39 protein-coding genes are annotated in these 45,681 nt (G+C 42.7%); 21 read left to right on the plus strand and 18 right to left on the minus strand.

The annotated features are described in order from the left end of the window. Positions 1 to 160 precede the first annotated feature (160 nt). A complete protein-coding gene (locus tag DP116_RS02615) occupies positions 161 to 694 on the minus strand; it encodes a helix-turn-helix domain-containing protein (RefSeq protein WP_169153690.1) in 534 nt (177 codons plus the stop codon). Between the two features lie 691 nt (positions 695 to 1,385). Here DP116_RS02615 and thrC point away from each other — a divergent pair. The 3 genes from thrC to DP116_RS02630 all read left to right on the plus strand — a co-directional run bounded on the left by thrC (position 1,386) and on the right by DP116_RS02630 (position 4,036). Further along, on the plus strand, positions 1,386 to 2,690 hold the full coding sequence (gene thrC, locus DP116_RS02620; protein ID WP_169153726.1) for a threonine synthase: 1,305 nt from the start codon (positions 1,386 to 1,388) through the stop codon (positions 2,688 to 2,690). 99 nt (positions 2,691 to 2,789) lie between these two features. Continuing rightward, the gene (locus tag DP116_RS02625; protein WP_169153691.1) at positions 2,790 to 3,065 is read left to right on the plus strand and encodes a MoaD/ThiS family protein; all 276 of its coding nucleotides are present in this window, start codon (positions 2,790 to 2,792) and stop codon (positions 3,063 to 3,065) included. Positions 3,066 to 3,343: 278 nt separating this feature from the next. Further along, positions 3,344 to 4,036 carry a DUF2996 domain-containing protein gene (locus DP116_RS02630; protein WP_169153692.1) on the plus strand — a complete coding sequence of 231 codons (693 nt, stop codon included), beginning with the start codon at positions 3,344 to 3,346 and terminating at the stop codon, positions 4,034 to 4,036. Here DP116_RS02630 and DP116_RS02635 read toward each other — a convergent pair. Then, positions 4,033 to 4,539: a TM2 domain-containing protein gene (locus tag DP116_RS02635; RefSeq protein WP_169153693.1), complete on the minus strand. Its 507-nt coding sequence runs from the start codon at positions 4,537 to 4,539 to the stop codon at positions 4,033 to 4,035. The genes DP116_RS02630 and DP116_RS02635 overlap by 4 nt on opposite strands. Positions 4,540 to 5,244: 705 nt before the next feature. On the opposite strand from DP116_RS02635, the gene acsF reads away from it, so the two are divergent. Both acsF and DP116_RS02650 read left to right on the plus strand, forming a co-directional pair. Then, positions 5,245 to 6,321 carry a magnesium-protoporphyrin IX monomethyl ester (oxidative) cyclase gene (acsF, locus tag DP116_RS02645; protein WP_169153695.1) on the plus strand — a complete coding sequence of 359 codons (1,077 nt, stop codon included), beginning with the start codon at positions 5,245 to 5,247 and terminating at the stop codon, positions 6,319 to 6,321. An 80-nt stretch (positions 6,322 to 6,401) separates the two neighbouring features. After that, on the plus strand, positions 6,402 to 7,091 hold the full coding sequence (locus tag DP116_RS02650) for a hypothetical protein (RefSeq protein ID WP_169153696.1): 690 nt from the start codon (positions 6,402 to 6,404) through the stop codon (positions 7,089 to 7,091). Between the two features lie 33 nt (positions 7,092 to 7,124). Here the strand turns inward: DP116_RS02650 and DP116_RS02655 are convergent, their stop codons facing one another. Then, positions 7,125 to 7,676: a response regulator gene (locus DP116_RS02655; RefSeq protein ID WP_169153697.1), complete on the minus strand. Its 552-nt coding sequence runs from the start codon at positions 7,674 to 7,676 to the stop codon at positions 7,125 to 7,127. A 391-nt stretch (positions 7,677 to 8,067) separates the two neighbouring features. On the opposite strand from DP116_RS02655, the gene DP116_RS02660 reads away from it, so the two are divergent. Continuing rightward, positions 8,068 to 8,382: a BMC domain-containing protein gene (locus DP116_RS02660; protein WP_169153698.1), complete on the plus strand. Its 315-nt coding sequence runs from the start codon at positions 8,068 to 8,070 to the stop codon at positions 8,380 to 8,382. Positions 8,383 to 8,395: 13 nt separating this feature from the next. On the opposite strand, the gene DP116_RS02665 is transcribed toward DP116_RS02660, so the two are convergent. Together DP116_RS02665 and DP116_RS02670 are read right to left on the minus strand one after the other, a co-directional pair. Next, positions 8,396 to 9,439 (minus strand): S66 peptidase family protein, encoded by a 1,044-nt coding sequence (locus DP116_RS02665; protein ID WP_169153699.1) that lies wholly within the window; start codon positions 9,437 to 9,439, stop codon positions 8,396 to 8,398. A gap of 84 nt (positions 9,440 to 9,523) precedes the next feature. Continuing rightward, complete coding sequence (locus DP116_RS02670) at positions 9,524 to 9,766, minus strand: hypothetical protein (RefSeq protein ID WP_169153700.1); 243 nt, start codon at positions 9,764 to 9,766, stop codon at positions 9,524 to 9,526. A 424-nt stretch (positions 9,767 to 10,190) separates the two neighbouring features. Here DP116_RS02670 and DP116_RS02675 point away from each other — a divergent pair, with 424 nt between their 5' ends. Further along, a complete protein-coding gene (locus DP116_RS02675) occupies positions 10,191 to 10,661 on the plus strand; it encodes a hypothetical protein (RefSeq protein ID WP_169153701.1) in 471 nt (156 codons plus the stop codon). Between the two features lie 186 nt (positions 10,662 to 10,847). On the opposite strand, the gene DP116_RS02680 is transcribed toward DP116_RS02675, so the two are convergent. Next, complete coding sequence (locus DP116_RS02680; protein ID WP_169153702.1) at positions 10,848 to 11,273, minus strand: hypothetical protein; 426 nt, start codon at positions 11,271 to 11,273, stop codon at positions 10,848 to 10,850. Between the two features lie 335 nt (positions 11,274 to 11,608). Beyond that, positions 11,609 to 11,830: a hypothetical protein gene (locus tag DP116_RS02685; protein WP_169153703.1), complete on the minus strand. Its 222-nt coding sequence runs from the start codon at positions 11,828 to 11,830 to the stop codon at positions 11,609 to 11,611. A 494-nt stretch (positions 11,831 to 12,324) separates the two neighbouring features. On the opposite strand from DP116_RS02685, the gene DP116_RS02690 reads away from it, so the two are divergent. Next, positions 12,325 to 12,720 carry a hypothetical protein gene (locus DP116_RS02690; protein WP_169153704.1) on the plus strand — a complete coding sequence of 132 codons (396 nt, stop codon included), beginning with the start codon at positions 12,325 to 12,327 and terminating at the stop codon, positions 12,718 to 12,720. 13 nt (positions 12,721 to 12,733) lie between these two features. Continuing rightward, complete coding sequence (locus DP116_RS02695) at positions 12,734 to 13,039, plus strand: antibiotic biosynthesis monooxygenase family protein (protein WP_169153705.1); 306 nt, start codon at positions 12,734 to 12,736, stop codon at positions 13,037 to 13,039. Between the two features lie 2 nt (positions 13,040 to 13,041). Here DP116_RS02695 and rd read toward each other — a convergent pair whose 3' ends face one another. The 5 genes from rd to DP116_RS02725 form a co-directional block, all read right to left on the minus strand. Further along, a complete protein-coding gene (gene rd, locus DP116_RS02700) occupies positions 13,042 to 13,206 on the minus strand; it encodes a rubredoxin (protein ID WP_169153706.1) in 165 nt (54 codons plus the stop codon). A gap of 115 nt (positions 13,207 to 13,321) precedes the next feature. Further along, positions 13,322 to 15,106 carry a M61 family metallopeptidase gene (locus DP116_RS02705; RefSeq protein ID WP_169153707.1) on the minus strand — a complete coding sequence of 595 codons (1,785 nt, stop codon included), beginning with the start codon at positions 15,104 to 15,106 and terminating at the stop codon, positions 13,322 to 13,324. Positions 15,107 to 15,839: 733 nt separating this feature from the next. Further along, a complete protein-coding gene (locus tag DP116_RS02710) occupies positions 15,840 to 17,015 on the minus strand; it encodes a HetZ-related protein 2 (protein WP_169153708.1) in 1,176 nt (391 codons plus the stop codon). Positions 17,016 to 18,300: 1,285 nt separating this feature from the next. Further along, positions 18,301 to 19,032 carry a TIGR04283 family arsenosugar biosynthesis glycosyltransferase gene (locus DP116_RS02720; protein ID WP_169153710.1) on the minus strand — a complete coding sequence of 244 codons (732 nt, stop codon included), beginning with the start codon at positions 19,030 to 19,032 and terminating at the stop codon, positions 18,301 to 18,303. A gap of 261 nt (positions 19,033 to 19,293) precedes the next feature. Then, positions 19,294 to 19,632 carry a carbon dioxide-concentrating mechanism protein CcmK gene (locus DP116_RS02725; RefSeq protein ID WP_169153711.1) on the minus strand — a complete coding sequence of 113 codons (339 nt, stop codon included), beginning with the start codon at positions 19,630 to 19,632 and terminating at the stop codon, positions 19,294 to 19,296. Between the two features lie 565 nt (positions 19,633 to 20,197). Here DP116_RS02725 and DP116_RS02730 point away from each other — a divergent pair. The 3 genes from DP116_RS02730 to DP116_RS02740 all read left to right on the plus strand — a co-directional run bounded on the left by DP116_RS02730 (position 20,198) and on the right by DP116_RS02740 (position 24,815). After that, a complete protein-coding gene (locus tag DP116_RS02730) occupies positions 20,198 to 21,985 on the plus strand; it encodes an ABC transporter ATP-binding protein (RefSeq protein ID WP_169153712.1) in 1,788 nt (595 codons plus the stop codon). 146 nt (positions 21,986 to 22,131) lie between these two features. Next, positions 22,132 to 23,784, plus strand: a complete 1,653-nt coding sequence (locus tag DP116_RS02735) for a glycosyltransferase (RefSeq protein WP_169153713.1) — start codon at positions 22,132 to 22,134, stop codon at positions 23,782 to 23,784. Continuing rightward, positions 23,781 to 24,815: a polysaccharide deacetylase family protein gene (locus DP116_RS02740; protein WP_169153714.1), complete on the plus strand. Its 1,035-nt coding sequence runs from the start codon at positions 23,781 to 23,783 to the stop codon at positions 24,813 to 24,815. The genes DP116_RS02735 and DP116_RS02740 overlap by 4 nt, the downstream gene beginning before the upstream one ends. A gap of 5 nt (positions 24,816 to 24,820) precedes the next feature. Here the strand turns inward: DP116_RS02740 and DP116_RS02745 are convergent, their stop codons facing one another. Further along, positions 24,821 to 26,131: an aminopeptidase P N-terminal domain-containing protein gene (locus DP116_RS02745; RefSeq protein WP_169153727.1), complete on the minus strand. Its 1,311-nt coding sequence runs from the start codon at positions 26,129 to 26,131 to the stop codon at positions 24,821 to 24,823. Between the two features lie 318 nt (positions 26,132 to 26,449). Between DP116_RS02745 and DP116_RS02750 the strand changes: the two genes are divergently transcribed. Both DP116_RS02750 and DP116_RS02755 read left to right on the plus strand, forming a co-directional pair. Beyond that, positions 26,450 to 26,992: a carboxymuconolactone decarboxylase family protein gene (locus DP116_RS02750; RefSeq protein ID WP_169153715.1), complete on the plus strand. Its 543-nt coding sequence runs from the start codon at positions 26,450 to 26,452 to the stop codon at positions 26,990 to 26,992. Next, positions 26,989 to 28,362, plus strand: coding sequence for an adenylate/guanylate cyclase domain-containing protein (locus tag DP116_RS02755; RefSeq protein ID WP_211173040.1), 1,374 nt, complete (start codon positions 26,989 to 26,991; stop codon positions 28,360 to 28,362). The genes DP116_RS02750 and DP116_RS02755 overlap by 4 nt, the downstream gene beginning before the upstream one ends. Positions 28,363 to 28,396: 34 nt before the next feature. On the opposite strand, the gene DP116_RS28435 is transcribed toward DP116_RS02755, so the two are convergent. From DP116_RS28435 to DP116_RS02790, 3 genes are all read right to left on the minus strand, one after another. Further along, positions 28,397 to 33,757, minus strand: coding sequence for an ATP-binding protein (locus DP116_RS28435; protein ID WP_211173041.1), 5,361 nt, complete (start codon positions 33,755 to 33,757; stop codon positions 28,397 to 28,399). A 5-nt stretch (positions 33,758 to 33,762) separates the two neighbouring features. Continuing rightward, positions 33,763 to 33,996, minus strand: coding sequence for a helix-turn-helix domain-containing protein (locus DP116_RS02785; RefSeq protein WP_169153716.1), 234 nt, complete (start codon positions 33,994 to 33,996; stop codon positions 33,763 to 33,765). A gap of 237 nt (positions 33,997 to 34,233) precedes the next feature. Next, entirely contained in the window at positions 34,234 to 35,355 is a 1,122-nt protein-coding gene (locus DP116_RS02790; protein ID WP_169153717.1) for a M20/M25/M40 family metallo-hydrolase, read from the minus strand. A gap of 136 nt (positions 35,356 to 35,491) precedes the next feature. Here DP116_RS02790 and DP116_RS02795 point away from each other — a divergent pair, with 136 nt between their 5' ends. The 3 genes from DP116_RS02795 (at position 35,492) to DP116_RS02805 (ending at position 38,052) form a co-directional block, all read left to right on the plus strand. Beyond that, positions 35,492 to 35,959, plus strand: coding sequence for a hypothetical protein (locus DP116_RS02795; RefSeq protein ID WP_169153718.1), 468 nt, complete (start codon positions 35,492 to 35,494; stop codon positions 35,957 to 35,959). A 208-nt stretch (positions 35,960 to 36,167) separates the two neighbouring features. Continuing rightward, positions 36,168 to 37,391, plus strand: coding sequence for an urease accessory protein UreH domain-containing protein (locus DP116_RS02800; RefSeq protein ID WP_169153719.1), 1,224 nt, complete (start codon positions 36,168 to 36,170; stop codon positions 37,389 to 37,391). After that, a complete protein-coding gene (locus tag DP116_RS02805; protein ID WP_246275450.1) occupies positions 37,369 to 38,052 on the plus strand; it encodes a hypothetical protein in 684 nt (227 codons plus the stop codon). Before DP116_RS02800 ends, DP116_RS02805 begins: the two co-directional genes overlap by 23 nt. 96 nt (positions 38,053 to 38,148) lie before the next feature. Here the strand turns inward: DP116_RS02805 and galE are convergent, their stop codons facing one another. Beyond that, positions 38,149 to 39,147: a UDP-glucose 4-epimerase GalE gene (gene galE, locus DP116_RS02810; RefSeq protein ID WP_169153721.1), complete on the minus strand. Its 999-nt coding sequence runs from the start codon at positions 39,145 to 39,147 to the stop codon at positions 38,149 to 38,151. A gap of 311 nt (positions 39,148 to 39,458) precedes the next feature. On the opposite strand from galE, the gene fraI reads away from it, so the two are divergent. The 3 genes from fraI to DP116_RS02825 all read left to right on the plus strand — a co-directional run bounded on the left by fraI (position 39,459) and on the right by DP116_RS02825 (position 43,322). Then, positions 39,459 to 40,148 (plus strand): septal nanopore formation protein FraI, encoded by a 690-nt coding sequence (gene fraI / locus DP116_RS02815; RefSeq protein WP_169153722.1) that lies wholly within the window; start codon positions 39,459 to 39,461, stop codon positions 40,146 to 40,148. A gap of 205 nt (positions 40,149 to 40,353) precedes the next feature. Then, entirely contained in the window at positions 40,354 to 42,105 is a 1,752-nt protein-coding gene (locus DP116_RS02820; protein ID WP_169153723.1) for an ABC transporter ATP-binding protein, read from the plus strand. Positions 42,106 to 42,644: 539 nt separating this feature from the next. Beyond that, positions 42,645 to 43,322: a sugar transferase gene (locus tag DP116_RS02825; RefSeq protein WP_169153724.1), complete on the plus strand. Its 678-nt coding sequence runs from the start codon at positions 42,645 to 42,647 to the stop codon at positions 43,320 to 43,322. A 263-nt stretch (positions 43,323 to 43,585) separates the two neighbouring features. Here DP116_RS02825 and surE read toward each other — a convergent pair whose 3' ends face one another. Further along, positions 43,586 to 44,266, minus strand: coding sequence for a 5'/3'-nucleotidase SurE (surE, locus tag DP116_RS02830; RefSeq protein ID WP_169153725.1), 681 nt, complete (start codon positions 44,264 to 44,266; stop codon positions 43,586 to 43,588). 563 nt (positions 44,267 to 44,829) lie between these two features. On the opposite strand from surE, the gene DP116_RS02835 reads away from it, so the two are divergent. Then, the gene (locus DP116_RS02835) at positions 44,830 to 45,309 is read left to right on the plus strand and encodes an acyltransferase family protein (protein WP_339381588.1); all 480 of its coding nucleotides are present in this window, start codon (positions 44,830 to 44,832) and stop codon (positions 45,307 to 45,309) included. Positions 45,310 to 45,681 lie beyond the last annotated feature (372 nt).

The raw sequence follows: 45,681 nt of genomic DNA on the forward strand, positions 1-45,681 counted from the left end.
ATTTTAATACACAAGGCAGCAGTGACGCTGAAGCGTCACTGCTGCTTTCTATTCACCACTTGATAAATCTACAAATAAGCGTGCTTGGTAATTGAGGCAATTTAACTTGCTCGCGAGTACCAATGGAAAAAGAATGTAAGCTAAACCTATTCGCTTTTATTTACTTATGTATTTTGTTCTGACTGACTTTGCAACGCTGTGCTTTTCTCCAAGCATGGGGAGTATTTTTATGGTAGCGAAACTGAGAGTAAAAATGATTAAGATTTTGATAGCCTACTTGTAAAGCAATCTGATTAACGGAGTCGTTAGTTGATAAAAGTAAGGCACATGCTTGGGCTATCCGACGCTCAATAATCCAATCATTGACGGTTTTACCAGTAATATTTCGTACTAAGTTGGTTAAGTAAGCTGACGAATAACCAACTGCTTGAGCGACTTCTTTTAGGCTAATACTTTGATGATAATTCAATTCGATAAACTCGAAGACGTCACGCAGTCGGGGAATAGACGGAAATATAAACTGAGGAGTATTTGATTTTTTACTTGACTCAGTTGTAGACAATTTCTCCTGTGCTAGCTGAACACGAACAAGATCATTTTCTGTGCCAATCACTTCAAACCCTGCTGTCTCCAAGCATTTTACTAAGAGATTTTTACTTTCAGGATTCTCATCTATCACTGAAATATTGGTCATTTTTTATCCTAGTATTTAATAAAGTTTTCACGTGATAAGATTGCATCACCTGTAACTCCTTGTATCTGAAGTTATAAGGTTAAGAAGAAGTTATTAAATGAGCAGTCTAATTTTTGTCACCAGTTACGTATCAGCAAAGTACTTAACGCTTTGCTTTAACTGTCGCAACACGCTAGATATAAGTGTGTTATTACATACTTATACGGCGTGTTTTTAATCCTTATGGATTTGAAAAAATGCGGTGTCCTTTTCAGGAATTGAAAGTGCTACCCTTACACCCATTGGTAAGTAGCCATCTAGCTTGAGGACAACCAACTTTGTGATTGGTAGTACCAAAAAAGATTATTTCATCCCCACTTTCTATATAGATATGAGTATCAACGACTTATGCACTTAGCTTCATCCCCATCAGCCCTTAGGCGTCACCAATACCCTACTGATTCTTTTGCTGACTTTTGAATCAGGACTTGCTGAATTCTTCTTCAATAACTATCTTTCACAGGACTTACGCATAAATAACGTAGTTGCACCCGTTGCGACGTAAGGAAGCAATTTTACAATCTTGTTCTTTAGTAACTCTTGCGTAAGTCTTAGTTCCATGAAACCCGACAAAAAAAGTCGGGTATGTTTGACGAGCAAAAACGCTCGTGGTAACATCAATCCACAGTTGACGGACAACCAGGGAAGACTCATGACACAGGCGACAACCAACAACACCCAAGCTACCACTGCCACTTTTAAATCTTTGAAGTGTAAGGAATGTGGTGCGGAGTATGAACTCAAGGCTCTTCATGTATGCGAGTTCTGCTTTGGTCCATTGGAAGTAACCTACGACTATAGCGCCCTACGCTCCACAGTCACCCGTGAAACAATTCAGGCTGGACCAAACTCCATCTGGCGCTATCGTAAGTTTTTGCCTGTGGCTAGTGAGAACCCCATTGATGTGGGAACTGGTATGACTCCGTTGGTTCGTTCCCATCGCTTGGCACGTCGCCTTGGTTTAAATAAACTGTATATCAAGAATGATGCCGTCAACATGCCCACCCTCAGCTTCAAAGATAGGGTGGTATCAGTTGCGCTCACCCGCGCACGGGAGTTAGGTTTCACGACAGTTTCTTGCGCTAGCACTGGTAATCTAGCAAATTCTACTGCTGCTATTGCGGCACACGCTGGTTTAGACTGCTGCGTGTTCATTCCTGCTGATTTAGAAGCTGGAAAAATTTTAGGTAGCCTGATCTACAGTCCAACCCTCATGGCTGTTAAAGGTAACTACGACCAAGTCAACCGCCTCTGTTCTGAAGTAGCCAATACACATGGTTGGGGTTTTGTCAATATTAACTTGCGTCCCTACTACTCCGAAGGTTCTAAAACACTGGGCTTTGAAGTAGCAGAACAACTGGGCTGGGAGCTACCCGACCACATTGTCGCACCTTTAGCTTCTGGTTCACTGTACACAAAAATTTACAAAGGTTTCCAAGAATTTGTAGAACTTGGTTTGGTGGAAGGAAAGGATGTTAGGTTTAGCGGCGCACAAGCTGAGGGATGTTCACCCATCGCCCAAGCTTATAAAGAAGAACGCGACTTTATCAAGCCAGTCAAACCCAATACCATTGCCAAATCTCTTGCAATTGGTAACCCAGCAGACGGGGTCTATGCTGTAGAACTAGCCAAGAAAACTGGTGGTCATATAGAATCAGTCACGGATACCGAAATTATCGAAGGCATTAAGCTCTTGGCAGAAACAGAAGGTATCTTTACAGAAACCGCTGGTGGAACAACTATTGCTGTGCTGAAGAAGTTGGCAGAAGCTGGTAAAATTAACCCAGATGAAACCACAGTGGTATACATTACTGGCAACGGCTTAAAAACCCAAGAAGCTGTACAAGGTTACATAGGAGAACCTCTGACAATTGAAGCGAAACTCGATAGCTTTGAACGAGCGTTAGAGCGTTCCCGGACATTGGATCGCCTAGAATGGCAGCAAGTCTTGGTTTAGTCATTAATTAGTAGTCATTTGTCAATTGTCATTTTTCTTTTGTTCTAAACTTATGACAATTGATAAGTTTTAACTCCCAATTCACGATTCTCCGAATTTATGAGTGTAAAAGTTTTAGTTCCCACTGCTCTGCAAAAATTCACCAACAACCAAGCCACCCTAGAATGTAAAGGTGAAACGATCGCACAACTGTTTGACTCTTTAGAAGAAAACTGTCCTGGTATCAAGTCGCGCTTATGCGATGAAGCTGGACAACCACGGCGGTTTTTGAATCTGTACGTCAATAGTGAAGATATTCGGTTTTTGGATGGGAAAGATACAGAACTCAAAGATGGTGATGAAGTAAGCATTGTACCAGCTGTGGCTGGAGGCTAGCACCGCTACGCGGAAGTCAAAAGTCAAAAGTCAAAAGTCAAAAGTGAGCCAGTGCGGTGGACGGGTTCCCCGGCATAAAGCAACTGGCGAACCCCGAAGGGGTCAAAATAATTATTTTGAATCAATGACTTTGGAATTTGAATTGATTTGTGCTTTAGGAGCAAGGCTTGGGTAGCTTGATAAAGCGATCGCTGTCGAGAGGCGTGGCTGTGTCAAAATGAAAGTGACTTAACCACGCTGTGATCTCTCAAACGCAAGACAAAGGATAGAGCTGAGCAATGGCAGAAGAAACAAATCACAATGAAGCTGGGGAAGTTGCTCCCAGCACTGTAGATAAGCAGGCTCCCAGTGTCGCTGAAGAACACGCTCCCAGTACAGACTCACCCGAAGCGACAGACATCCCTACAGCAAACGCGCCTGATCCCAAAGCGGCGAAATCAGAAGCGGATCCCGACGATGCAGCAAAAACAAAGACTGCTGCACCGAAACGCGAGAAGCCAGCTGGTGCAGCAGCTAAAGCCGCCGCAGGAGATCAGCCAGACGCTAAAGCAGCCGCCGCAGAAGAGAAACCAGCTAAGGCAAAAAAAGAGAAAGCGCCAGCTGTTGAGGATAAGCCATTTGGAGAGTTTATCCAGCAAGATTATTTACCAGCGGTACAAAAGGCGATCGCCAAAGAAGGAGTGCAAGATTTAGCCCTGAATTTTGCCAAGCAAAAAATTTCCATCGTTGGTTTTGACAAGTCTGAGGAATGCTGGCAAATCATCGGTACTTGGCAGAACGGTTTACGTCAATTTAACCTGTATTTTACACAAGAAGATATTCAAGGGAAGAAGGCTTTTTCCTGCAATGAAGGTAAAAAGCCCAGTACTCTTGAGTCATTCTTAATTGATGAACGTAAAGTCACCCTTGACTTACTCGTTTATGGACTCCTACAGCGCTTGAACGGTCAAAAGTGGCTGGGAAGAAATTAATTTAGTTCGTGGAAATGGTAGGTAACGGCTCCAGTCTCGGGGTCGTTGTCTATCTTCACATATCCTGATTTCAGCAACTCCTTAAAAACAGCTTCCACTTCAGCAAAGTTTGCACCCGTTTCCATAACTGCTTGAGTTACAGTGAGTTGACCTCCCCTTTTTTCTGCAGCTCTGAGTAATTCCATCGTTAATTTTTCCTGAGGAGAGCGGTAAACTTGCGCCGCAACAGCTGGCTGATTCAAAGGAACACCCAAAGGTGATAAACCTGCTTTTGCTCTGAGTCTCATTTGTTGTTCATCTACCATGTTGGGGATAATGAACAAGTCTACAAACTGCCCGATACCAAGCACACCACCAGTTAACAGCCACAATAAACCCGTCCCGATCTTGCCGTTGTATAAACGGTGCAGTCCGCCCAAGCCAACAAACCAGGCTGCACTCAAGATGTAGGAGACAAGAAGACGTTCTTGAGTATCTTTACTATTATTGTTTTCTGCTTTCATCTCGTTTCTATCCCCTCTAATTTATTCTTTCCTAATTACAATTTTCCTACTTTATTTTTTTCATATCAGGATGTGCTGCCCGAGTTGTCTGATTTGTCATATCACCACCACGACTGAGCAAAGCAAGCGCGTTACAAGCGACGAACGTGATTGGATAGTCCTCATTTCTAAAATAACTAAACTATAAAAAAATTTACTGGTTTATAATGTCACATTAACCGCAGAAACGATTATGCTGCTATATATTTACAGTATGGTTGGTTTATGCTTACCTGACGTCACCCAGTGAATTCATTTTGCTGGATGATTTGAGTTCGCATGAGCTTCTATTACAGGCTACACATCCTCAATTGACGATTTCCAAAAAAATTGAAGTGTTGTTGCAACTCTTAACGTATGAAGTGTCTGTTGTCGCCCTACACCTTGGTACACTTAACAATACGAATATAATACTGTCCTCATACTGTGCCTTGTAAGTCCAGTTCTACAGGCTGTGAGGTAGCATTAAGGGAGGATTTTCAACGCCAGATGCTCCACTTGGGGAAACACGCCAGGTCGCACAACGGGGGGTACCCCCGCAAGCGACTGGCTCCCCAAGACCGCACTGGCTCCTCGTGCTGGCTCTGGCAAACCCGTAAGGGTAAAAGTATTACTGTTGACTTTTGCAGGCACTCAAGATAATAAGACACTCGTGGCAATCAAAACATGGTAGATTCCCTCAAAAAACCAGGCTTTGAAGAAATGCGGTCCGGGATTAAAGTCCCAGCCAAAGAAACCCTACTGACACCCCGATTCTACACGACCGACTTTGATGAAATGGCACGGATGGACATCTCGCCAAACGAGGACGAGTTGAAAGCCATTCTCGAAGAGTTTCGTGCAGACTACAACCGCCATCACTTTGTTCGAGATGCCGAGTTTGAACAATCCTGGGATCATATTGATGGGGAAACTCGCCGATTGTTCGTTGAATTTCTAGAGCGTTCGTGTACGGCAGAGTTTTCTGGCTTTTTGCTGTACAAAGAACTCGGTCGCCGCTTAAAAGACAAGAGTCCTGTTTTGGCGGAATGTTTCAACCTCATGTCTCGGGATGAAGCACGTCATGCTGGCTTCTTGAACAAAGCGCTGTCGGACTTCAATCTGGCGCTGGATTTAGGGTTTTTGACCAAGAGCCGTAATTACACCTTCTTTAAGCCAAAATTTATCTTCTACGCGACTTATCTCTCGGAAAAAATTGGTTATTGGCGGTATATCACAATTTATCGCCACTTAGAAGCACATCCAGAAGACCGGGTTTATCCGATTTTCCGCTGGTTTGAGAACTGGTGTCAGGATGAAAACCGCCACGGGGATTTCTTTGATGCGATCATGAGATCCCAACCGCAAATGTTAAATGATTGGAAGGCGCGGTTGTGGAGTCGGTTCTTCCTGCTGTCTGTCTTTGCGACGATGTACCTTAACGACGTCCAGCGCAAAGACTTCTATGCATCAATTGGTTTAGATGCACGAGAATATGACATCTACGTGATTGAAAAAACCAATGAAACTGCAGGAAGAGTGTTCCCAGTCATACTGGATGTTGAGCATCCGGAGTTTTATCAGCGGTTGGAAATTTGTGTGAAGAATAATGAGAAGTTGACGGCGATCGCTAACTCAAAGACTCCCAAATTCCTGCAATTCTTCCAAAAGCTACCCTATTACATCTCCAACGCTTGGCAGATCTCCCGGTTGTACTTCATCAAACCAATTGATGCTACTAAAATCCAAGCAACTGTTCACTAAGTTGTAAAGTTTTGCTAAAACTTAAGTGGTTCTGTATTATACAGAGCCACTTTTTTTTATCAACGCAGAGGCGCAAAACAATGAGAAGGCTGTTATCAGCTTTAAGCTTTGGAGTGGGTGTGAATTTGGTTGTGATGGCTACTCCTGTTTTGTGTGATACACCTTCAAAAAATGCCCAGGATTTAGATATAAGCCCAGAAATTATTAAAAATAGTCCAGTTCTACAACGTTGGCAACATCAAGTGCCTAACGTGTTGGAAGATATTAAGAATGACCCTAGTTTTCCTACCAAGATACGTCTCGGATCTTCTTACTTTTCTTCTGACGAAGCATTTGGCGTGAATATTGGTGTGGAGGACGTGTTTATTGGTCGTACTAGTCTAACAGTCAGTGGTGAGTATCAAGCGGCGTTCAATGGTCAACGTCAGGTTTATGGTGCAGACTTGCATTATTATCTGCGTCCTTTGGGTAGCTACATCAATATTACACCTGTGGTAGGCTATCGGCATCTGGAAATTAACAGCTACTCCACAGATGGAGTGAATCTTGGTGCGAAACTGTTGTTGGTATTGTCTCGCGGTGGTGCAGGAGATATTTCTTTAACCCAGAGTTGGATTGCTCCGGGTACTGGAGAAGAAGTTGGTTTAACAACAATATCAGTCGGTTATGCTCTCACTCAGAATATACGTATATCCACAGATATCGAACAGCAAAATAGTAAACAAAATAAAGAGACTCGCTTGGGTATAGTTTTTGAGTGGATGCCTTAAAATCAGCTTGCTTGTAGGAGCTATTTTACTTTTCTAGTGGTATCGATTCATAAATCCAGCAACTTTGGCTTTGTGTAATCCGTAACTCTCATTCCATTTACAGCTGCGACAATGAAACCTAATTTTGTTGAGTGATTCCCACTCGATAAAGGATAGTTGTTTAATGTTGCAGACAGGACAAATATCGTATTGAGCAATTAAAACAAGCTTAGAAACCACTGCAATTAAATCGTCAGGATCAAATGGTTTAACTAATCTTATAGAAAATCCTGCATCAAGAGCAAGAGCGCCTGCTTCTTCAGAGGCGTGTGCTGTTAAAGCGATTGCAGGAATCTGGCTAACCGTCAGAGCAAGGTTTCTAACTTTTTGAATCAGCGAATAACCATCCTCACCAGGCATGGCAATATCGCTAATCAGAATATTCGGCTTGAACTGCGTAATTGCTTCAAGGGCTTCACCTGCTGATGTAACCGCAATCACTTGAACGTTGTACTCTTCAAAAATAACCTTTATCAAATCAAGATTATCGGTATCATCATCTACCACCAGCACCCGCAACCCATCCAACAATTGTGGAGTGTCCATACGCCTAAACTCTACTCTTAATGTGCTTGCTTATGTTGAAAACCGTAATTTTGCTTATGATTTCTTATCATTTCATAAGCTTTTATTAATTTTAGTGAGTTTTCTTATTATTTTGTATGAGATTGACTAGATTTATCTATCAACAGGATGATGAATATAGAAAGAGGAAGAAAAGTTAAGATTTTCTTAATATTTTAGAGGTCAAGAGAATTTGAAGTTAGGGTATAAAATTCTAAATTCCCAATTGTGAGCCTTTCACGCTTCGATAGCAGTTATCAGTTATCAGTTATCAGTATTTGTTTCCCATAACCTTGGTCAGTATTCACTGTTAAGAGTTCCCTGTTCCCTGTACAATTATGATCACCAATCTTTCATTAAGGGGTGTAAAGCCATGCCAATGGCGGTTGGAGTCATAGAAACTCAAGGTTTTCCGGCTGTGCTAGCAGCTGCGGACGCAATGGTAAAAGCTGCTGCAGTCACCATTGTCTATTATGGGCTAGCGGAAAGCGCTCGCATGTTAGTTGCTGTTCGGGGACACACAGCTGAGGTAGAAAGAGCAGTTGAAGCTGGTATTGAAGCTGGTAATAACCAATCTAACGGTGGTACGGTCATTACCCACTACATTGTTCCTAATCCCCCAGAAAATGTAGAAAGTATTCTGCCAATTCATTTCACTCAAAAATCAGAACCATTCCGAATAATGTGAATTGACAGGCAAATCATTCCACTGCAGGTTCTAACATCCGAATCGTCCCAGCGTCAGCATCGATTTCGACTTCTAAACCAATAGGTAATGTGAGTACATTTTCGATGTGACCAATCATCGCACCATACCAAGCAGGAATGCCGAGTGGTTGAATGTGATCCCACACAACTTCTTCTAAGGTGAGAGAACCGTAGTCAGCGTCTGGGGAACAATCGGAACATTGTCCAAACACAAAACCTGCAAGTTTGTTAAATAAACCCGCAATTTTCAAGTGAGTCATCATGCGATCAATGCGGTAAATATTTTCGTGAGTATCTTCCAAAAATAGAATCGCACCACTGAAATCGGGTACGTAAGGAGAACCTACAATAGCGGATAAAACTGAAAGATTTCCGCCAATAAGCCGACCTTTTGCTTTACCAGAAGTAATGGTTTGTTTACGATACTTCACCTGCATGAGACGGTTAGAATCGTCGCCATCTTTTTGATTTTGAAAAGTCACAGCTTCACCCCTAAATAAAACGCGGCGAAAATAATCCGTTTGGGTTGTTTTCCAAGAAGTTAATCCATTGGGACCGTGAAATGTCACCAAGTTAGTTTGAGCATTTAATCCGAGAATTAAAGCTGTGATGTCACTGAAACCAACTAGAATCTTGGGATTTTTGCGGATACGCTGGTAATCAAGATAAGGCAATATCCGGCTACATCCCCATCCACCGCGAACTGGTAAAATGGCGGCGATAGAGGAATCACTAAAAAACTGATTAATATCAGCAGCACGGTCTTTATCTTTACCTGCCAAATAACCATACCGTTCAAGTAGATGGGGTGCGAGTCGCGGGACAAGTCCCAATCCCTTGACTGCATCTATGACAATATTAAGTTCTTCACGGACAAATACCGCACTAGCAGGACCGACAATACCCACAATAGATCCTGGCTGCAAGCGCTTAGGTTTTAATAATGGTTTACCTGCTGCTTTTGCCAACTGAAAGGGAAAGGCAAATACTGAAGGGGTAGCAGCTAAACTTAAAAGAAAGTTACGGCGGTTAATCATAAAAAGTTTTTTACACTCAGAGTAAGTGCTATTAAACCACCATGCAACAGCAGCTGCAAATACTAACTTAGTAATGATATTCGTTTAATCGTCATCATCATTGTCGTCGTTTTTGTCATCATTGTCGTTTTTGTCATCATTATTGTCATCATGTCTAGTAGCTGGCGACTGTGTTGATGCTGTAGTTGGTTGTATTGTTGATGAAGGTAAAAAGGAAGTCTTGCGTAAGACTAATGCAATTACAGCAAAGACTATGGCAGTAGTTGCTGCCGCAGCTAAGACTGCGGTTATAACTTTTTTATACGTGTTTCTATCTTCATCTCTCATTTTTATTAACAAAACTCATTCGCATCAACTCTTGCTGTACTCATAATAAAGGTTAGGGTCAATCCTCAATCATCAGACGAATCCTACAGACGATTCTGGATGGTGATAAGCCTTTATGCTTAACGCGTCCCTTGCGCGTGTCCCCTTGCTCCTCAGCGTATCACCACTCATTGGTATCCATCAACACGCAGAGTCTTAACCTGAACTCTGGCTTTTGAAGGTAATTTCACAACTAGAGTGTAGATACTATTGCAGTAAGTAGTTCAAACAGGTGAATAGCTGTTCCTCATAGCTCTTGTGCACACCCTTACTGAGTGTATTTTATTGCAAGCAGAGGCACCATCAGCCAAGCCTTCTAGGCGAAGCAATCCAAGAATATAGTCCTGTGAACTGCGCTACCCAGCTAATAGTTGGATTTTGACCTATGAGAAAAGCCGTTTTCCTGATACTGCCTATTACCTTAATCCTCTTCCCCAGCCAGAGGGCGCAATCTCAACGAGTAGAGTCCTCCTTTGATCGTCCCTACTTGGCGTTAGTTAAAGGAGACACTCCTAACAGTTGTAGCTTTATCTCCGGCGATTTCCTGGAACGGGCGGCGGACATTGTTCAGGATTTGCTGTTTGTCCGCCCTGGGGACTCGCCACAGCAGGTCAGCTATGAAGTGCGCTTCGTTCCCGACCAGCCTTATGCGCGTGATGCATTGCAATGGACGGCACTTGCAGAAGGAAACTATACTAAGGCTATCGTAAATTTCCGCGACAACCGCGCGCAAGAGCGCATTTTTACAATGGCGATTAATTACAACCAACCGAATGAAAAACTGTGTCAGTGGGCGGTACGAGAACCACAACAGGGAACTCAATCCCAATCTCCAGCTTCACCACCAGGGCAATAAGGTTCAGGAGGTTTGCGCGAATTGCCGCAAACCTTGAAATTCGCCCCATCTTGTTAAGGACAAGGGCGATAAGCCGAAGGCAAAAAGACAATACTTGAAACTGAACATTGATCGTTCTATTGTTTAGAACCCTCTACTTTTTGCCTTGCAAGAGAAAGCTTTGTTAGTTTTGGCTGGGTTGTTGAGTTAAGCAGATTGAACCTCTTTTTGTGAGTAAAGATAGTCGCAATATAATGCCCACACAGTCCCAAATAAACCAGTTATAGAACCTGATATTACTGCCAAAACACCCCATCCAAGTGGTCCAGTCCAACTGGTAATTTCCTTTAGTATTGCAGTACTTGCTTTGCTAACAATATAAGCTGTTCCTGTTGCTGCTACTGTAACTAAACCCAACTCTACCAACATTTCTAACAGTCCCTGACTGGATAAATCCTCCTCAAAATAGATTTTCCAGACACGGGTGTACATTATAATATCAGACGCAGTTAGTATAAGCTGCTTAGGAACTTCTACACCGGGGGTTGGTGCAGCTGTAGCAGTACCACTACCAACAGCATAGGTAGCAACTGCTAAAACAGCTTCTAATCTTTTTTTGCCTAGACTGCTCACAGTGTCAACTCCTGTACCTTAAAAAAGGTAGTGTTTGGTTGCTATGATTGCACAAACAACCTTTGATAAACAGCTACCACTAATAAGATTATCCCCTGATTAGCTTTGAAGTGAAAATTTTAGTCAACTTGTTGCTATTTTACATAACAAGTCGGATGGCAGGATGACACAGTGACTAAGAAAGAACTCACCAACCACACATTATAAACTCAGTATAAGTTCTATACAATTAGAAATAGAAAACTCAGAAAAAAGGAATGATTCTGCATTCTGTGTTCTCTTTTTCTGTTCTCTTTTTCTGTTCTCTTTTTCTGTTCTCTTTTTCTACTCAAATATTATTCCTCTTGATTTCCAGTTTGTGCTTCCTCGCCCGGACGTTGTGTAGCAGGAGGGTAATCGACAAATTCTTGTGTTCTGGTTGTATTTGTCATAGCGCCTTCAAGCAAAGCATCTTCTGGTTCTACTGATTTGTCAGCAGCAGACACATTGATTTGACCTTCTGCGTTGACGTTAGGTTTATCAGAAGTTCCTTTGTGATTAGCATGACCACTAGGCATAACTATTCCTCTAAATATGGACAAGTGAATATATCATCCCTCAGTCTAAACTCCTCTGTCATGGAGAATACACTATCATAAGGCTTAGTTCATCTACATAAAGACTTTTACTTTTGACAGGTGTTGGAAAATCAAACGGCATAAAAGCGTTATTTTCTAATTACTTATCTGGTCAAGTACAAATGTTTGTTTTTATTTTCGTTTGTCTTCATCGCAGTTATGATTTCAAGCAAACGAAATAATTATAGTGGGTTTCAATTGCGTTGACTTTTCTCCAGACTATCGGTCAATTACAAATGAAATTTTCATATTCTACGTCGTATATGAATGTATTTGTCTTTACACGTAAAACAATAAGAATCGTGGTAGCAGTTGTCATCTGGAAAGCTCTTTAACAATGGGCTATTTGGTCATACTATCAGGTGATGTTGCATAAAGATTTTGAGCGATATCTTAAAGATATAAATACTTAATTAACATTTGAGACTAGAACTATGAAAAAGATTATTACGGCTGGTCTAGTCGTTTTAGCCACTACTGGTGGATTTTTACTTAATAACCAGTCAGTTCAAGCTCACTCTCGCGGTTACCATCACTTTCGCCCATATGGTTACTATCCGTTTTATGGACGTCCAATAAATTCTTGCTATCCTGTCACTCACTGGCTTGTTGATGAAGATCCTGCGTATCATCCTCAAGCTTATGCTGATGGCTACCGTCAAGGACAAGAGAGTGCAAAAAGAGGAAACAAGTACAAGTCGCGTACCGCTGGTGGAGAATTTGGTCGTGGTTTTGATGACGGTTATTATAGAAGGAAATTTGCTGGTCAAAAGCAAGTCGTTCCTAACGAATATAAGCCATACACTACGTCAGAATGCGGTTGGTATTAAAAAACAAAATTTTATGATTTTAGAAGTTGCAATGCTTAATGTTCGCAGCGGGATGGAGAACGAGTTTGAAGTCGCTTTCGCCAAAGCTTCTCCGATTATTGCTTCAATGAAAGGATACATCTGGCACGAACTCCACCGCTGCATTGAAGCCCCAAACCGCTATCTGCTTCTTGTCCGGTGGCAAACCCTAGAAGACCATACTACTGGGTTTCGTGGGTCACCTCAATATGATCAATGGAAGCAGTTACTCCACCATTTCTACGACCCATTTCCCACGGTTGAGCATTTTGAAGGGGTATTGCAGTATCACTGCAGTTAAGCTTACTCGTCGTATGGCTCAAAATCCTCTTTTGACGCCCCGCACACAGGACATACCCAGTCTTCTGGTATGTCTTCAAAGGGTGTCCCCGGTTCTATCCCACCATCTGGATCGCCTTCTTCTGGGTCATATATGTAGGCGCAGACGTTACATACATACTTTTTCATCTTCCTCTCTCCTCATTAAGGATCTGCTTTGCCTCAATATTACACACACGTTGTTTGAATTCGTAATTCGTAATTAATTGCTAATTACGAGTTACGAATTATCAGTTACAAGTTGTTAACGAAGAGTTGTCAAAGGCGCACCTAACCATCCAGCAAAGTTTTCTTTCTGTGTAGGAGAAGGATTTTCTACTGCCTTGATTTGATACTTTCTAGTACAAGGAGACGCCAAAGTGACGGGTAAGGTACGGAGTTCGTCTTGATGGAAAATTGTGACTTGAATGGTGTCCCTTGGTTGGTAATCTTTCAGGCGATCGCCCAACCCATTCGCTGTGACACGCAAACCATCAATAGCCAGCAACTCATCTCCTGGATCAATTCCTGCAAATTGCGCAGGTGAATTTGCGTCAACAAACTTAATGAGTTCCCGTCCATTGTCACTATTGACTTTAACTCCTAAGTAAGGTTCTTCATCCTTTTCCTCCACCAGTTGCAAGCCAAATGGTTCCAGGTATTCGTTGAAAGGCAAATCTTCAGTCTTATCAATGTAGGAGTTGAAGAAATCAGTCAAATCTATACCAGCAATAAACTCAATCACCGACTGCAATTGTTCTGGAGTATAACCAATTTCATCTCTGCCAAATTGATGCCACATTTTCAGCATGACATCATCTAGTGATCGCTGATTTCTAGATCGTGAACGAATCAGCAAATCTAGCAACAATGATACCATTTCCCCTTTTAAATAGTAGGAAATTTGGCTATTACCGCTATTCGCATCTGGACGGTAAAGTTTAATCCATGCATCAAAACTCGATTCTGCAAGAGATTGTACCTTGCGTCCTGGAGTTGTTTCATGCCGAGCAATTTCTTTACTCAAGTTATTTAAGAATGACTTTGCATCATAAATTCCTGCGCGTAAGGGAATGAGCAAATCGTAATAACTTGTTGTCCCTTCACAAAACCACAGTGACGATGTATAGTTTTCTTGGTCGTAATCAAAGACCTCTAGTTCTTTTGGGCGAATGCGCTTAACATTCCACAAGTGAAAGAACTCGTGTGCGACCAATTGCATGAAGCGTTCGTATTTGTCGCGATCGCGGAAACCATTACGCTGATAAATGAGCGCGCAAGAGTTTTTATGCTCCAAACCACCATAAGCTTGAGCAAACAAATGCAGCAGAAACACATATCGCTGATATGGTAACCCACCAAACATGGCTGCTTCTACTTCAATGATTTTCGCAATGTCAGCAATCATCTGCTGCAATTGGAAATTGCCCTTCCCCCAAATTGCCAATTCGTGGGGTTTTCCCAATACCTCAAAGTGATGTAACTGGTGGAGACCAATTTCAAAGGGACTATCTACAAGAGTATCAAAATCTGAAGCACAAAAAGTATTTGCTTTTTGTCGAACTGGTGGTAATGCTGTAGTGACCTGCCACTCTGGGTGTGGCGGTACTATAGTCACTTGTATTGGTTCTGCTTCCCAACCCAGTATTCTGAAAAACAGTGCTGCACCATTGAAATAGCCGTGGCTTGAGTCCAAGTGATTTGTTCGCACTGATAACTCATTAGCAAATATACGGTATTTTATAGTTATTTCCGACACCTCACATGTTTCTATCTGCCAATGATTTTTACTAATTTTTTGCCAGGACAAAGGCAAGTCAAAGGCAAAAGCAGCAAAATCTTGTAAGTGCTTGGCATATTCTCGGACTAAGTAAGACCCAGGAGTCCACACCGGCAATTTCAAATTTAAAATTGGCGACGAGTAATTCACCAGACGCAAAGTCACTTCAAACAGGTGCGTTTCTGGTTTGGGCATTGCCACCTGGTAGTAAATTGCTGGTGCAGTTTCCTTGGTATAAATGTTAGTGCGAGGTGCAGTTGCTTCAGTCATCTTTGTTTATGAGTAAGAATTCTGAGTTATTAACTATTAGTTAATAGTTAAGAGTTAATGGTCAATAGTCAATAGTTGTAAGTCAAAAAACTTGCTTACTGCTGTTGCCTCAGCACTTAATGCTTCTTTATACTTTACCACTTCAGTAGAGCAACTACCTGAGATTGATGAAATAAACAACCATGATGGTATTGTTTATTTTGATCTAACATTCGTAACTGCTGAGGAAAGTTCCGATTTTATTTTTTTTGCATCAACCCATTATCTTAGGGTTTTGACTTCATAGTCAATTCTTCAGCCGCTTGGACAATGCTGAATTTTACTTCGTTGGTGTTTTCCATATGAACTTACCTGATATAGACTATACCATTTTCTGCAATAATGAAAGTCTCCCTAACGCACAGAGAAGTCACAAGACAACGTTTACCATAACTTCCGTAAAACACACAGGAGAACACCTAAGGTTTTAGAGAATCTTAGAGGAGACAGTAGCCAAAAATGCCATTTTGTTTAGGATCAACACTTAGGACTGAGAGATTTAGCACTGTTGTGTTAAGATTTTCATCATTTGGTAAAGTATTTTTTGGTAAATAAAAAATAAAAAATGACAAATAATCAAAAGATTGTTTACGAATTGGAAACAGGTAATTGTGAGTCTATAGTTCAGCAGCTAAAATCTACGACTATAGATTTCAAATCTGGAGCAATTACCAATTTCCTTTTTAGGACGACCTCAGTCTTGACTCCTCAAACCTTGGGCTACCAGGTAAACTTTAGTCCATTCACCCATTGCTTGATGCATTTTGAGTTTTAACTGGGAAGCTGCGTCTTCTATGGAATGACCTGCTTTACGCAACTCTAGGACTTGGCGCTGCACAGGTGTTAATTGTTCATACAATTGTTGCCATTGCTTAGGTGTCAGCCCCAAGTTGTGTTCTTTCAAGGAAATTGCCAACCAACTATCTACCAATTCTGATTTCCCTTTGAGGGCAAATACACGTACAGCATGGTAACTAATTTTTTCTCTGAGTCGATAGACTTCCTTGATTGGTTTATTTAGTTTTTTGGCAATCTCATCTTGAGGCTTACCTTGGAGATAGAGTCGCAACCACTCAACAGCTTCAAGTCCTAGATTTTCTTGTAAATAATCCTCAAATTCCTGCTGAACTGTTTTACGCAGTGCTTGTTGTTCTTCTATCTCTTGTGCCTCTTGATATTCAGCTACTGCTTGAGTATCAACCAAGTTGACTCGATTCTCACTGTCATCAGTAAGAATTTCCTCAGAGACAAGTCTCACTAAGTCTTGAGTTGGCACTTGGGTTAAGCCACCACGTTGAGTTCTTCTCAAATAATTTACAAAACGATACGCCAGTAGAGGTTGATTGCGCACTGGTCGCAAACAATATTCTTCTACGCTGGCAAACAGTAGAGCGTTCTTGAGTCTAGTATCAGTTGTACATTCTGAAATAGAAATCATTTGTTGTTGTATGTAGTTATCGCTTTGCAGTAACTCTTGGATAACTTCTTGTAGTACATCCAGCACTGTCCGTTGGCGATCGCGACTCAAGGCGATCCAAGTTTGGATCTTATGACGTAATGTCACCAAACTCCCCAATCGAGTGATTAGGTTGCGGTAAGCACGTTCTCTGGCAATTCCTAAGTAACGCTGACGCAAAATCTTGTAGCGATACTCCATAGCTTGTTTGGCGATATCCAGTTCCTTTGAATTCAGTATCTCAAACCGATCTAAGTCACTTCCCACAAGCCATTTGACTATACTTTCTCTATTGGCTACACTTTGTTCTGGACATTCGGTCTCCAGACGTTTTCGCCAATCTTGCGCCAGTTTTTCCGCCTCCAAAACCATAGTGAGATTGCGCTCCTCGAAACCCTGTTTTAAAGTCTGCATCACAACCCCCTTTTCTCGTCCCTCTTTACTTCTTAACTGGCAGCTGCACCTGATTTGATGATGTCCATGATGACATCTGATGTGTTTCCTCTTTTATTACGTTTTGACTGACTAAAGTTATGCAGGTAGTTTGAAATTTCGATGCATCCTGACAATCTCGAACTACGGTAAATCAAGCTTTCTGAGCTTTGATCCCGACTTTTCCTAAACTTTAATTTTTGTAAACTTAGGATATGTAGTGTTGGCTCAGAAAAACGATCTACCCAAAATATATAAGGTGACAAGATTTTTTTGATCAGGGATCAGGAAAAACTAACATTTTGCACCTGATAATTTTGGCGAATTTCATCCACCTCTTTAGACGTTGTTTTATAATGTATGTTTCACCCTTTCAAGTTTCCTCTCAGCAGTATACATGATTGCTATTTTTTTATCCTATTACCTAGAAAAAACGTGTATTTATAATAACTCAATAGGATATCATTTGAATTCTCCAACGTAAATGAACCCAGACACTCTCAGTCTGTCTTGATGTTTGGAAAACTTACATCATTTGGAAAAAATGAGCAGTCGTTTCTTGGCAAAGAAGGACGAGTCAAGAATTGTCGTCAAAATGAGCTTAGTAAACCACTTGTTATTGTTTCACAAATCCATCATCATGTAGAAAATATAAAAGAAAATCATATCGGTAAAAATAAGAAAAATAGGAGATTTTATCATAGGAAAATTCGGGATACAGGAAACTCAGACCATGCGCGGGCGTAGAGGAAAGTGGCACGGGGGATTTTAATCCCCGTAAATCTTGCTTGCTACCGCCTTGGAGGTACTTAATACCGGGTACTTTTGTATTGCACTTTCGTTGGGACAGTTACCAACTGATATTGTTTGCTCTGTACGCATAACAAGTGGCAATAAGCCCTTGTGTATATATCCCTTCGCTACTGATTATCACAGAGGTTACAGACTAGGGAGGTATCCGGTAACGTGTTTTGATGTACCACTATCAGATAATTCAGTTTGGGCTGTTAACCCGTAAGCTAGACACTGTTTTAGTCTTGTATTAAGAAATTGGTGAGTTCCCCTCTTACAAGCCCAGTGGCTTTAGCCCTGGGTCAGTGACAGGGAGGCTATTGCCTTTGCCCTTATTAAGCATCATAAGATAGATCGCTCTGCTTCACATCAGAAAAAACATTATACTATAATGTTCGCAAAAAGCTATGAAAAATTTAAAGGTACCCTGATGGATACCTTTAGAAACTGCTGGTTTATTCAATAGGCTAGAGTTTTAGCGGACATCCTCATAAAACTGCTTTAGGTATTGTGGCGAGACGCCTATACCCCAAAGAAAGCCAATGGAAAGATATATGGCTGTCGCTTTCAAGAAACCCCAATGTGCCACACGGCGATCGCTACTTTGGACAACGCGGTTCACCAGACGGATTTTCCCCTGTTGCACCAGCTTCAGGCATAAGTCAGCCTCTTCCATGATTGGAAGATTGCTGTCAAAACCTCCACATTTCCAAAAATCAGCGCGACGTGCAAATATGACTTGGTCGCCAAACAATAAGCGTAGTCCTTGAAAAAACAGATGTGGGCGAAAAAGTAATGGCGCGTAGTAACTTTTGACAAAGTTATGCAGTGATACTCCCCATCGAGTGGTTCTATCACCTGTCATCAAAGAAATAAAACCCCCTGCAGCAACACTTTTGTCTAGTAGTATTTCCTCAATGACTGCGACAAGATCGTCTGGAACCAACGTGTCCGCATGTAAAAAACAAAGGATTTCTCCCGTTGCGACCTCCGCGCCTTGATTCATTTGTGCTGCACGTCCACGTTTTTTGGCAGCAATCACAGAAACTCCAGCCTTTTGGGCTATGGTCACGGTTTCGTCAGAACTGCCACCATCTACAATTAGTACCTCCTGAACTGGAGGTACTAATATACTAAGATGGCGTAGAGTGCGCTCCAAACACTCCGCCTCATTTAAGGTAGGGATAATAATTGAGACACCAGACATAGATTAGTCATTAGTCATTAGTCATTAGTCATTAGTCATTAGTCATTAGTGAGCCAGCGCTATGCAGTTTTTGTTTCGGTGCGCGTTGGTGACTGGCAAACCCGAAGGATCATTAGTCTAAATTCTACCCGTTTTTGCAGCTTATGTATAGCTGGTACTCTGGTTAACACCGTTTGCTTGCGATTAACTTGGCTTGTTAGCTACTCATTAGTAAACATCAAACTTTTGACTGTGAACTACCGACTATCAACTAACTACCAACTACCTGCGTACAATTGGATTTTCCACTGCTTGTCGGTATTCTTCGACTTGTTCAGTATAACCAATAGGCAAGACAGCTTCAACGTTTTCATGGGGACGAGCAATGATCACCCAGGATTCAAGGGTTCCGCCATGAACCTGTTCTATAGCCTCAATACCAGCCTGCATCGAGGTTTTTACCTCAGATACATCCCCACGAATATTAACTGTAAAGCGAGCACTACCCACTCTTATATATCCTACGAGAGTGACTCGGCCTGCTTTCACCATGGCGTCCGCCGCTGCTAGCACAGCAGGAAAACCTTTTGTTTCAATTGATCCAACTGCCTGTAGTGGCATTGGTTGTCTCCTATGTCAAACGTATGTGGCGCTACTGAATCATTGTACGAATCTTCCTACAGATTTCATAGATGTGTCCATGATCTTTACTTTTAACCCGATCACATTATCCCTTTCTGGGTTCAGCCCAAAGGTAACTCCTTGGGTGGTAAAACTATGACAAACAAAAAAAATATGAAAACTTACAATAAGTTTAATTGCATTACTTTTAAGTGAATATACTGCTCCTGATAAAGCAATAATCTCTTAAAATCAAGTATTGTAAGGCACAATCAGACTTGAAAATCTTTTAGTCAAACTTTAATGTTACACGTCAAAATCCAGGAACACGGAAATTAACGCTTGTTAATCCCCAAAAAGCACTGAGACTGCGCGACAGCAAAGGTCACCAAAAGGGGTGTAAGGGTGTAGGGGGAACCCCTATCAATGGTATTAGGCGTGGGAGTGTCAAAACTAAAATATCTGACATCTTACGCTGTCGATTTATGTAACTCTTGCTTAAAGAAATAACAAATAAAGATATTCATGATTTCGTGTAATTTTTCTGACTCCATAAGGAAACACAATGCAAGAAGTAAAGGCAATTAAGACTTTATTACCACTGCTAAGATTGTATCCTTGGGTAATTCCATTAATTATCATTCTGGGAATATTCTCCTCTTTGTTTGAGGGATTAGGAATCAGTCTGTTCATACCTTTTCTCCAAACTCTAGATACAACCAACTCGCAAAAGGTATCTAGTAATTTACTGGTCAATTTTCTGAATCAAATATTTATCAACATTCCACAAGATAGACATCTGTTCATAATACCACTGTGTATTTTGGGATTAGTTATACTGAAAAACTGCCTTGCATATATCAGTACTCTTCTTGGTCATTGGCTGTACTGGCATATTGGACAGCGTTTGCTGTGCAGAATTTTTCAGCAGCTTTTAAGCGTAAGTTATAGTTTTTTGGACTCTCATCCATCAGGTAAATTGCTGAATACACTGGATGTCGAAACTTGGCGAACTTGCGACGCTATTTTTCTTCTCGTTAATATCGCTATCAGTCTGTGTACAGTTTTTGTTTTTGTCATTCTGCTCATGCTAACATCCTGGCAATTGAGTTTGCTAGTGACTGTTGCCTTGCTGCTCATTTCACTGAGTATACAGTATGTAACCCGGAGGGCAAAAAACCTGGGTAGGCAGTCAGTACAGGCGAATGACAACCTGGCTAATCGGGTGATGGAAGGGTTTTACGGAATGAGGGAGATTCGCGCTTTTGGTCACGAATCTTACGAACTAAAACGTTTTGAGGAAGCAACAATCCACTCACGTATTATCGCTCTGAAGTTGGCTAAACTTTATTCAATCACGGGACCCTTATCCGAAGTTTTAGCAGTTGCTTTATTAGTGTTTATTTTGATTATCGCTCTGCAACAAAAGTCTAATGTTCCTACATTATTAACATTTATTTTTATGCTTTATCGTCTCCAGCCAGTCATGAGGCGGTTAGATACTGACCGTGTGAATTTGATTGGTTTATTGGGTTCTGTAGAGGATGTTATGTCATTTTTAGATATAACGGAAAGAAATGAAATTTGTTCAGGTGATCTTCAATTTAAAAGTTTACAGCGAGGAATCACTTTTGAATCTGTTAATTTTTCCTACAACACTTCAGAAAGACCTGCACTTCAGGATATTTCCTTTTTTATCCCACGAGGTAAAACCACTGCGATAGTGGGACCTTCAGGTGCAGGTAAATCTACAGTTATTGGGTTAATATGTCGCTTTTATGAAACTGAATATGGAGAAATATCTGTTGATAATTACCCTCTAAGAAAGTTTAATTTATCTTCTTGGCGTAGTCGAATTGCTATTGTAAGTCAGAATATTTATATCTTTAATACAACAGTAGGAGAAAATATAGCCTATGGTCGCTTAGATGCTACAAAAAGCGAAATTATCGCCGCCGCCAAAAAAGCGAGTGCCCATGAATTTATTAGTCAATTACCTGAAGGTTACGATACTATAGTTGGCGATCGCGGCATTCGGCTTTCAGGGGGACAAAAGCAACGTATAGCCTTAGCCCGCGCGATCGTTCGCGAACCAGAGATTTTGATTCTTGATGAAGCAACTAATGCTTTGGATAGTCTTTCTGAGAATTTCATTCAGGAAGCTCTTAATTCCTTTAGTCAAAATCGTACTGTAATTGTGATTGCCCACCGTTTATCTACTATTAAGCAGGCAGAACAAATCATTGTGCTGCAAGAAGGAAAGATTGTAGAACAAGGCAATCTCCAGTATTTACTTAAACTCAATGGATTGTTTGCCAAGCTTTATAATCTGCAATCTGGTAGTGCTCTTTAACAGTTATCAGTTATCAGTTACCAGTTACCAGGCAGGAAATGGACTCGTCTACCCCTTGTTCACTGTTTACTGTTCACTGCTCACTGTTTTAAGCTCAAGTTTAAATCTTTAGGACTGAGAGAATTCATTCGAGGATATAGAAAATCATGAAAAGTCAACCTCTCGTTTCTGTCATCACTCCCTTTTTAAATACTGAAAAATTCATCCAAGAAGCGATAGAAAGTGTAGTCACCCAATCATATAAAAATTGGGAATTATTCTTAATAGATGACGGATCCAGCGATAAAAGTACTGCAATTGCTCAGGAGTATGCAGATTTGTATCCAGAAAAGGTGTATTATCTCGACCATGATGGTCACCAAAATCGTGGTAAGAGTACTTCTCGCAACTTGGGGATCAGCAAGGCAAAAGGTAAGTATATTGCTTTTCTGGACGCTGATGATGTCTTCTTGCCACAAAAACTAGAACAGCAGGTGGCAATTTTGGAATCTCAACCTGAGACTGGTATGATTTACGGACCGACTCAACATTGGCATAGTTGGACTGGTCAACAAGAAGATTACCAACGTGACAATATGAGACCACTTGGGGTTCAGCCGAATACTTTGTTTCATCCACCAAGCTTAATAACTCAGTATTTAAAAATTGCTGGAATCGTACCTTGCACCTGTGGATTGTTGGTGCGACGGGAGGTTATAAAAGCTGTAGGAGGATTCGATGACACTATTCAACATATGTTCGAGGATCAAGTGTTGCTAGCAAAAATTTGCTTGCACACCCCCGTGTATGTAGATAGTAGCTGCTGGGATAGGTATCGCCAACACTCAGAGTCTAGTTGTTCCCAAGCAATCCAAACAGGAAAGTATCATCCTTTAAAACCTAATCCTGCACATCAGATTTATTTGAACTGGCTACAGAAGTACATCACTGAACAGAAAATCCAAGACGCTGAACTTTGGAATGCACTCGAAAAGGCTCTTTACCCCTATCATCACCCTATGTTGCACTTTCTATTGCGAGTCAAAAAGAAACTAGCGCAAATTGCACGTAAAAAATTCCCCGGTTTTCTCCACCGCTTTGTAGGAACGCAGTTCCTTGGTGATAAATATATCCCTCCTACAGGGGCTGTGGACTTTGGTAGCTTGCGACGAGTTACGCCGATGAGCCAAGCCTTTGGTTATGACAGAGGTCAACCCGTTGACCGCTATTATATTGAAAACTTCCTTGCTCATTATCAAGAGGATATTCGTGGGCGTGTCTTGGAGGTTGGTGATGATAACTATACAAGACAGTTTGGTGGCTATGTCGCAAGCATTGACTCTATTCAACGCATTACCCAAAGCGATGTACTTCATGTGACAAAAGGCAATCCCAAGGCGACTATTGTTGGTGATCTTGCTTGTGGCGACAATATTCCATCAAATAGCTTTGACTGCTTTATTCTGACGCACACAATACAAATCATTTACGATGTACGGGCGGCTATTAAAACAGTTCATCGTATCCTTAAGCCCGGAGGAGTCGCCCTGGTTACAGTTCCCGGTATTAGTCATATTGGTGATTATCAGTGGGCTGATTACTGGTGTTGGAGTTTTACTGCTTTATCAGTCAAGCGTCTGTTTGAAGAGTTCTTTCCAGCAGAAAATCTCCAAATTGAAACTCACGGGAATGTACTCGTTGCTAATGCTTTTCTCTATGGGATCGCAACAGAAGAACTGCGTCAGGAAGAATTAGACTACTGCGATCGCAATTATCAAGTCACAATTACTATCAAAGCAGTAAAACCACACACTGTATGAAAATACCTGGAGTTGTCAGACTGCGGCGAATGGCTAAACGCTTGCGGGGGCGTTTAGCACCGGGAGGTCTTATTTTGATGTACCACCGTATCACAGAAGTGGAATCTGATCCTTGGTCAATTTGCGTTAGTCCCCGCCACTTTGCCCAACAGATGGAAGTCTTACACAAGTTTGGCGAAGTTGTTTCGTTACAGCAATTAAACCAGACATTGCAACAGGGGAAAACTCCTCATTGGCAGATAGCAGTCACTTTTGATGATGGTTACACAGATAATCTCTATAACGCCAAACCGGTGTTAGAGCGTTACGATATTCCTGCCACGATGTTTTTAACCAGTGGATATATGGAACAAAAACGTGATTTGTGGTGGGATGAACTGAATAGGTTATTGCTGGAACCTGGTTCTTTACCAGAAGTTCTTTGTTTAGAGATTAACGGTACAACCCATCGCTGGGAATTAGGTACTGCAGCCAATTACAGCGAGGAGGAATATCAGCGCGATCGCTGTTGGAGGGCGTTAGGGGAAGATAACCCCACCCCTCGCCATACTCTTTATCGCACACTTTACTGGCTGCTATCACCCTTGCTTCCCGAAGCACGACAAAAGGTTATGGATCAACTGCTGGCGTGGGGTGATTGTGTTGCAACACTGCGCTCAAATCACCGCATTTTGAATTTAGAGGAAGTGTCTACTCTAGGGAACGAGTTGATTTCAATTGGTGCTCATTCTGTGACACACCCATTTTTGTCTTTCTTACCTCATACCCGACAGAGGCAAGAGATTCAAGACAGCAAAACTCATCTTGAGGAGATTATAGGACAAAAAGTGGTGAGTTTTGCTTATCCTCACGGCAACTATTCTGAGGAAACAGCAGGTTTGGTGAGGGAAGCGGGATTTATGAGTGCTTGCACGACTTATCCTCGTACTGTGTGGAAACAGTGCGATCGCTTTAAATTACCTCGCGTTGTTGTTGAGGACTGGGATTCTGAAGAGTTTGCCAAACAGTTGTCTGAGTGGAGAGAAAACTAAACGGTTTATCTTTCCACTTCAGCGACTTCCTTAGGTACACCTGCTGTCAAGACTTCATGACCTGTTGATGTTACCAAAACATCATCCTCAATCCGAATACCGATACCAACCCAACGTGGATCTGTCTGTGGCTGGTCTTCTGCGAGCTTGGTATCTGGGACAATATAAAGTCCTGGTTCTACCGTCAGCACCTGACCTGGTTGTAAAATCTGCGGGTTATCGTCACCATGCTGATAAACACCCACATCATGAACATCTAAACCTAACCAATGACCAGTACGATGCATATAGTACGGCTTGTATTTTTCTTCTTCGATCAGCTTGTCGATTTCACCTTTAAGGATACCAAGTTCAACTAAGCCTTCTGTCAGGACGCGTACGGCTGTATCGTGAATTTGTTTGTAGGGGTTACCTGGTTGGACTTGGGCGATCGCTTGCTTTTGTGCTTCCAAAACAATCTCATAAAGTCTCTTTTGTTCTGGGGTAAATTTGCCACCTACCGGAAATGTACGCGTGATATCGGAGTTGTAATAACCATAAGCACAACCAGCATCAATCAGCAGCAACTCCTTGTCCTGCATTTTTCGGTCATTTTCAATGTAGTGCAGAATGCAGGAATTCACCCCAGAAGCAACTATTGAGGGGTAAGCTGGTCCAAGGGCACCCCGGAGGCGAAAGATATGTTCAATCTCTGCTTGAACTTCGTACTCGTAGCGCCCTGGTTGTGTAAATTTCATGGCGTGATTGTGTGCTTCAACTGCAATATCAGCAGCTTTCTGCATCAACTCCAATTCTGCTTGACTTTTCATTAATCGCATGCTGTGCAGAATTGGACCAGTATCTTCAATCGCAATTGGTCCTGTACCGCGCTTGGGATAAGTCCGCATCAAACGCTGCCAATGATTAAGGATTGTGTCGTTGAAAGTGCGATCGCGTCCTAGATGGTAATATATCCGATCAGCTTTTTCCAAATACTGTGGCAATTTTTCATCGAGTTCGGCAATAGGGTAAGCAACCGATGCACCATACACTTGTTTTGCCGCTTCTACCCCACAGCGATAACCACTCCAGACTTCTTTCTCTCTATCTTTAGGTTGGACAAACAACACAAACCGATGTTCTGGGTGTGATGGTGCTAAAACTGCTACTGCTTGCGGTTCGTTAAACCCAGTCAGATAGTAAAAGTCGCTGTCTTGCCGAAAAGCGTATTCAACATCATTGTGCATAACGGCTGTTGGCGCGCTACGAAAGATTGCAGTCCCATTGCCAATTTTTGACATCAATTGCTCACGGCGCTGCTGGTATTCTGCCTGCATCATTCTAATGGTGTTTCTTTATTAATTATTGTTTCAAAAGTACTCAAAACTATAAGTTTCTCTAGTTAGTTTGTACTTACTTTCATCCAGACCTATTATATACTCTTTGATAAATTCTTTGTAGTTTCTATACCTCAAGTATGATTATATTTGCTTGATGTATTAATTCATATAGAGTAATAAATAATACCATTGACTCAGAGAGTGGTCACTACAGTATTGTTACTCTAGAATGAGATATGCCTTGTATTAAGTTGTACAAAACTGTTTTTTGTTCAGTAGCTCAAAAGAAGTTCCCCACTCAGGCGATAGATAAGAATGGCTAAATTTCCCATCATCGAATACGAGCAACTCAGCGATTCCAACGTCAAAGCGATATATGAAGAGATTCAGGTTGAACTTGGATTTGGCATAGTGCCAAATTTATTTAAATCAATGGCAATCAACCCTAGGATATTGGAAGCGAATTGGAAGAAATTTCGCAGCACTATCCTCAAAGGAGATGTTCCACGCACACTCAAGGAAATGCTAGGAATTGCTATTTCCCAAGCTAATAGTAGTCCTTATGCACTGAATGTCCATTTGCATGGATTATCATCATTAGGCATGAGCGAAGAAGTTTTAAGAACCCTAGTTTCAGATTTCGCAGCCTGTCCGCTTCCTGAACGTGAAAAAGCAGTGATCGGCTTTGGCTTGAAAGCCGCGACTGAACCGCACGCACTCACGAGTAAAGATTACCAACACCTCTATGACTTAGGTTTAGACGATTCTGAAATATTTGAGATTGTCGCCACAGCAGACTTATTTACAAGTGTCAATAAATATACGGATTCAATTTCATTAGAAATTGATACATTATGACTTTTCTTCCCGTCTCTATTGGTAGTAGGCTGGAACAACAAGATTATCAACAACTGTTGTTCCTTTCCCGTCGCCTGCTTGCTGAAGCCCAAGCGCTTTCCAGTAGGATCGCAGCTGTTAATGAAATTGCGATCGCCATCAATCGTTCGCTGAAGCTGGATGAGATTTTGCGGGTTGTTAGTAAACAAGCAAAATGGTTGCTAGACTTCGAGCATTGTAGCGTTTGCCTGCGCGATACGACTAACGGTTCTTGGCGTATCGTGACGCTGTTTGGTTCTACTGTCGAAGTCAAGTTTTCTGACACAACACAAATGGGTGTCGTTGGTATGAGTCTGAAAACAGGTCAAGCCCGACTCATTCATGAAAACTCTACAAGCGGTTTTCTTAGCCAGTACCAATCGCAGATCATCATTCCTTTGGAATGTGATCATCGGGTGCTTGGTACGATCAACTTTGCCACCTCAGCACCAAAAACTTACACTCAAGAAGATTTACGCATTGGCTATTTACTAGGCGTGCAATTATCAGCAGCCATCCGTAATGCTGAACGTTTTGAAGAGTTAAATCGGCTGTATCTTGAACTAGAAAAAGAAAAACGCAAGACAGAGGAATTGCTTTTGAATATACTACCAATAGATATTGCCTCTGAACTCAAGCAGACTGGTGCTGTTAAGCCTGTCTATTATGAATCTGCCTCTGTTCTGTTTACAGACTTTAAGAATTTTACTAAGTTATCAGAACAGTTGACTCCACAAGAATTGGTTGATGAACTAGATTATTGTTTCTCTTGTTTTGACCAATTTATTGAAGCACATAACTTGGAAAAATTGAAAACAATTGGTGACAGTTATATGTGTGTTGGGGGAATTCCAAATCACAACAAAACTCATGCCATTGATGCTGTACTAGCTGCTATCAATATTCGCACTTTTATGGAATGGCGTAAAAAAGAAAAGGCGTTTTTAAATCAACCATATTGGGATATTCGTATTGGTATTCATTCCGGACCGTTATTAGCAGGTGTGATTGGACGTAAGAAGTTTGCTTACGATGTTTGGGGTGACACTGTTAACACAGCTTCGAGAATGGAATCATCTGGTCTGACTGGAAGTATTAATATTTCTCTCTCAACTTTTGAGTTAATTAAAGATTTTTTTATAGTTGAATCTAGAGGCAAAGTTAATGCCAAAAATAAGGGCGAAATTGATATGTATATTGTTAATGGTATTAAAGATAGTCTCGCTGTAGATCCAACAGGTTTATTACCAAATAAGGAATTTAATCAATTGTATTTTGCTATCCAACCAGAAACAGATACATTAATTGAAGAGGATTTTATTGATCAAAAAACGTGTTGTCCTAATCATTGAATTAGTGTAAAGAACTAAACAGGGCTAAACTTCTTTACTCATCTTTTTCAACTAAAGTTGCAATCGTTTGCACAAGCATTTTTGGCTCGATTGGTTTAGAAAGATGCTGTTGAAATCCAGCTGCCAGTGCCTGCTGGCGGTCAATTTCCCCGGCATACGCAGTGAGGGCGATTGCCACAATCTGCTTACCTTGTAATATTGCCTGCATTTGTTGCATCAGCATATAACCATCCATCTCTGGCATTCCGATGTCACTGACTAGTACGTCGGGTTTAGATCGGGCTAGAACATCCAATGCAGCTAAAGCCGACGGTACAGAGGTGACGATCGCTCCCGCGTGTTCCAGAACAAAAGCAATTAACTCACGAGTGTCTACCTCATCGTCAACAACAAGCACCCGAACATTTGAAAGTGGTAAGGCGGGAGGGGTCAGCGATACAGCAGTTTGTTCATCCTTTGTCCCACGATGTTCATTTCTTAGCAATGGCAAGTTGACGGTAAATGTTGCCCCCTTTCCTTCGCCTGGACTCTCGGCTTGAATCGTACCTCCGTGCAGTTCAACAATTTGCCGTGCGATCGCCAGCCCCAACCCCAATCCGCCAAATTTGCGGGTTGTTGCTGCATCCTCTTGTCGGAAATGTTCAAAGACATAAGGCAGAAAGTTAGGATTAATCCCAATTCCTGTATCGCTCACTTGAATTTGGGCATGAGTTTCAGTTTGGGTTAATGTAACTGTAATTTGACCTCCTTGAGGCGTAAATTTGACTGCATTGGATAAAAGATTCCACACCACCTGCTGCAACCGCCCTGCATCTGCGCTAATCGTTCCAATCGCGGGTGAAAGTGTCGTCTGAATTTCCAGTGACTTAGCAACTGCTGCTAATCGAACGGTTTCTAAAGCGGCCCAGATGACTGCACCCAAATCGACGGGCATCACATTCAAACTGAGTTTACCGCGTAGAATGCGAGAGATATCAAGCAAATCCTCAATGAGTTGCACCTGTAGCTTGGCGTTGCGCTCAATGGTTTCCAGTGCATAAGCGGTTTTTGCCGCATCCAATCTGCCGTTGCGAAGCAAAGTAGTCCAACCTAAGATAGGGTTGAGGGGCGATCGCAACTCATGAGACAGCACTGCCAAAAACTCATCTTTAATTCGGTTTGCGTTTTCGGCGGCTTCTCGTGCAGTTTGTTCTCGTTGCAGGATTTGTTCTCGTTCGGCTTCAATGCGCTTGCGATCGCTGACATCTTTGAAAAGTATGGCGACTTTTTGGCTTTTCGGCTGCCCAACGCGGAACGCATAAACATCGAACCAACGGTTCATCGCTTCGGAGCCATTTTCAAACCGGAGGGATTCGCCCGTCAGCGCGACTTTGCCGTAAATCTCAACCCAGTGATCTTCGAGATTCGGAACTAACTGACGCGCCGTTTTACCCTCTGCCTGTTCGAGTCCCGTTTGTTTCTCGAATGCTGGATTGGTTTCTAAAAAGCGGTAATCGAGCGGCGTATCGTTTTCATCATACAGCATTTCGATGACGCAAAAGCCTTCGTCAATCGACTCAAACAGCGTTCGATAGCGTTCCTCAGATCGGCGCGAGGCTTCTTGTGCTTGTTTGCGATCAGTGATATCAATGATAAATTCCACGCCTTCTTCGGCGTTGAGGCGCGTTGCGGCAAACAATGCCCACCAGCGGGAGCCGTCCTTGCGGATGTATTCCTTTTCGTAAGGCGTTGTGTACCCGTTTGATATAAACTCCTCGACCGCTCGCACCGAATGCGGCATCCACTCTGGCGGGGTCATTTTGTTCCACCGCACCCGTCCTTGCTCTAAATCTTCACGGCTGTAACCGCTCATGCACAGAAAAGCGTCGTTGGCATCCGTAATAAAACCGTCTGTTTTGAAGAAAATGACACCCACCGTTTCGATAGCGATCGCCCGGCGCAGTCGTTCCTCGGATTCGCGCAACGCCAATTCCGCGCGCTTGCGTTCGCTGATGTCAAACGATACGCCCACCAAGCGGATTGCTTGTCCTGCGTCGTTATAGAAAAATTGTCCAAACTCGGCAAGCCAAACCACCTGCCCATTATCTGCTCGAATAATCCGATGTTCACAACGGTACAACGTCTGGTTCTGTTGGGCTTGCTCGATCGCCTGCATGGTTCGGTCTAACTCTTCTGGATGCAATCGTGAATGCCATAGTTCAATCATCGCTTCACCAGAAAGCACTGGCTCGTAACCTAGTAGCCGGAAGTGTTGCTCATTCCAGATCGCGCGTCCGGTTTGCAGGTTCGCATCCCAAGTACCCATGCCTGCACCACTTGTCGCTAGGCTGAGGCGTTCCTCACTCTGGCGTAATTCGGTTTCTGCTTGCTTGCGATCGCTAATGTCGCTCGAAACCCCCAAAATCTGACGAGGAATTCCCTCTGCTGTGCGATTAAAGACAACGCTTTGAGAATTGAACCAACGGTAGCTACCATTTGCATGACGAGCTCGGTATTCAATTGTGTTCACCATCCCGTCGGTTGCGGCACGAAATGTCTCAAGGTAGGCAGATAAATGCGGGATGTCGTCTGGGTGAATGATCCTGGCAAGCACGTCTTTTCCCATCACCTGAAGTTGCTCAGACGTATAGCCCAATAAATCTGTAATTTGACGGCTGGTATAAACGCTTTGCTGTTCGATTAAATCATGCACAAACAGAATTCCAGGCATGGCTTCAATGATCTGCTGACTGTAGTGCAGACTCTCTTGTAGCTGTGCTTCTATCTGTTTGCGTGCCGTAATGTTTTCAAACGACAGTCCTAAGCATTGATTGGGCAGCGCAAACGCTTTCAAGCTATAAATGCCTGCGGTAACCCCATCATCGCTGTAGGAAACTTCGCCTAAATCCAACGGTTGCCCGGTCTGCACTACAGTTATGTAATGCTCTACCAGTGGCGATTGCAGCAGCATTGAGAAGTTTTGAGCCATCGTCGTTCCAATCAACGACTCAAAATCAACACCTGTGACTTCAGTAGCAGCAGGATTGGCAATTAACAACCGAAAAGAGCCAGGATCGTTGGGGTCTTCAAGTTGCCAAACCACGATGCCAACTTGAGTACTGCGAACCACATCGGCATAGAGTTGAATTTGACGGTGGGCGCTTTCTCGGCGCGATCGCCCAAGTTCTAAATTAGCCGCAACACGGGCAAGCAGTTCGCGAGTGCTAAAGGGCTTGATCAAATAATCATCAGCACCGGTTTGCAATCCTTCGACTGTCGATTCTTCTCCTGCACGAGCAGACAGCAGCAAAATCGGAATTTCGCGAGTTTTCGGTGAAGCCCGCAATTGTCGCAGCAACTCAAAGCCATCCATTCCTGGCATCATCACATCGCTGAGTACTAAATCAGGTGTGCAGGTGTGAATAGATACCAATGCAGTTTCGCCATCTGCAACCACGTCTACCTCATAGAACTGGCTGAGGATGCCATGCAGGTAACCTCGCATATCAGCATTGTCATCGACCAGCAGAATCCGGGCAGAGGGGCGGGGGGGCACAGAGGCACACAAGAGAGTTTCTTGCTCCCCCTCTTCTTTGGGTAGCCAGCTTAAAGCTTCCTCGACATAAGAGATTGCACCAGAAGCAGTGGAGGTTTGGGTGCGGCTGGCGTTGAGGCACTCAAGCGGCAAATGAGCCGTTCCGATCGGCAACCGAACGGTAAAGGAACTGCCCTGACCTAGCGTACTGTTAACAGCGATCGCCCCACCATGCAGCTGGACTAATTCCTGAACCAACGATAGCCCAATGCCCGTTCCCTCCAAGGTGCGTCCGCGTGCGCCTGCGACTCGATGAAACCGCTCAAATAACCGGGGAATCTCGTCTGCCGGAATGCCAGTACCTGTATCGCCCACTACCAGTTCTACTTGGTCGCCAATCGAACGCACAGAAACCGCAATTTCTCCCTCAAACGTGAACTTGAACGCATTCGAGAGCAGATTTAACACAATCTTCTCCCACATTTCGCGATCAACATAAATGGGTTCTGGCAAGGGAGGGCAATCGACGGTTAATTGCAGTCCGGCTTGCTCAACGGCTGAGCGAAAAATACTCGCCAGTTCTGCGGTATGCGTAGCTAAATCGGTTGGCTCATAGCAAGCTATAGTGCGTCCGGCTTCAATGCGCGAGAAATCTAACAGGGTGTTGACAAGCTTGAGTAGGCGCGTTCCATTGCGCTGCACCATCTCTAATTGCGATCGCGCTTTTGCAGGTAAAATTCCCTCTAATTCCGTTAATGTCTGCTCTAGTGGAGACAGCATCAGCGTCAGTGGTGTGCGAAATTCGTGGCTGACGTTGCTAAAAAAGGTGGTTTTTGCCCGATCAAGTTCTGCCAGGGCTTCCACTCGCTTGCGTTCTTCTTCATACGCACGAGCATTGGCTATCGCCGTCGCAACCTGCCCCGCAACAAGTTCTAAAAAGCCGCGATACTCCGAGTTCAGCGCCAGGTAGGGACTGGGACCCACAACTAAAAATCCTGTGATGCCTTCTTGCGTTTGGGCAGGGATTGGTAAAATTAAGGCAGTGTTGGGCAGTTCTGGTTGCGCCTCGGCATCTAGTCCAAAATCATCTCGCAAATTGCTCACGAACTGCGGCTCAAGAGTCTGCATCACCTGGGCAAATGCCCACACTCCAGCGACATCCTGACGGCAATCGACGGTAGTTAAATTCAGGGGAGAGTCTGCTGCTAGTCCGGTTTCACTCACCTGCTGGGCAAAAGTTTGTTGACTGTTGAGCAGGTACAACAGGGCAAACGGAATATCAGCGCGATTGCTGGCTAAGGTGTTGATCGCCACTTGCCCTGCCGCTTGAACGGTTCGCACTCTTGTGGTATTGACTGCCAGTTCACGTAAAGTATGGAGACGGCGCTCTCCCAAAACCCGTTCGGTTGTTTCTGTCACCGTGCAAAGAATGCCGCCGATCTCACCACCTTCATCCCGAATGGCACTGTAGGAAAACGAGAAATACGTTTCCTCGTCATAGCCGTAGCGACGAATAATGAACCGCATGTCAACAGACTTGACCGCTTTGCCCGTGTTGTAAACACGCCCAATCAGGCGCTCAACCGTTTCCCACGCTTCTGACCAGCAATCGCTCATTCGCTGCCCCAATGCTTTCGGGTGTTTACTCCCTAACATGGGTACATAGGCATCGTTGTAGAACTGCACCAACTCGGTTCCCCAACAAATCAGCATCCCAAAAGCAGATTCCAGGCAGATACTTACCGCCGTTCGTAAGCTAGGCGACCAGCCCTCGACCGCGCCCACCGGAGTCGTTGTCCAATCGAACGACCGAATGAGTGCTCCCATCTCACTGTCGTTGACGAAGCTGAATTCAGAGACCGACGCCGGTTCTTGAGCCACAGTTCCTACTCCCAGCCATATTTCCTCAGTAAGGCTTGTCCCGAATCACCCAGTTGGTGCAGCAAGGTTGAAATCTGCTTCCGTGCCAAGGGGAGGGGTCGGGTTCGTCGATTCTCCCAACGGTTGACACTATGAAATGACACGCCTAACTTGGCAGCGAGCTCAGCTTGAGAAAGGTGCAGCAACTGTCGAGTTTCCCGAATCAACGCCGCAATTTCTAATTGTTCCACGACTACCATTGAGTTCAGTCCTCTCGATTTGAACTGACAAAACTATAGCAGGTGCGATCTGTGAAAATATCTATCAGAAGATATAGATAAATCGTATCCTGCGGCACGCTACGCTTTGCGCATACGCCGGATTCGTGCGCGTACTCTGTAGCAGAGCCGCACCCCGAGGGCAGCCGAAGCTGAAGCGGAAACCTCATAAATAAATTTAGCGGACGTGTTACTAGACTACTTGAAGCAGATTTGATATCACTCAATCTTGCCATTTTCCAACAATTTACTAGTCGCATTGACAACAATCTGCGCTGAACCCGCAAAAAACTCGCGATCGATAGTTGCTGGTACATCACTGGGTTGGTGATAATGGGCAGTCCGTAGATTTGCGGTATCAGTGACCAAGACTGCCCCCACTCCTTGATACCAAAATGGAGCATGATCGCTGCGTAGAGTATCAGGTGTTAGTAAGCCTTTGAGGGGTATTGGGAGTGTGAGCACAGATGGTAAAATTGATCCCCCGGTAGTTGCCTTATTAAAGGAGATTGCTGGGAGTTTCTCTGAATTTTGAAAAGCATTCAGCAGTCGTAAATGTTCTGTATCGCCTACCACTGCTAAAAAGTCACCCTTATCACTGGGTGGCGTCACTGGTAAAGTAGTTGGGTATTTTTGACAGCCAGGAGTGTGACAAGCATAACCCACCATATCCATAATAATAACGCCTTGTAAGTTTTCCAGATGTTTCTTGTTTGTCACAAAAGCTTTACTTCCTAAAAGTCCTGCTTCCTCCTTATCGAAAAAGGCGAGTTGCAACGTTCTGGGGGTGGGACGCGAAGCAAAAAGTCGGGCAAGTTCCAGAGTGACAGCAACACCAGTTGCGTTGTCATCTGCACCAGGAGAGATATAAACAGTGTCATAATGAGCGCCTACTAATATTGCTCCTGCATCTTTCTCAGTTCCTGGTTTTTCCGCGAAGATGTTGACACCATCTGGGAATTTTTCTAGCTTGGGTTTCCAGCCCATTTTTTTGAGTTCAGTTGTGATGTAGGCGCGAGTGCGCGATCGCTCTGGTGGTGTATTTCGTGTAAAATTTAACCTGAGAATATGGGCAAACAGCTTATCACTAGAAACTTGTAATGAATCAGAAATGGGGGGATGCAAAGACGCAGAAAAATTTTCTGTCTGTGTATCTTCGCGTTTTATTGTCTGTGTATCTTCCCCTCTTGGTGTGTTTGTATCTTTATTTGCACTCAGAGGATTGTTAACTCTAATACTATAAATAACTGACTCCCGATGCTGTTTAATAAACACGTTAGTCGCTACTATAACAACTATTGTCACGAGTAGCATAAGTAACAGCCAAAACCGTTTTTTCATCATCTCATCAAAAAGGTTAGGGGAGAGTACTCACTCCTGACATAGGATAGCGCAAACACTAAGTTTGACATCGTGTCTTTTGACAGAAGAACTCACTTCATGTAAAGTTCCTCATGAAACTTTTCAATTTTCAGTTATGCTCAAAAAAATTTTTCTAGCATCTACTGCATTAATTTGCCTAACGGTACTGGGAAACAGTTTAACAATTGCCAGAGGTGACACTCCAAATAGTAATGCTACAAATCCTCACAAGACAATGGAAATTTCTCCAGGTCAACCTGTACCCTCAGTTGACTTAGTTGTGCATCAAGATACCAAGAAAGGATGGAATTTGGAGGTAAAAGTGACTAACTTTCGCTTCGCACCAGAAAACGTTAATACAACACCTAAACCTGGAGAAGGTCACGCTCATCTTTCTGTAAATGGACAAAAGCTTACCAGGTTGTACAGTAACTGGTACTATTTAGAAAAATTGCCGCCTGGTAAAAACCGCATTACTGTTAGTTTAAATACGAACACTCATGAAGCTTTGATTTTTAACGGAAAATTGATTCAAGACACTGAGATTATAGACATTCCTGCAAAAAGTATCCAGAAATATTAGGAAGAATTAAGTGACAAAAGTATCAAAAAAAAATAAAAAATTTAGTATTTTTTCGCGTAAGTAGATAAGCGTAATTAATTCGTAGATAGTAGTAGTGCGAGCGTCTCGCTCGCGGGCAAGATGCCCGCACTACATCTTATATTTAATTAAACTCATTACTTATCTTCTTTAATTTCATTTTTTATTTTTTATAACTGCTTAATAACTGATGATAAATTTATTACTCATCCTAGCTCTTGGATTCCTAGGAAGTTTTGGACATTGCGTTGGCATGTGTGGTCCCTTGGCAGTTGCGTTTTCCCTATCTCATAAGCAGGAAACTCCCCGTTGGCGACAGCAATTGCAGTTTCACACATTACTAAACTTGGGACGGATGTTGAGCTATGTTCTCGTTGGTGCTGGGATTGGGGCACTTGGTTCGGTTTTGCTTGCCAGTGGACAAATGGCAGGAATTGGTAGCCAAGTACGCCATTGGATAGCGATTATTACTGGCATTTTGCTGATTTGGTTTGGTATTGGACAAATAAAACCTGACTTTCTGCCTCGAATTCCATTGCTGCACCCTCTTGTACAAGGTCGTTTACAAAACTACCTCAGTCAAGGAATGATTAAGCTTTCTCTACAAACTAAATGGTGGACACCAGCGCTTTTGGGTATGACTTGGGGTTTAATGCCTTGTGGTTTTCTGTACACTGCTCAAATTAAAGCTGCGGAAACTGGCAATTGGTGGATGGGTGCAGCAACAATGCTGGCATTTGGCATCGGAACTTTGCCTACAATGTTAGGTGTGGGTGTGTCTACATCGTTGGTTAGTAAAGACAGGCGCAGTCAATTGTTTCGCATGGGTGGTTGGGTAACTCTCACAATTGGTGTGCTAACTCTGTTGCGGACTGGCGACACAATGGTAGATTACACCGGACATGGAGCGTTAGTTTGTTTAATTCTGGCGCTTGTTGCTCGTCCCATCAGCAACTTGTGGGCAGCACCTTTGCGTTATCGTCGTGCGTTGGGAGTCGGTGCTTTTGTGTTGTCTTTGGCTCACACTGTCCACATGATGGAACATTCACTGCAATGGAATTTTGCAGCCTTTTTGTTCTTGCTACCAGATTATCAGGTGGGCATGGCTTTGGGTGCTGTAGCACTAGCGCTGATGACTCCCCCTGCCCTCACCAGTTTTGACCGTTTGCAGAAGTCTTTAGGCAAGCGCTGGCGAGCAATTCATTTGTTAAGCGTGCCAGCTTTACTATTAAGCACGATTCATGCTGTGATAATTGGCTCCCACTATTTGGGTTCTTCTCAAGTTACCTGGGAGAATAAATTAGCGGCAGTGCTTCTGGGAATTGTCACCTTGGTTGTGTTGCTGGTGCGTTGGCGCTTTTTCTGGTCAATGTTGTCTTTACAGAAATTTTATGTTCCCTCAAAAAAGTCCTAGGAAAAGATGTGATCCCTCCAACCCCCGACAGGGGTTGAGCGCAGCAAAGAGGAGTCTAAAAAAACAAGTATTACTACTCTTTGTATTTGTTCTATTTTTAACTATAGCTTCCCCAGCCATTGCTCACAAGGTCAAGACTGAAGGAGTTGTTGGCGCGACCTTACACGTAGAACCAAATGATAACCCCCGCGCCGGAGAGCCAGCAAAAACCTGGTTTGCTCTGACTCGTAAAGGTGGAAAAGTTATCCCTTTAGCGGAGTGTAATTGTCAATTAGCTGTTTACGCTGAGCCTCACTCAGCCAGTGAACCACCACTCATCGAACCGCCCTTACAAGCTGTTTCGGTAGAACGGTTTCAAGGCATACCTGGTACGGAAATAACTTTTCCTAGACCGGGAGCGTATCAGCTACAACTGAGTGGTAAACCTAAAGATGGAAAGAGTTTCCAGCCATTTGAGCTAAAGTTTCCAGTTACCGTGGCAGTTGGTTCAGCAACAAATAATAATGTACAAGAATCACAAACTGTGCAGAATGTCAATCAAAGTGTCACCGAAGAGCGAACTCAGGGAGTGCCATTTTGGGCGATCGCCCTCTCAGTTCTTTTAGCAGTTGGTGTTTTTTTCGGGGTACTGCGAATGGTGAAGAAGAGGGAAGGCGGATGAGGACGATGAGAAAGTGAGAGAGTGAGGGAGTGTGAGAAAATATGCCTCCTTCGCTTTTTATCTCCTCCACTTCTCATCCTCCTGATCTTCCTCACTCTACTGATGACGTTTCTGGTGCCACTGCCAAGCGTGAGTGATAATTTCCTCAACAGAAGAATATTGTGGATGCCAGCCTAGGATTTTTCGGGCTTTGTCGCCACTACCAATGAGTGCTGGTGGATCACCGGGACGGCGATCGCACTCTACAACTTTGATATCTCTTTGTGTCACTTCCCTGGCAGTTTCAATAACTTCTTTGACTGAGAAGCCGTTACCATTTCCTAAGTTAAACACTTCGCTGTCGCCACCCTTCAACAAATATTCCAATCCCAAAACGTGGGCGGATGCTAAGTCGGTAACATGAATATAATCCCGAATACACGTTCCATCAGGCGTGGGGTAATCAGTGCCGAAAACTGAGATGGATTCGCGCTTACCTAACGCTGTCTGCAACACAAGGGGAATTAAATGGGTTTCTGGGTTGTGGTCTTCCCCCAATAAGCCATTGGGATCGGCACCAGCAGCGTTAAAATAGCGGAACCGCACCGATTTCAAATCGTAAGCAGCATGAAAATCAGAGAGAATTCGCTCTACCATGAGCTTGCTAGCACCATAGGGGTTAATTGGGTTCTGGGGATGGTCTTCGGGAATTGGCACCACTTCCGGTACCCCGTATGTTGCACAAGTAGAAGAAAATACAAATTTCTTAACAGACGCTGCGAGCATCGCTTCTAACAAAGTCAAAGTGCCGACAACGTTGTTGCGGTAATACTTTGCAGGATCGCTAACAGATTCCCCAACATACGCATAAGCCGAAAAGTGCATCACGGCGGCGATGTTGCGTGTATTGAATAGATTATCCAATAGGGGGCGATCGCCAGTATCTCCCACTACAAGTTCTACCTGTAAAACTTTTTCAACCAAATCCCGGTGTCCGTAAACGAGATTATCGAGTATTATCACGTCAAAACCTGCTTGTTTAAGGGCAAGCACTGTGTGGGAGCCGATATATCCAGCGCCCCCTGTCACCAAAATAGTGGGTTTTCCAGGCGACATAGTTTATCCTTTTGACTTGATTGATTTGATGACTACTAGAATTAATTTAATTTACAGGAGGTAGGTTAATAATCTGGAATATTACTGATAGTAGACGCAGTTGTAAAAAATTGCTCTAAAATCACTACGATGGTTCTCGTGGTGTGAGGGGACCCACCCCCGTGCGGAGGTTCCCCTCCGCCCTTGGGGAGTGGCGTTGTGAGGTATTTGAAGTCAGATAACAGTACGATTACAATTTGACGGTACAATAACCCCACTGCCCAAAACCTATAAAACCGACCGCAAAAAAGGATTTGAGAGTTAATCGATTTATGTTTGTACTGTTAAGTCGGGTCTTACTGTGGTTACTTGTTGGCACTATCATATACAGCTTGTTCCAGAGATTTTATCCCTCAGGGACTTTTGTCGGGAGACTAATCTTAGTCATTCTGTTACTTGTGGTACTGCTGTCGTTCATTAACCCGAATGAACCAGCTGTTGCTTCATTGTGGGGGGTAGTGTCGTTTCCACTTAAACCTCTGGGAGCATCTATCTTGCTGATGATTTTTGCAGCACAGAGGATGAAAAGCGGAGGAACGCTGGATAAACCAGGAGGATACTTAATCGGTTGGGCGCTGACAATTTTGTTGTTAGCGAGTACACCGGCTGTCGCTTACTTCCTAGTTCGCTCACCAATCGCAATGGTGGGTCAACCATACTTAGCCAATCAGGAAATTATCCAAAATGTGCGGCTAGCTTCGTCTATGGTACCAGCAACACCAACATCTGAGACACTTGTTGCATTAGGACAAGATACTAGCGTAGCCAGCGATGGTATCATCTATGCCTCAAGAATGTCTGACATCAAAACAACACCATACCTGTTGCAAACTCCACAAGCTATTAGAACAAGGGGGTTGAGGTTAGAAGATTTTGTACCCAATGCGGAAACACTCCAAATAACAACCCGAGTCTGGGAAAGTTATCTTAATCAGATATACACTTTCCTACGTGGTCGTTAGGTGTAGATTTCCAAAATGAGTACTCGTAAGGTCAGTCTCGTGGCTGACCTTATTCTTTTCCAGAACGGCAAAGTTTACGCTCATTGGCACAAAAAAGATACAACATTAATGACTCGCAAAAGTTGCCGAAAAACAGTCTCAAGATGAATGTGCCAAAAAGTACTGGGACTTTAAAGTAAAATGAAAAAGATGCGTAATTCCTTGAATGGCAAATTCACGACGGCTGTCTCAGCTTCTTGCATATCTACGCCCCCATTGGCGGGAAGCAACATTTGGCATTATCGCCTTGTTGATTGTGAATGGTTTGGGTGCTTATATCCCTCTGTTGATTCGTTCTGCTATTGACCGACTCTCAGTAGAATTCAGCTTTAATCAAATCAAATATCTTGTTATACAAATTGTATTATTCACTTCAGCCATGTGGCTGATCCGAATGGCTTCTCGGATTTGGCTGTTTGGTGTGGGGCGTCAGGTGGAATCTGACCTGAAACAACGGATTTTTGAACACTTACTCAAACTGGAACCGTCGTATTTTGCGACTAATACCGCAGGCGATTTGATTAGTCGGGCGACAAGCGATGTGGACAATATCCGCCGGCTATTCGGTTTTGCGCTCTTGAGTTTGGCAAATACTTTATTTGCCTACATTTTCACTTTACCAGTCATGCTGGCACTAAGTGTGGATCTGACATTAACCTCACTAGCAGTCTATCCTTTCATGTTTCTCTTAGTACATTTGTTTAGTGAGCGTTTACGCACAGAACAGTCCGCTGTACAGGAGAGACTATCTGACATCAGTGGACTGATTCAAGAGGATGTCAGTGGTATTGCCTTAATAAAAATTTACTCTCAGGAAGAAAACGAACGTCGTGCCTTTGCCAATCAAAATCAAGAGCTATTGCAGGCTAATTTGAAACTGGCAAAAAGTCGAAATACGGTGTTTCCACTGATTGGTGGGCTAGCCACGGTGAGTTCTTTTATCATTATCTGGTTAGGCTCCACAAGGATTGCCAATGGAAGCCTGGCTGTTAGTGATTTTATCGTACTATTCCTGTACATAGAGCGTCTCGTCTTCCCCACAGCCCTCTTAGGATTCACTATCACTGCTTACCAACGGGGTGAAGTGAGTATTGACCGCGTTGAGGCAATTCTGACTGTCACACCCAAAATAAAAGACACACGAGATACGATTCACTTACCACCCGAGCAAGTGAAAGGAGAACTCACAGCAAGAAACCTCAGCTTCACCTACCCTGGTTCCACCACTCCTGCACTCTGTGACGTTAACTTTACCATAGCTCCTAGCGAGACTGTAGCAATTGTAGGCGCTATTGGTTCAGGAAAATCAACTTTGGCAAATGCTATCCCAAGATTGTTGGATATTGAAGCGGGACAGTTGTTTTTGGATGGCGTGGACATTACTAAAATTGTCTTGGCTGATTTAAGGAGTGCGATCGCCTATGTCCCTCAAGATAGCTTTCTCTTCAGTACAACAATTAAAAATAATATTCGCTACGGCGATCCTGTGAGCCAACAACAAGAAGTGGAATACGCTGCCAAGATGGCGCAAATTCACCCAGAAATCAGCTACTTTCCCCAAGAATATGAAACCATAGTTGGGGAACGTGGCATTACTCTTTCTGGTGGTCAACGACAACGTACTGCTTTGGCTAGGGGAATATTAGTTAATGCCCCAGTGTTAATTTTAGATGATGCTCTTTCCAGTGTAGATAATCAAACAGCCACAGCCATCTTGAAAAATCTTTCTGCTGGTACGCAACGAAAAACAGTCATTTTCATCACTCATCAACTCTCTGCTGCTGCTACTGCTGACCGCATTTTTGTCATGGACAAGGGGAAAATCGTTCAAAAAGGCACCCACGTAGAACTTTTGCAGCAGCCTGGACTGTATAGAAGTTTATGGAATCAGCATCAGATAGAAGAATTATTGCATTAGACTTTTTGCAGGAGTCGGGAACAGGGAACAGGGAACAGGGAACAGGGAACAGCGAATAGGGAACAGGGAACAGAACTTCGTAAAATCTCACTTTTGTAAGAGGTGTATTTTTTATACCAGTTACGAGATAAATTGATTGGCTCTCAACAAGAATTCCCACCGTACATAAAAGAATCTCACCAAATGTTTCACGAAGCGAAGCATCACCTATTTAGTATTTTTGCAAGAGGTAACATAAAATCAACTCTTTAGGAGGATGTATTTTTCCTCAGCTTTGTATACCTCAGTGAACGCACTTGCTGAGTAGCAAACTTTAACATGCTTACCAGAAATGTTCACTTTTTTAACGACTTTTCATCTTACATAAAATATGTTTATTTTGCTTTAACTTAAATTTATAAAAAATCATGATCCCAAGAATGTTGATGAAGATTCAGTGAATCTACGGTTAAACTTCGTTTGCTTGTGGTGAGCTAGGTTTATAGTCTAATTATCGCTAAATAACCATATTTTCTTAGCTAAATATAATTGGCATAACAATGTATCAGATATCCTGCCCAACAGTTGTTGATGGTGCAACTGCCGACACTTGGGAATTGCAATTAACTGCTCACCCGTCAGTAAATTCTAAGTTGAAACGATGTTTAGACATTGTGGGGAGCATAGTAGGACTACTAATTTTATCGATTTTGTTTGTGCCAATAGCAATAGCAATTACAATCGATAGTCCTGGTCCAATTTTCTTCACACAAGAACGCTATGGACTCTACGGGCGCTCATTCCGTATCCGTAAATTCCGCTCTATGGTTTCAAACGCCGAGAAATTAAAATCTTTGGTGCAGAATGAAGCTGATGGATTAATTTTTAAAAATAAAAATGACTTCCGAGTGACAAAAGTAGGTCGCTTTTTAAGAAGTACAAGTCTAGATGAACTGCCACAGTTTTGGAACGTTCTAGTAGGCGAAATGAGTTTAGTAGGGACACGTCCACCAACGAAAGATGAAGTGTCTCAGTATAATCAACGTCACTGGCAACGCCTAAATGTTAAACCAGGTTTAACAGGTGAATGGCAAGTTAACGGTCGTTCTCATGTGAAAGATTTTGAGCAAGTTGTAGACTTAGATTTGCAGTATCAGAAGAAATGGTATCCAATGTACGACTTATTACTGATCGTAAAGACATTCTTCATGATCGTTGGTCGAGTGGGAGCTTTCTAAGGAAGCTATTAACACTATTTGGTTATTAGTTATTAATTATTCTACAACATCCGTTTCATTAAGGCTCTCACCTTCTAGCATGGGTAAGATGAGAATTCTTGGTGAGAGCGAATTAATAAATCTGGGGCACAGTAGCCCCAACGACTCCTTTTAAATGAGTTCTTGAGCAAGGGGAGATCATAGGAAATCTTACACTAGCAAGAGAGTAAACGATTCTTTATAAAGTGTGAGTACTTAAACTCTGGACTTTATCATTTGCTTTATTAAACTCTCAGTTTGGTTACAGCTATTTTTCCAGAAAAACACACATCAACATCACTGCCAGGAGTGCGATCGCGCTTGGCATATTCACCCTCATAATAAAAATCATTGCCCTCAATCCGGTAGTTGATGGGCAATGGTTTGGTACAAGGTTGACAAAACACAACTTCTGGATCTGGTTCTCCTGGAACCAGATGAGGCAAATTTACGTTCCAAAAAGTTCCCGGTTCTAGAGGACGATTGAGTAAGTCAGCTAAAACAGAACTCGTCCAACGTGCTACCAGATCCCAATCAACATTCAGCTTCTTTTTAAGATAGTGAGAAACTGCAATACCAGGAATGCCATGCATAGCTGCTTCCCTCACAGCGGCGACAGTCCCGGAAATGTAGGCATCCACGCCCATATTGCCTCCAGCATTGATTCCGGACAACACAAATTGGACATTTTTGCAAATATGCGTTATTGCAATTCTGGTGCAATCGGCAGGAGTACCTGCAATAGCATACTCGTTCTCAGAGCGACGATGGACATGAATTGGTCGAGTCGTGGTGACTTGATGTCCACAACCAGAGAGATGATCTCTGGGAGCGGCAATAATGACTTCTTTACCATTTACAGCTTTCAGGAGCGCTTGAATACCAGGAGCGTCGATCCCGTCATCGTTGGTGAGAATCAAGGTCATAGATTGTCTTGTTAGGACTTGTACAAACATAAGCAACAAGACTGATTTTGAAGCAAATTTGCTTTGAAAGCAATCGCTCAACCGGCAACAGTGTGCGTTCTTCTCAAAACAAACTTCAATACATAAGGTTAAGTTGCGAGTTACTGTTTAAAGTTGATTTTAAGTATAAAAATATTATATAGTATTTAAAAATACGGTAAATATTCCAAATTTATACTTAAAAAAAATTGATAACTAGCAACTTGAGTTACATAAATAAAGGTACCTGTACACAAGTAGTAAATGCAAGGAATATAACATAATGACATTTGCGATCTAGTAATTATTACTTAATTCAAGATTGTAAAATCCACGCCAATTGTGTAAATATTGACTAATTTTATATGCAATCAAAAGAGATGAAATAAAGATTTAAAAAAAAATCATGATTCTTTTTTAGACCTTTATAATTAATTCTCAAAGATTTTCTTAGTGTTGTAAATGTGTGCTTTGTCAAGCAACTGCTTATCAGATTGGCAATTGGATTGTTTAAGAAAGATTAAATTGAGAAATTGGTATTAATCATGCAAGTCTTAAAATCTGGGAAATCTGCCGAACAAAGATTGCGTCTTCATTTTTTAGACGGCTTACGTGGATTAGCATCTCTGTATGTGGTGATTGTCCACATAAATCGATATATGGGAGAACAAGTGCCTGTATTTTTGCAATTTATAGGCAAAACTTTAAGATATGGAAATTTTGCTGTGGCGATTTTCATTGTGCTTTCGGGTTATGTTCTGATGCTACCGGTAGCCCGTTCGCAAAACGGTTATCTTCCTGGAGGTTTGTGGGATTATATCCAACGGCGAGCGCGTAGAATCTTACCCCCTTACTATGCTGCTCTGTTTTTTAGTTTGCTAACAGCAGTCATCATATTAGGATTCATTCACTTTTTCAATTTCAAGTGGCATGAATCTCCGGAATATGGAGAATTTCATCCTTTCTTTTCCCCTATTGACGTAATCACCCACTTGCTACTCGTTCACAATCTCACGGAGTCGTAGTGACAGTGGTAGGTAATTTCCTTCTTAATCTTCACCTACCGCCAATTGAGTTTATCGCGATATTTTATGTAGTGGCTATATCACTGTCTTTACTCATTGCTTACTTGTTTTACTTAGTTTTTGAGAGACCATTTATGTCTAATTTTTTGAAAAAGCGCAAGGTAAAAGATGCAGTGAATTAATTGCAGTAAAAAGTCAAAAGTATTTTACTAATAATTAATGACTATTTTCAAATGTACGTTTACCGTCTTCGTAAAGTGTAAATTGACCAGTCTCTGGTAAGATACGTTGCCGGGGTTGGATGTAAACGTGTAAAAATTCGGCAACCCTTCGGGTTCGCAGTCGCTACAACGGGGGGAACCCCCCGAAGCT

The organism is Brasilonema bromeliae SPC951 (assembly GCF_012912135.1).
GTDB lineage: Bacteria > Cyanobacteriota > Cyanobacteriia > Cyanobacteriales > Nostocaceae > Brasilonema > Brasilonema bromeliae.

Bases quoted from the DNA above. Each gene is read 5' to 3' on its own strand.
- DP116_RS02735 (WP_169153713.1), top strand. From the start codon at position 22,132: ATGAAAAGTCAACCTCTCGTTTCTGTCATCACTCCCTTTTTAAATACT.
- DP116_RS02665 (WP_169153699.1), bottom strand. From the start codon at position 9,439: ATGATTAACCGCCGTAACTTTCTTTTAAGTTTAGCTGCTACCCCTTCA.
- DP116_RS02655 (WP_169153697.1), bottom strand. From the start codon at position 7,676: ATGGACACTCCACAATTGTTGGATGGGTTGCGGGTGCTGGTGGTAGAT.
- DP116_RS02740 (WP_169153714.1), top strand. From the start codon at position 23,781: ATGAAAATACCTGGAGTTGTCAGACTGCGGCGAATGGCTAAACGCTTG.
- DP116_RS02805 (WP_246275450.1), top strand. From the start codon at position 37,369: ATGTTCCCTCAAAAAAGTCCTAGGAAAAGATGTGATCCCTCCAACCCC.
- DP116_RS02825 (WP_169153724.1), top strand. From the start codon at position 42,645: ATGTATCAGATATCCTGCCCAACAGTTGTTGATGGTGCAACTGCCGAC.
- DP116_RS02670 (WP_169153700.1), bottom strand. From the start codon at position 9,766: ATGAGAGATGAAGATAGAAACACGTATAAAAAAGTTATAACCGCAGTC.
- DP116_RS02745 (WP_169153727.1), bottom strand. From the start codon at position 26,131: ATGCAGGCAGAATACCAGCAGCGCCGTGAGCAATTGATGTCAAAAATT.
- DP116_RS02720 (WP_169153710.1), bottom strand. From the start codon at position 19,032: ATGTCTGGTGTCTCAATTATTATCCCTACCTTAAATGAGGCGGAGTGT.
- DP116_RS02650 (WP_169153696.1), top strand. From the start codon at position 6,402: ATGAGAAGGCTGTTATCAGCTTTAAGCTTTGGAGTGGGTGTGAATTTG.
- fraI (WP_169153722.1), top strand. From the start codon at position 39,459: ATGTTTGTACTGTTAAGTCGGGTCTTACTGTGGTTACTTGTTGGCACT.
- surE (WP_169153725.1), bottom strand. From the start codon at position 44,266: ATGACCTTGATTCTCACCAACGATGACGGGATCGACGCTCCTGGTATT.
- DP116_RS02750 (WP_169153715.1), top strand. From the start codon at position 26,450: ATGGCTAAATTTCCCATCATCGAATACGAGCAACTCAGCGATTCCAAC.
- galE (WP_169153721.1), bottom strand. From the start codon at position 39,147: ATGTCGCCTGGAAAACCCACTATTTTGGTGACAGGGGGCGCTGGATAT.
- DP116_RS02790 (WP_169153717.1), bottom strand. From the start codon at position 35,355: ATGAAAAAACGGTTTTGGCTGTTACTTATGCTACTCGTGACAATAGTT.
- DP116_RS02635 (WP_169153693.1), bottom strand. From the start codon at position 4,539: ATGAAAGCAGAAAACAATAATAGTAAAGATACTCAAGAACGTCTTCTT.
- acsF (WP_169153695.1), top strand. From the start codon at position 5,245: ATGGTAGATTCCCTCAAAAAACCAGGCTTTGAAGAAATGCGGTCCGGG.
- DP116_RS02690 (WP_169153704.1), top strand. From the start codon at position 12,325: ATGAAAAAGATTATTACGGCTGGTCTAGTCGTTTTAGCCACTACTGGT.
- DP116_RS02820 (WP_169153723.1), top strand. From the start codon at position 40,354: ATGGCAAATTCACGACGGCTGTCTCAGCTTCTTGCATATCTACGCCCC.
- DP116_RS02730 (WP_169153712.1), top strand. From the start codon at position 20,198: ATGCAAGAAGTAAAGGCAATTAAGACTTTATTACCACTGCTAAGATTG.
- DP116_RS02695 (WP_169153705.1), top strand. From the start codon at position 12,734: ATGATTTTAGAAGTTGCAATGCTTAATGTTCGCAGCGGGATGGAGAAC.
- DP116_RS02795 (WP_169153718.1), top strand. From the start codon at position 35,492: ATGCTCAAAAAAATTTTTCTAGCATCTACTGCATTAATTTGCCTAACG.
- DP116_RS02625 (WP_169153691.1), top strand. From the start codon at position 2,790: ATGAGTGTAAAAGTTTTAGTTCCCACTGCTCTGCAAAAATTCACCAAC.
- DP116_RS02630 (WP_169153692.1), top strand. From the start codon at position 3,344: ATGGCAGAAGAAACAAATCACAATGAAGCTGGGGAAGTTGCTCCCAGC.
- DP116_RS02725 (WP_169153711.1), bottom strand. From the start codon at position 19,632: ATGCCACTACAGGCAGTTGGATCAATTGAAACAAAAGGTTTTCCTGCT.
- DP116_RS02785 (WP_169153716.1), bottom strand. From the start codon at position 33,996: ATGGTAGTCGTGGAACAATTAGAAATTGCGGCGTTGATTCGGGAAACT.
- DP116_RS02705 (WP_169153707.1), bottom strand. From the start codon at position 15,106: ATGACTGAAGCAACTGCACCTCGCACTAACATTTATACCAAGGAAACT.
- rd (WP_169153706.1), bottom strand. From the start codon at position 13,206: ATGAAAAAGTATGTATGTAACGTCTGCGCCTACATATATGACCCAGAA.
- DP116_RS02675 (WP_169153701.1), top strand. From the start codon at position 10,191: ATGAGAAAAGCCGTTTTCCTGATACTGCCTATTACCTTAATCCTCTTC.
- DP116_RS02835 (WP_339381588.1), top strand. From the start codon at position 44,830: ATGCAAGTCTTAAAATCTGGGAAATCTGCCGAACAAAGATTGCGTCTT.
- DP116_RS02615 (WP_169153690.1), bottom strand. From the start codon at position 694: ATGACCAATATTTCAGTGATAGATGAGAATCCTGAAAGTAAAAATCTC.
- thrC (WP_169153726.1), top strand. From the start codon at position 1,386: ATGACACAGGCGACAACCAACAACACCCAAGCTACCACTGCCACTTTT.
- DP116_RS02755 (WP_211173040.1), top strand. From the start codon at position 26,989: ATGACTTTTCTTCCCGTCTCTATTGGTAGTAGGCTGGAACAACAAGAT.
- DP116_RS02800 (WP_169153719.1), top strand. From the start codon at position 36,168: ATGATAAATTTATTACTCATCCTAGCTCTTGGATTCCTAGGAAGTTTT.
- DP116_RS02660 (WP_169153698.1), top strand. From the start codon at position 8,068: ATGCCAATGGCGGTTGGAGTCATAGAAACTCAAGGTTTTCCGGCTGTG.
- DP116_RS02685 (WP_169153703.1), bottom strand. From the start codon at position 11,830: ATGCCTAGTGGTCATGCTAATCACAAAGGAACTTCTGATAAACCTAAC.
- DP116_RS02710 (WP_169153708.1), bottom strand. From the start codon at position 17,015: ATGCAGACTTTAAAACAGGGTTTCGAGGAGCGCAATCTCACTATGGTT.